The 45,139-nt window shown below is 61.4% G+C and carries 40 protein-coding genes and 1 riboswitch (1 of these 41 cut by a window edge); of the genes, 33 read left to right on the top strand and 7 right to left on the bottom strand.

The features are described 5' to 3' along the window. Positions 1 to 153: 153 nt before the first annotated feature. The gene (locus RBI05_RS08775) at positions 154 to 1,386 is read right to left on the bottom strand and encodes an MFS transporter (protein WP_310550805.1); all 1,233 of its coding nucleotides are present in this window, start codon (positions 1,384 to 1,386) and stop codon (positions 154 to 156) included. Positions 1,387 to 1,659: 273 nt separating this feature from the next. Continuing rightward, the gene (gene moaA, locus RBI05_RS08770) at positions 1,660 to 2,661 is read right to left on the bottom strand and encodes a GTP 3',8-cyclase MoaA (protein WP_310550804.1); all 1,002 of its coding nucleotides are present in this window, start codon (positions 2,659 to 2,661) and stop codon (positions 1,660 to 1,662) included. A gap of 372 nt (positions 2,662 to 3,033) precedes the next feature. Here moaA and RBI05_RS08765 point away from each other — a divergent pair, with 372 nt between their 5' ends. Both RBI05_RS08765 and RBI05_RS08760 read left to right on the top strand, forming a co-directional pair. Further along, positions 3,034 to 3,729, top strand: coding sequence for a TorD/DmsD family molecular chaperone (locus RBI05_RS08765; protein ID WP_310550803.1), 696 nt, complete (start codon positions 3,034 to 3,036; stop codon positions 3,727 to 3,729). 116 nt (positions 3,730 to 3,845) lie between these two features. Further along, positions 3,846 to 5,492: a gluconokinase gene (locus RBI05_RS08760; RefSeq protein ID WP_310550802.1), complete on the top strand. Its 1,647-nt coding sequence runs from the start codon at positions 3,846 to 3,848 to the stop codon at positions 5,490 to 5,492. Positions 5,493 to 5,584: 92 nt separating this feature from the next. Here the strand turns inward: RBI05_RS08760 and RBI05_RS08755 are convergent, their stop codons facing one another. Together RBI05_RS08755 and RBI05_RS08750 are read right to left on the bottom strand one after the other, a co-directional pair. Beyond that, complete coding sequence (locus RBI05_RS08755) at positions 5,585 to 8,779, bottom strand: efflux RND transporter permease subunit (RefSeq protein WP_310550801.1); 3,195 nt, start codon at positions 8,777 to 8,779, stop codon at positions 5,585 to 5,587. A 25-nt stretch (positions 8,780 to 8,804) separates the two neighbouring features. Beyond that, the gene (locus RBI05_RS08750) at positions 8,805 to 9,716 is read right to left on the bottom strand and encodes a TetR/AcrR family transcriptional regulator (RefSeq protein WP_310550800.1); all 912 of its coding nucleotides are present in this window, start codon (positions 9,714 to 9,716) and stop codon (positions 8,805 to 8,807) included. 207 nt (positions 9,717 to 9,923) lie between these two features. On the opposite strand from RBI05_RS08750, the gene cls reads away from it, so the two are divergent. The 11 genes from cls to ychF all read left to right on the top strand — a co-directional run bounded on the left by cls (position 9,924) and on the right by ychF (position 23,904). After that, a complete protein-coding gene (gene cls, locus RBI05_RS08745; protein WP_150459391.1) occupies positions 9,924 to 11,432 on the top strand; it encodes a cardiolipin synthase in 1,509 nt (502 codons plus the stop codon). Positions 11,433 to 11,680: 248 nt separating this feature from the next. Further along, a complete protein-coding gene (locus RBI05_RS08740; protein WP_310550799.1) occupies positions 11,681 to 12,619 on the top strand; it encodes a MerR family transcriptional regulator in 939 nt (312 codons plus the stop codon). 266 nt (positions 12,620 to 12,885) lie between these two features. Continuing rightward, a complete protein-coding gene (locus RBI05_RS08735; protein ID WP_310550798.1) occupies positions 12,886 to 14,430 on the top strand; it encodes a phytoene desaturase family protein in 1,545 nt (514 codons plus the stop codon). Continuing rightward, positions 14,427 to 16,082 carry a phytoene desaturase family protein gene (locus RBI05_RS08730; RefSeq protein ID WP_310550797.1) on the top strand — a complete coding sequence of 552 codons (1,656 nt, stop codon included), beginning with the start codon at positions 14,427 to 14,429 and terminating at the stop codon, positions 16,080 to 16,082. The genes RBI05_RS08735 and RBI05_RS08730 overlap by 4 nt, the downstream gene beginning before the upstream one ends. Continuing rightward, on the top strand, positions 16,054 to 16,923 hold the full coding sequence (locus RBI05_RS08725) for a phytoene/squalene synthase family protein (protein ID WP_150459393.1): 870 nt from the start codon (positions 16,054 to 16,056) through the stop codon (positions 16,921 to 16,923). Before RBI05_RS08730 ends, RBI05_RS08725 begins: the two co-directional genes overlap by 29 nt. Continuing rightward, complete coding sequence (locus RBI05_RS08720) at positions 16,905 to 17,897, top strand: carotenoid biosynthesis protein (protein WP_310550796.1); 993 nt, start codon at positions 16,905 to 16,907, stop codon at positions 17,895 to 17,897. Before RBI05_RS08725 ends, RBI05_RS08720 begins: the two co-directional genes overlap by 19 nt. Continuing rightward, positions 17,866 to 18,603 carry a lysophospholipid acyltransferase family protein gene (locus tag RBI05_RS08715; RefSeq protein WP_310550795.1) on the top strand — a complete coding sequence of 246 codons (738 nt, stop codon included), beginning with the start codon at positions 17,866 to 17,868 and terminating at the stop codon, positions 18,601 to 18,603. Before RBI05_RS08720 ends, RBI05_RS08715 begins: the two co-directional genes overlap by 32 nt. A 306-nt stretch (positions 18,604 to 18,909) precedes the next feature. Next, the gene (locus tag RBI05_RS08710) at positions 18,910 to 19,881 is read left to right on the top strand and encodes a glycosyltransferase (RefSeq protein ID WP_310550794.1); all 972 of its coding nucleotides are present in this window, start codon (positions 18,910 to 18,912) and stop codon (positions 19,879 to 19,881) included. Beyond that, a complete protein-coding gene (locus RBI05_RS08705; protein WP_310550793.1) occupies positions 19,878 to 21,362 on the top strand; it encodes a phytoene desaturase family protein in 1,485 nt (494 codons plus the stop codon). Before RBI05_RS08710 ends, RBI05_RS08705 begins: the two co-directional genes overlap by 4 nt. Before the next feature lie 111 nt (positions 21,363 to 21,473). After that, positions 21,474 to 22,697 carry a type 2 isopentenyl-diphosphate Delta-isomerase gene (gene fni, locus RBI05_RS08700; RefSeq protein WP_310550792.1) on the top strand — a complete coding sequence of 408 codons (1,224 nt, stop codon included), beginning with the start codon at positions 21,474 to 21,476 and terminating at the stop codon, positions 22,695 to 22,697. 106 nt (positions 22,698 to 22,803) lie between these two features. Next, on the top strand, positions 22,804 to 23,904 hold the full coding sequence (ychF, locus tag RBI05_RS08695) for a redox-regulated ATPase YchF (RefSeq protein WP_150459397.1): 1,101 nt from the start codon (positions 22,804 to 22,806) through the stop codon (positions 23,902 to 23,904). 719 nt (positions 23,905 to 24,623) lie between these two features. On the opposite strand, the gene RBI05_RS08690 is transcribed toward ychF, so the two are convergent. Beyond that, the gene (locus RBI05_RS08690; protein ID WP_310550791.1) at positions 24,624 to 25,253 is read right to left on the bottom strand and encodes a YfbR-like 5'-deoxynucleotidase; all 630 of its coding nucleotides are present in this window, start codon (positions 25,251 to 25,253) and stop codon (positions 24,624 to 24,626) included. A 265-nt stretch (positions 25,254 to 25,518) separates the two neighbouring features. Here RBI05_RS08690 and prfA point away from each other — a divergent pair, with 265 nt between their 5' ends. The 3 genes from prfA to RBI05_RS08675 all read left to right on the top strand — a co-directional run bounded on the left by prfA (position 25,519) and on the right by RBI05_RS08675 (position 29,045). Continuing rightward, positions 25,519 to 26,586, top strand: a complete 1,068-nt coding sequence (gene prfA, locus RBI05_RS08685) for a peptide chain release factor 1 (protein WP_150459399.1) — start codon at positions 25,519 to 25,521, stop codon at positions 26,584 to 26,586. A gap of 4 nt (positions 26,587 to 26,590) precedes the next feature. Continuing rightward, positions 26,591 to 27,661 (top strand): N5-glutamine methyltransferase family protein, encoded by a 1,071-nt coding sequence (locus tag RBI05_RS08680; RefSeq protein ID WP_310550790.1) that lies wholly within the window; start codon positions 26,591 to 26,593, stop codon positions 27,659 to 27,661. Between the two features lie 157 nt (positions 27,662 to 27,818). Continuing rightward, on the top strand, positions 27,819 to 29,045 hold the full coding sequence (locus RBI05_RS08675) for an FtsW/RodA/SpoVE family cell cycle protein (RefSeq protein ID WP_310550789.1): 1,227 nt from the start codon (positions 27,819 to 27,821) through the stop codon (positions 29,043 to 29,045). 477 nt (positions 29,046 to 29,522) lie between these two features. Here RBI05_RS08675 and RBI05_RS08670 read toward each other — a convergent pair whose 3' ends face one another. Further along, positions 29,523 to 29,852, bottom strand: a complete 330-nt coding sequence (locus RBI05_RS08670) for a heme oxygenase (RefSeq protein ID WP_150459402.1) — start codon at positions 29,850 to 29,852, stop codon at positions 29,523 to 29,525. 43 nt (positions 29,853 to 29,895) lie between these two features. Beyond that, on the bottom strand, positions 29,896 to 30,822 hold the full coding sequence (locus RBI05_RS08665) for a metal-dependent hydrolase (protein ID WP_332842837.1): 927 nt from the start codon (positions 30,820 to 30,822) through the stop codon (positions 29,896 to 29,898). 223 nt (positions 30,823 to 31,045) lie between these two features. Here RBI05_RS08665 and spoIIR point away from each other — a divergent pair, with 223 nt between their 5' ends. From spoIIR to atpD, 17 genes are all read left to right on the top strand, one after another. Then, positions 31,046 to 31,828 (top strand): stage II sporulation protein R, encoded by a 783-nt coding sequence (spoIIR, locus tag RBI05_RS08660; protein WP_456299748.1) that lies wholly within the window; start codon positions 31,046 to 31,048, stop codon positions 31,826 to 31,828. 143 nt (positions 31,829 to 31,971) lie between these two features. After that, complete coding sequence (locus RBI05_RS08655) at positions 31,972 to 33,213, top strand: L-threonylcarbamoyladenylate synthase (RefSeq protein WP_310550787.1); 1,242 nt, start codon at positions 31,972 to 31,974, stop codon at positions 33,211 to 33,213. 137 nt (positions 33,214 to 33,350) lie between these two features. Continuing rightward, a complete protein-coding gene (locus RBI05_RS08650) occupies positions 33,351 to 33,926 on the top strand; it encodes a manganese efflux pump MntP (protein ID WP_310550786.1) in 576 nt (191 codons plus the stop codon). A gap of 60 nt (positions 33,927 to 33,986) precedes the next feature. Continuing rightward, positions 33,987 to 34,574 carry a low molecular weight protein arginine phosphatase gene (locus RBI05_RS08645; RefSeq protein WP_150459406.1) on the top strand — a complete coding sequence of 196 codons (588 nt, stop codon included), beginning with the start codon at positions 33,987 to 33,989 and terminating at the stop codon, positions 34,572 to 34,574. Positions 34,575 to 34,624: 50 nt separating this feature from the next. Then, positions 34,625 to 34,707: riboswitch (ZMP/ZTP riboswitch) on the top strand. A gap of 73 nt (positions 34,708 to 34,780) precedes the next feature. Next, a complete protein-coding gene (locus RBI05_RS08640; protein ID WP_310550785.1) occupies positions 34,781 to 35,359 on the top strand; it encodes a TIGR01440 family protein in 579 nt (192 codons plus the stop codon). Between the two features lie 43 nt (positions 35,360 to 35,402). After that, positions 35,403 to 36,650 (top strand): serine hydroxymethyltransferase, encoded by a 1,248-nt coding sequence (glyA, locus tag RBI05_RS08635; protein ID WP_310550784.1) that lies wholly within the window; start codon positions 35,403 to 35,405, stop codon positions 36,648 to 36,650. A 334-nt stretch (positions 36,651 to 36,984) separates the two neighbouring features. Continuing rightward, complete coding sequence (gene upp, locus RBI05_RS08630) at positions 36,985 to 37,614, top strand: uracil phosphoribosyltransferase (RefSeq protein ID WP_310550783.1); 630 nt, start codon at positions 36,985 to 36,987, stop codon at positions 37,612 to 37,614. Between the two features lie 58 nt (positions 37,615 to 37,672). Then, on the top strand, positions 37,673 to 38,848 hold the full coding sequence (gene wecB, locus RBI05_RS08625; RefSeq protein WP_150459526.1) for a non-hydrolyzing UDP-N-acetylglucosamine 2-epimerase: 1,176 nt from the start codon (positions 37,673 to 37,675) through the stop codon (positions 38,846 to 38,848). Positions 38,849 to 39,021: 173 nt separating this feature from the next. Continuing rightward, positions 39,022 to 39,276 (top strand): AtpZ/AtpI family protein, encoded by a 255-nt coding sequence (locus RBI05_RS08620; protein ID WP_150459525.1) that lies wholly within the window; start codon positions 39,022 to 39,024, stop codon positions 39,274 to 39,276. Continuing rightward, positions 39,269 to 39,682, top strand: coding sequence for an ATP synthase subunit I (locus RBI05_RS08615; protein ID WP_150459524.1), 414 nt, complete (start codon positions 39,269 to 39,271; stop codon positions 39,680 to 39,682). Before RBI05_RS08620 ends, RBI05_RS08615 begins: the two co-directional genes overlap by 8 nt. Further along, positions 39,672 to 40,493 (top strand): F0F1 ATP synthase subunit A, encoded by an 822-nt coding sequence (atpB, locus tag RBI05_RS08610; RefSeq protein ID WP_150459523.1) that lies wholly within the window; start codon positions 39,672 to 39,674, stop codon positions 40,491 to 40,493. The genes RBI05_RS08615 and atpB overlap by 11 nt, the downstream gene beginning before the upstream one ends. A 72-nt stretch (positions 40,494 to 40,565) precedes the next feature. Beyond that, the gene (atpE, locus tag RBI05_RS08605; RefSeq protein WP_310550782.1) at positions 40,566 to 40,790 is read left to right on the top strand and encodes a F0F1 ATP synthase subunit C; all 225 of its coding nucleotides are present in this window, start codon (positions 40,566 to 40,568) and stop codon (positions 40,788 to 40,790) included. 130 nt (positions 40,791 to 40,920) lie between these two features. Continuing rightward, a complete protein-coding gene (atpF, locus tag RBI05_RS08600; protein ID WP_150459521.1) occupies positions 40,921 to 41,409 on the top strand; it encodes a F0F1 ATP synthase subunit B in 489 nt (162 codons plus the stop codon). After that, complete coding sequence (locus RBI05_RS08595; protein WP_310550781.1) at positions 41,406 to 41,957, top strand: F0F1 ATP synthase subunit delta; 552 nt, start codon at positions 41,406 to 41,408, stop codon at positions 41,955 to 41,957. The genes atpF and RBI05_RS08595 overlap by 4 nt, the downstream gene beginning before the upstream one ends. Before the next feature lie 11 nt (positions 41,958 to 41,968). Continuing rightward, complete coding sequence (atpA, locus tag RBI05_RS08590; protein WP_310550780.1) at positions 41,969 to 43,480, top strand: F0F1 ATP synthase subunit alpha; 1,512 nt, start codon at positions 41,969 to 41,971, stop codon at positions 43,478 to 43,480. A gap of 225 nt (positions 43,481 to 43,705) precedes the next feature. Further along, positions 43,706 to 44,581: an ATP synthase F1 subunit gamma gene (atpG, locus tag RBI05_RS08585; RefSeq protein WP_310550779.1), complete on the top strand. Its 876-nt coding sequence runs from the start codon at positions 43,706 to 43,708 to the stop codon at positions 44,579 to 44,581. 98 nt (positions 44,582 to 44,679) lie between these two features. Then, on the top strand, positions 44,680 to 45,139 hold the start of the coding sequence (gene atpD / locus RBI05_RS08580; RefSeq protein ID WP_150459517.1) for a F0F1 ATP synthase subunit beta. 941 nt of this gene lie beyond the right edge of the window; only the first 460 of its 1,401 coding nucleotides appear in the window; the start codon lies at positions 44,680 to 44,682; the stop codon falls past the right edge of the window.

Here is a 45,139-nt window from a genome sequence, read left to right as displayed (position 1 = left end):
GTACCTTGATTAAAACACAAATGACCCACAAGAGGGGTCACTTTTTTCAAAGTGTCCTTCTTGTGGGTCACAGTTCAGTAGAGACGCGGGTCTTTGTGTTGCAGGTCACGCTTGCCGGAGAGAGCCGTGTTCAGCCGGGGCGGATTGAAGCGTCTACTGGCCGCCGCTGCCGCCGTGCTCTCCGTTGTGGCTGCCGGGAGCGTAGCCGGACTGGAATACGAAGAACCACATCACGCCAAAGCCTACAGCACCGATCAAGGTTAGGAAGCCGCCGAACTCGTACATGTTCTGGGCGCCGAAGTTCTGGAACAGCCACCCGCCCAGCACGCCGCCGGCTACCCCGGCAATGCCGCTCCAGCCCAGCGTGAAGAAGGCATGGCCCGACGAGCGGAAGGGGCGCGGGAGCAGCAGCCGGGTCAGCTGCGCGCCGACATAGAAGAAGCCGCCGAACGTAATGCTGTGCATAATCTGGATCAGGGCAACTTCACGCGGCGTCGTCGCCTGGGCGGTGAGCCACCAGCGGAAGACGAACAGCAGGCTGACGAGCGCGAGCCATCCGAGCAGCGCCGGCACCGAGCGCCGCAGATAGCGTTCACACAGCTTCAGCACGCCGATCTCCAGAAAGGCGGACAGGAAGACGGCCAGTCCGACAATGGAACGGGAGCCGCCCATGTCGGTGATATACAGCGACAGGAAAGTCGTGTTCATCGTGTTCGGGATGGAGACGAGCAGTCCGAAGATCAGGAACGACAGGAAATACGGATTGCGGATCACTCTGCCGATTCCCCGGAACGGATTGGGGGCCACGGCGAATCCGCCGCTGCCCCGGCTCAGGGGGGGCAGCGCGGCGAGCGACAGCATCGCCGCCCCCAGGAGAGCGGCGAAGAGGAACGCCAGCGACGAGATTCCCGCCCGCTCCAGAACGGGACCGGCCAGCAGCGCCGTCAGCGCCCAGCCGACCGATCCCCACAAGCGGAAGGAGCCGAAGGGGCGTCCGGTATCGCTGATGTAGCTCAGCGTCAGCGTATGGGTCTGGGCCAGCAGCGGCGTCTGGCAGAAATAGAACAGCAGCATGGCCGTATAGAGCGTTTCATATGTATGGGCGCCGAAGGCCAGCTCTGCGAACAGAAGCGTGCCGGTCAGCATCATTAGAACGATTCGCCGGACATGGGGGTAGCGGTCGCTCGACAGTCCCCAGAACGGATTGGCGAAGATCGAGACCAGCGGGCCGAAGGCCAGCAGCAGGCCGATCTCCAGCTTGTTCAAGCCCCTGTCCTGGAGGTACAGCGGAAAATAAGTGGCGAACAGCACCATAGCGCCGTAGACAAAGAAAGTGAACCCTTTCAGAACAAAGGGCGAAGAGGATTTATCCGGTTCTTCCCGCACCACGTAATGCTCCTTTCACATGCGGTTTCGGCATCTGAAATCCCGCTGCGTCTCCCGCAGACGGACAGCCGATGCTATCACTGTATCATTAGTTGAAAGGGGATACAAACCAACAATTATCTAAATTTGTGCTTGGCTGGATAACAAGGACGCATTCTTGCCACAATCACCGGAGGAGGAAGCGGGGACAAGCGCGCCCCGGGCGCAGGGCTTCGGGGCGTATGTCATAACGGGGAGGGAAGGCGGTGCGGCCGGAGAGGCTGCAGGCCTCCCCTATCCGCCGATTTGCGACATCCGCCGCGCGGTCGGCGTGCGGCTCTGATCCTTGCCGGCCAGGGCCAGCGCCATTTCATGGCTGAGCGGCTTGCCGGCCAGCGCGGTGCGGAACAGGGCGCGGACCGCCTCCGGATCGGAGGCGAGCGGGCGGACGTGGTATTCGTCCGACCAGTACAGACAGGCCTTGATATGGCCGTCGGCGGTAAGGCGCAGCCGGTTGCAGCCCTCGCAGAAGTGCTCGCTGACCGGGTGAATCAGGCCGAATGTTCCGGCCGCGCCCGGGACGCGGAGATCCTGCGAGGGGCCGCCCCCGGCGGGAGCTTCGGCCGCTTCGGCCGCCCAGCCGGCATCCCGGCAGGCCTGGGCGACGCGCTCCAGCGGCAGATAGGTCTGCCGCCAGGCATCGGAGGCTTCGCCGATCGGCATATATTCGATGAACCGCACATGCAGGGGGCGGTCCAGCGTCAGCGAGATGAAGTCGGCGATCTCGTCATCGTTGATGCCCTTCATCAGCACGACGTTCAGCTTGATCGGGGCAAGGCCGGCGGCCTGGGCCGCTTCAATCCCCTTCAGCACCCGGGCGACATCGCCGCCCCGGGTAATCCGGGCGAAGCGGTCGGGCCGGAGCGAATCCAGGCTGATATTGACGCGGGCGAGCCCGGCTTCCTTCAGCGCGGCCGCCTTGCCGGGGAGCAGCAGGCCGTTCGTGGTCAGCGACAGCTCCAGGCCGCTGTCTATGCCGGCCAGCATGGCGACCAGCCGCTCCAGTCCGGGCCGCACAAGCGGCTCGCCGCCGGTGAGGCGGATTTTGCGGAGGCCGGCCGGTACGAGGGCGCGCACGACGGCGGCGATCTCGTCATCGTCCATGATCTGCTCGGAGGGCTGGAATGCCATGCCCTCGGCGGGCATACAATATATGCAGCGAAGGTTGCAGCGGTCAGTCACAGAGATGCGCATATAGTCGTGTACCCGGCCGAATGAATCTGTTAGCGCGTCCATGTCAGGTCCTCCCTCGTCTGCTGCCGGGCGTTGTCTGCCATCCCGGTTGGTTGGTACAAATTTTAATCTCTTCGCGCAGGGCCGTCAATGCGGAGCGCCGTTTTTCATCGCCATGCACAATGCGGACGGCGGAGGCCAGAAGAAGGAGAATTTGACAGTCCTGCGACAAATGAAAGCGTTTTGCCATAGAATAGTCATGAAAAGCGCTTACATTACCGTTTATAATGAAAACAGGAACAGGCGGTTCCCTAATTCCGCGCTGTTTCGTACAGATGACCGGCGGGCTTAAGGTCCGGCAAGCGATATGGAATGGGGTACGGAAGCTCGCGGGCCTCCCGCAACCGCCGGGTACACACAAGGAGGAAACCAATCATGACTTCACGGAATGCCCCTTCACTTGTTGTGCCGGATGCCTGCGAACGCTGGCTGGAAGGCAGAGGTTCCCTGTATCAGCTGTATGCGGAATTTCTCGGCCGGAGACCGAAGCTCTCCATGATCGCCGAATGGAGCCTCGACCGGCGGATCGGAGCGCTTCTGGACGGATTGGACAGCGGCCGGGAGCTGAGAAGTTGCCTGTACACCCGGAATGCGGGCGATCTGCCCGGCATTTGGGAACGCGAGGCCCAGGAGTACGACCGTCTGACGAGCCTCCGGGCAGCCGGACTGGCGGCGGCCCGGGAATCGGAGCTGCGCGGCGAGAAAGAGGATTTCTGCAATGTGCTCTCCGGCATCTATGCCGAATCGGGCATTGTATTCAAGAAATGCGGCGCTGAAGCCGATGACCATATTGCGATTGAGCTGGAATTCATGAGTATTCTCCATGAAGAAATGATGTTCAACAGCTTCTCGGTACGAAGCGCTCTGGAACGGCTGGAGACCCAGGAGAGGTTCCTGGAGGAGCACCTGCTGCTGTGGGCGCCCGGCTTCTGCGCCAAGCTGACCGCTGCAACGGAGAGTCCGCTGTACCGGGGACTGGCCCGTCTGCTGGAAGAATTTCTGCCTTATGATCTGGAAATGCTGCGCTCCTGGAGAGCGGCGCTGGAAGCGGGTTCGGCGGCTCTGGTCTGACGGCTGTCCCGGCCGCGTATCCGGGAACGAACGATAACGGCAGGGCCCTTGGAGGCTCTGCCGTTTGTTTGCGTTCGGCTTTCGGGTCTATAATGGAGAGAATAGGGGAGAGGGGGATGAGAATGGGACTGTATGTCGGTCTGGATATCGGGACGACCAGCACCAAGGTTTTTGCTTACGATGAACAAGGGAATATACGCGGAAGCGGACAGTCCGGGTATTCGCTGCTGGTGCCGGAGCCCGGGAGAGCGGAGCAGCGTCCGGACGATATCGTCCGGGCGGTGACTGAAGCGTTCCGGTTGGCCAAAATCGCCTCCGGCGCCAAGGCCGGCGACATCGCGGCCGTTGGAGTCAGCACCGCCATGCACTCCTTGATGGCGGTCGACGGCGACGGCCATCCCCTGACGCCGCTTGTGACCTGGGCGGATAACCGCAGCGCCCCCCAGATCGGGGAGCTGAAGCGCCGGGGGCTGGACCGGCGGCTGTATGAGCTGACGGGAACGCCGGTGCATCCGATGTCTCCGCTCGGGAAGCTGCTGTGGTGGCGGGAGAACCAGCCGGAGATGTTCGCGAAGGCGGCCAAATTCATCTCCATTAAAGAGTACGTATTCCATCGCTTCTTCGGCACGTATGCGCTCGATATCTCGCTCGCTGCGGCCACGGGGCTGCTGCGGGTGGAAGGCGACGACTGGTGCGAGGAAGCGCTGGAGATTGCGGGCGTCGGCCGGGAGCGGCTCGGCGAATTGATGCCGGTCACCCAAGTGCTTAGGGGAATGCGCCCGGAAGCCGCGGAGCGCTGCGGCCTGCTGCCGGAGACGCCGTGGATTGTGGGAGGCAGCGACGGCGCGCTGGCCAATATCGGCTCCGGCGCGGCGGATTACCGCAGTACTGCGGTCACGATCGGGACCAGCGGAGCCGTGCGGCGCTTCGCCCCGAAGCCGGTAACGGACCCGCAGGGACGCACCTTCTGCTACGCCTTCGGCCAGGACCGCTGGCTGATCGGCGGACCGACGAACAACGGCGGAATTGCGCTGCGGTGGTTCAAGGAGCAGTTCATGCCGCCGGAACCGCCGGCAGGCGCCGGATCGGGCGCCGGACTTCCGGCCCAGGACCGCAGACAGCACCGGGGACGGCAGCGGAGCGGTCCGGTGCGAACCCAGGCTGCGCCGTCGGTCAGCCGCGGCTCGTTCGATGAGCTGATCGAGCAGGCGCTGAGCGTGCCTCCCGGTGCGGAGGGGCTGCTCTTCCTGCCGTACCTGAGCGGCGAGCGCGCGCCGCACTGGGACCCCAGCGCCCGCGGCGTGTTCGCCGGAGCGGGGCTGCACCATGAGCGCCGGCATTTTGCCCGGGCGGTGCTGGAAGGCGTCCTGCTGGCCGTCGACAGCGTCACCTCGGCGCTCGCCGAGCTGGCAGGTCCGCCGGAGCGGCTGCTGGCTTCGGGCGGCTTCGCGGCTTCGCCGGGCTGGACCGGCCTGCTGGCCGATATTTCCGGTGTCCGCATTGATGTGCCGGACACCTATGAAGCTTCCGCCCGGGGCGCGGCCATTCTGGCGATGCTGGGCATGGGCGCGATCACCTCGCTGGACGAGCTGGGTGGCGAACTGCCGATATTGCGCAGCCATCTGCCCGATGAACGGAGACGGGCTGTCTATGAGCGGGTCAAGCCGGTGTTCCGCCGGCTGTATGACCGGCTGGAGCCCGTCTTTCCGGAGCTGGCCGCGCTGCAGACGGCGCCGGATGCGCAGCGTCCGGCACGCGGATAGAGTTCAAAAAAGCCAACCCCGAATGATAAGGGGTTGGCTTTTTGAGTTCCGGTTCTCCGACCGAAGGTTCAGAACCGGCGGCCGGGCGGTAATTATTCTTCTGTAGTCTTGCGGCGGAACTTCATCAGGAACTCGTAGACGATCGGGACGATCACCAGCGTCAGCAGCGTCGAGCTGACGAGGCCGCCGATAACCGTTACGCCGAGACCCTTGGAGATGATGCCCGCGCTGTTCTCAAGCCCGGTAACCAGCGGCAGCAGCGCGCCGATGGTCGCAAGCGCCGTCATCAGAATCGGCCGCAGACGGGTGCCGCCGGCTTCCAGAAGCGCTTCGCGGGTCGACAGACCTTCGCGCTCCTTGTGGATGACGCGGTCAATGAGCACGATGGCGTTCGTGACGACAATCCCGATCAGCATCAGTGCGCCCATGAGCGCCGAGACGTTCAGCGTCTCGCCTGCGATCAGCAGCGCCACGAGCGCGCCGATGACCGTGAACGGCAGCGAGAAGAGGATGGCGAACGGCGCCAGCGCCCCGCCGAAGGTGACCACGAGGACGAAGTATACGATGGCGATGGCTGCCAGCATGGCAATGCCGAGCTGGCCGAACGTCTCGTTGATCTGTTCGGTCACGCCGCCGTAAGTGACGGTCACGCCGTCCGGAAGCTCCAGCTTGTCGATCTCATCCTGTACCTTGCCGGAAGCGCTGTTGACGTCGCTGGACAGGATATCGGCCGTGACGCTGACCGTCATCTTGCCGTTCAGGCGGGTGATGGAGTCCGGCGAAGTGCCTTCCTCCACCTTGGCTACGTCGCCGATCCGGACCGGAACGCCCAGCGGGGACGTCAGCGTAGCATCTTCCATCTGGTCGATGCTGGTGTAGGTGGTGGCGTCGGTGTCGATATAGACGTTGTAGTTCTTGCCGTCCACCTTCACTTCCGTCAGGACCGGGCGGGTGCCCGCAGGAGCGAGCTTCATCGCAATCTGTCCGGCCGTCAGACCGAGCGAGCTGAGCTTCTGCTGGTCGGCGACGATGGTGTACTGCCCGTAGGACTCGGACAGGCTCGTCTCCGCGTCCTTGAAGTTCTTCGTGTCTTTCTGGACGATGCCGAGAATCTGGTCGGCCACCGGCTTGAGGTCCTCCAGCGAATCGCCGAAGATGTTGACGGTCAGCGACGAGCCGCCCAGACCGCCTCCGGACATGCCGGACATGTCGCCCCAGGTGCCGTCCGGCACGCTCTCGGTCAGGCCTTCGACCAGCTTCTCCTTCACTTTGTCAAAATCAGGCGTATTGCTGTCATATTCGATGTAGAACAATCCGCTGTTCCCGCCGCCGAAGCCGAACATGCCGCCTCCGCCGATGGAATACTGCATCTGGCTGACATGGTCCTGGGCCAGAATGTACTTCTCGGCCTTCAGCCCTTCTTCCTTGACGTCTTCCAGCGTCTGTCCGGCCTTCGGAGAGAAGGTCAGGATCACGTTCTTTTCTTCCTGGGAGGGCAGGAAGCTGACGCCGATCGGCTTGATGAGGAAGAGGCTTCCCACCAGCAGCAGCACGGCTGCGCCGAAGGTAATCAGCTTGTGGTTCAGCGTCCAGTTCAGAATCTTGCGGTAGCCGCCGGCCAGACGGCCCGGCTTCTCTTCATGGTTCCGCTTGTTCTTCAGACCCTTGCGGAACAGCGAGTGGGCCATCGCCGGCACGAGCGTGATGGCAACCAGCAGCGACGCCAGCAGCGAGAAGACCATCGTCAGCGCGAACGGCAGGAACAGTTCGCCGACCATGCCGCTGACAAAGGCGAGCGGCAGGAAGACCGCGATGGTGACGATCGTCGAAGACATAATCGGCACGAACATTTCCCGCGTGGCTGCGCTGATGAGCTCGCGGCCGCGGAGCTTCTCGCCGGAGAGCGTGAGGCGGCGGTAGATGTTCTCGATGACGACAATCGAGTCGTCGACGACGCGGCCGATGGCAACGGTCATGGCGCCGAGCGTCATCATGTTCAGGGTGATGTCCATCTGGCGCAGACAGAGCATGGCGATCAGCAGCGACAGCGGAATCGAGATGATCGAGATCAGCGTCGAGCGCAGATTGCGCAGGAAGATCAGAATGATGATGACGGCGAACAGGGCGCCGAAGGCGGCCTTGGACAGCATGGTGTTGACCGAATCCTGGATTGGCTTGCCCTGGTCGAGCAGAATATCCAGGTTAATATCCTTGAATTGGCCTTTCAGCTTGTCGATCTCCGACTTGACGTCGTTGACGACTTCGACCGTATTGGCGTCGTTATCCTTCACGATCTGGATGCCGATGGATTCCTTGCCGTTGGTGCGGGAGACGGATTCGGACTGGCCGATAACCTGAATGTCGGCGAGGTCGCCCAGCTTGACCGTCGGCAGGCTGAAGCCGGCAGGCGTCTGTCCGGCGGCAGAACCGGCTCCGGCATTGGCGGCCCCGGCGGCGGCTCCGGCATTGCCGGAAGCGCTGGCAGCTCCGGCGGCAGAACCCGCGCCCGAACCGGCAGCGGCACCCGATCCCGCGCCCTGCGGGATAATCGGAATGGCGACATTCTTGAGGTCATCGACGGTGACAATGTTGCCGTCAATCACGACCGCCTTCTGCGACTCGTCCAGGGTGAACAGGCCGAGCGGCGCATGAACCGACGAGCCCTGGATGATGCCCTTGACCGTATCTTCGGTCAGGCCGTACTGCTTCAGCTTGTCGGGATGGAACTTCAGGCTCACTTCCTTGACGTACTGGCCCGAGATCTGCACAGAAGCAACGCCGCCCAGGTCTTCCAGCGCCGGGCCGATGTCGTTCTCGGCGATTCGCGTCAGGCTCTCCAGATTCTGCGATCCGTTGGACGACAGGCTCAGGGAGATGACCGGCAGCGAGCTCAGGCTGAACCGGGTGATGGTCGGCTTCTGGGCGCCGTCCGGCAGCTTCACATCGTTGATCGCCTCGCGTACGGCGGCGGTGGCGTTGTCCAGGTTCGCGCCGTAGTCGAATTCAATGGTGACATTGGAGGCATTCTCCATCGAAGTGGAGTTGATGTTCTTGATGCCGTCCACATTGCGCAGCCGCTGCTCCATCGGCTTGCTGATGTCGTTGACGACGCCCTCGGGCGCGGCCCCCGGGTAGACGGTGGTGACGTTCAGAAAGGGAATGCTGATGTTCGGCAGCGTCTCCTGCTTCATCGTCAGGGCGCTGTACATGCCCCCGAATACGACGATGATCGTCAGGAGCCAGACGGCGAACTTGTTCTTCAGGGAAAACTGGATCAGGCTCTTCATAAAGTAAGGTAGTCTCTCCTTCTCTCTAATTTCGGTTCAGGTGTTCGAGATAAGCGGTCAACAGCGCCTCCAGCTCTCCGCAGGCTTCGGCAAGCGCCGGGTGCCCCGTCAGGTTGGACAGCATGCCGTTAATGACGGCTCTTCTCGGCAGGGGAAGGCGAACCTCTTCTTCCAGCACGGACAGCGACACCTCGATGTCCTCGCGCTCGCCCGCCTGAAGACTGTCGCCCGCAGCGGCGAGTTCCCGAAGCCGGCGGATAAGCTGAAGCGGGTGCCGGAACGGCGGCTCTCCGCAGGAGATCAGCTCGGCCAGACGGGAGGCCGACAGCAGCGGCTCGGCCTTTCCCTCGATCAGACCGGCCGCCACCATATCCAGCAGCCGGATGAAATGGTCGGCAATGGCGGGTACTTTCAGCGGAGAGAAGGGGTGGAACAGCGCCCGCACATAGGCGCCGACCATGCCGTCGGCGAACAGCCAGAGATCGCCCGAGTAGGGGGCAATTCCCGGTCCGTAGATCTCGCTAAGCCGCTTCCCGAACCAGGCAATCAGCGTCGGCTGCAAGTGGCGCATCCATTCGGCGGGCTTCTTGTCCCGTGTGCTCCCAACCCATTCCTGCACCTGGCGGAGCAGGAACTCCCGCAGCTCGTACAGGTGGTGAAGCAGAATCTCGATCTGCTCGCGCAGCTTCTCTCTCGGCGTCCGGCCGGGCGCGTGGTCCGCAGCCAGCAGAGGTCTGCTGATCAGCCGGAAGCAGTAGAGGAAGATGCTCTCTTCAAGCTCTTCCTTTGATTTAAAGGACAGATACAGGCTTCCCTTGGAGATGCCGCAGCGCTCGGCGATATCCTGCATGGAGGTCGATCCGGGTCCCTTGTCGGCATACAGCTCCATGGCGGCCTTGATAATCTGTGTTTTTTTGTCGGCGGTTCGGTCGGCCAATACGCTTAAGACTCCTTTCCCTGCACGGTAATCCGGCAGTCTGACTATCCGGTTCTCTGATTGACTGATTGGTCAAACCGATTATAGTACAGATGGCCGGAGAATACAAATTCAGCGGTTCCTTTCAGAAATCAATGGGAAGAATGGACAGGATCATGTACAATGTAGAGTGGGCCCACAGCGACTTTTATGTAAAGGTAGGTAATCATGAGAAGAGGTATTCAGGCGATCATTATCATAGGCGCTTTTCTCGCCTTCTATTATTTCGGAGTCGGCCTCTTCGGCAGCACGGCCGCAACCATCATCAGCGTCTTCTCGACGCTTGCGGTCGTCTCGATCTGTCTGGCGATCTTCATGGAGAACCGGAATCCCACAGCCACGCTGGCCTGGATTCTGCTGCTCGTTCTTATTCCGGTGGTCGGGCTCGTGTTCTACTTCCTGTTCGGACAGAACGTGTTCAAACGCCGCAAGTACGACAAGAAAGCCGTCCGCACGCAGACGGCCTACGAGCGGATCGACAACGACGCGCTGCGCATGCACCAGGACTGGTCCATCTTCAATCCGGCGCAGCAGAAGCTGCTCGGTCTGTCCCAGCGGCTCGCGCGGACGCCGATTTCTTTTACCAGCGAGACCCGGGTGCTGACCAACGGAGAGGAGACCTTCGGAACGCTGCTGATGGAGCTCCGGCAGGCCCAGCACCATATTCATATGGAGTATTACATCTTCCGGGCGGATGAGATCGGAACCCGGATCAAGTCGATTCTGATCGAGAAGGCCAAGGCGGGCGTGAAGGTCCGGTTCATGGTGGATGCGGTCGGAAGCATGCAGCTGCCGCGCGCATTTCTGGACGAGCTGTCGGAAGCCGGCGTGGAGGTGGCGGCCTACGGCAAGTCGCGTTCCTTCTTCTCCAGCCGGGTCAATTACCGCAATCACCGCAAAATCGTCGTGATCGACGGCGACGTCGCCTTCATGGGCGGCCTCAACGTCGGCGATGAATACCTGAGCCGCAGCAAGACCTACGGATTCTGGCGCGATACCCACATGCTGGTGCGCGGCGAGGCTGTCCGGACCATGCAGATTATCTTCCTTCAGGACTGGATGCATACGACCGGCGAGCGGATTCTGGAGCAGGATTACCTGTCGCCGCAGCTTCGCTACACCGCGGGCGACGGCGCGGTTCAGATTATTCCGAGCGGACCCGACAATGAACGCCGGGCGCTCAAAAATATTTTCTTCGCGATGATCACCTCCGCCCGGAAATCGGTCTGGATTGCCTCTCCGTATTTCATCCCGGATGAGGATATCTACACGGCGATCCGCGTTGCCGCCATGTCGGGTCTGGATGTGCGCCTGCTGTTCCCGGCCAAGCCGGACAAGCGGATTCCGTTCTTCGCTTCGCATTCCTACTTCCCGCTGATGCTCGACGCGGGGGTCAAGATCTACGAATACGAGAAAGGATTCATCCATTCCAAAATTCTGATTATCGACGGCGAAGTCGCGACTATCGGCACGGCCAACATGGACATGCGCAGCTTCCACCTCAATTTCGAGGTCAATGCGCTGCTGCTTCAGTCCGAGAGCGTCAAGCGCATTGTCTCCGACTTCGAGCGCGACCTGCTCTCGACCCGGCTGATTGTGCATGAGGAATTCATGCAGAAGCGTCTGCTGGAGCGTCTGCTCGAGTCGGGCGCCCGGCTGATGTCGCCGCTGCTGTAGCGGGAGCGCCCGGCCTTGGCTCGGCCTGTTCGGCAGGCAGATGCGTCCGGACGCGGAATTGGGGCGGGTGGATGTATCGCCGATAGGGAAAGAGAACCAAGAGGACACCCTAGAGGTGTCCTCTTGCCGTTAGGGGCGGAGGTTCCTGAACGGCCGGCCTCGGGGAAGCTTCGGGTGACAGTCCTCTGCACGGTATGTATAATGGTTGTACAGGATTTGTATAAACCTTAACTGGAGTGAACGGCGGCATGTATACAATTAAAGAGGTCGCAGCGATGCTCGACATTCCTTCGGTTACCCTTCGGGCCTGGGAGAGCCGCTACCAAGCGGTGATTCCGCAGCGGACGGAGTCGGGATACCGGCTGTACAGCCAGCGCGATGTTGACGATCTTAGGTGGCTGAAGGAGCAGACAGAAGCCCGGGGAATCGGCATTTCGCACGCCGTCCGGCTGTTGAAGGCCGGCAGGGAGGCGGCCCCGTCCGACAAGCCCGTTGCGGCGGCTCCCGGTACGCCGGAACAGGCCTTCCTCCAGCTGCGGCGGCAGATCTACGAGGCGCTGTTGGAATTTCAGGGGGAACGGGCGGCAGGATTGACCGATTTCGGATTCTCGGTCTACGGCTACGAGACCATGTTCCACGAGGTGCTGGCCCCGGTGCTTGTCCTGGTGGGCGATGCCTGGGAGAACGGAGAGGCCACCGTGGCCCAGGAGCATTACATGACCCATTTTGTCGCGAACCGGTTCCATGCGCTGTTCCATGTGTTCCCCGTCAATGCTTCCCTGCCGAAAGCGGTCTGCTTCTGTCCCGCCGGAGAACGGCACGAAGTCGGTCTTCTGCTGTTCTCGCTGTTCCTGCGCCGCAACGGGGTGGAGGTCATCTATCTGGGAGCGGATACGCCGGAGGAGGGAGTCTCCGCGCTCCTACGGGAGAAAGACGGAATCGGAGCCGTCTGCCTGTCCCTGACCGACCGGGCGCTGCTTCCCTATGCGGAAGAAGTGATTGCGCGGCTGGCCGGACTGGCGGAAGGGGCGCTGTTCATTGCGGGCGGGAGCGCATTCTCCGACTGGCAGAGTCCCGAGGGCTTCCCGGTCCGGCTGCATAGGTCCGGAGAGAATCCGGCCCGGTGGCAGAGCTGGTTCAGCGCCGTATTCGCAGGCCGGAGCCGCCTGCCGGGCAGAATGACGTAGAATTTCATATCCGTAAGAAGCCGGTGGGTCCGAACCGGCGGATTGCCTTGCAGAAGCCCCGGTTGCCGGGGCTTTTTGGCGTGGGCTTCAGAGGCAGCCAAGGCCATAAACCGGCAAAATCGACATTTTTTTAGTTGTGGCCAATCGGTGACGTTTACAGACGGATGAAAAGCCGTTATGATGTTGTATATAGATTGTATAGTATTTGTACAGTTATTGTATAATGTTTGCACAATTGGCCGAAGGGCCAGGGCGGAGGAACGCATGTGACACAGGATAGAACGGCCGCGCGGGTTGCGGTCATCGGAGCGGGACCGGGCGGGCTGGCCGCGGGCATGCTGCTGGCGGCGGAGGGATGCGAAGTCACCGTGTATGAGAAGCAGGCGGTGGTCGGCGGGCGGTCTGCCCGGCTGGAACTGGGAGCCTACCGGTTCGACAGGGGGGCCACCTTCCTCATGATGCCGCATCTGCTGGAGGAACTCTTCGAAATGGCAGGACGGAAGCTTGAGGATTATGTAACGCTGCTGAAGCTGGACCCGCTGTACAGCCTGCATTTCGGCGATACGGTGTTCTCGCCGGGAACCGACCGGGACCGGACCGAGGCGGAGATTGAACGGCTCTTCCCCGGCGACGGCGCGGGGTACCGCCGGTTCATGGCCGACGAGGAGGATAAATTCGCGCGGATTATGCCGCTCTTGCAGCGGCCGTTCGGTTCGCTGGCCGACTATGCCCGGAAGGACGTGCTGCGCGCACTGCCGAAACTGCATGCCGCCGATACGGTATACGGCCGGCTGTCCCGGTATTTCCGCGATGAGCGGCTGCGCTTCGCGTTTACTTTTCAGGCCAAGTATCTCGGAATGTCGCCTTGGGATTGCCCGGGAACCTTCACGATTCTCTCCTATCTGGAGCATGCGTACGGGCTGATGCATCCGGTCGGGGGCGTGCACCGCGTGCTTGAGGCGATGGCCGAGGTGACCGAAGAACACGGCGGCGTTATCCGGACTTCTGCGGGCGTCCTCCGAATCCGGGTGAAGAACGGCCGGGCAACGGGGCTTGCGCTGGAGAACGGCGAGGAGGTGGAATGCGATTACGTGATTCTGGGGGCGGACTTCGGGTCGGCCATGACGACCCTGTTCGAGCCGGGTACGCTGAAGCGCTATACGCCGGACCGAATCGCCCGGAAACGCTTCTCCTGCTCCACCGCCATGCTGTATCTCGGTGTGGACGGGAAGCTGGACCTTCCGCACCATGCCGTTCATTTCGCGGCGGATTACCGGCTGAATGTGGAAGAGATTACGGCGGCCGGCCGGCTGTCGGCCGACCCTTCCCTGTATGTGCACAACCCTTCTGCGATTGATCCGACGCTGGCCCCGCCCGGCAAATCCTCGCTCTACGTGCTGATGCCGGTACCGAACCTGAAGGCGGACATCGACTGGGAAGCGGAGCGGGAAAGGGTCCAGGCCTCGATGCTGGAGCGCCTGACGCGAATTCCCGGTCTTGAGGACCTCCCGGAGCGGACCGAGGAGCAGCTCTTCTTCTCGCCGCTGGACTGGCAGGACCGGCTGGACGTCTATGCCGGGGCGACCTTCAATCTGGCCCACAATCTGGGCCAAATGATGGCGCTCCGCCCGCATAATGCCTTCGCCGAGGTCGACGGAATCTGGCTGGTGGGCGGAGGCACCCACCCCGGAAGCGGACTGCCGACCATCTTCGAGTCGGCGAAGATCAGCGCCCGGCTGCTGCTGGAGCGCCACGGCGCTTCCCGCAGACGCGCTGCTGCGGCCGGCGCGGGCCGGGAGGTGACGGGATGAGCCGGATCGGTATCGTCGGCTCGGGAATCGGCGGTCTGACGGCGGCGCTGCTGCTGAGCCGGCAGGGGCATGAAGTTACGGTGTTCGAGCGCGGCTCCGAACCCGGCGGAAGAGTGGCCTGGGAAGCCGAAGGCCCCTACCGGATCGACAAGGGGCCGACGATTGTCCTTCTGCCGGATATGCTGCGCGGCATCCTGGAGGAGGGCGGCTTTCCGGCTGAGCGTCTGGAGCTGCTGCGCTGCGACCCGATGTGCGCGGTTCATGTGCGCGGAGGCCGAACGCTGCGCCGCTATGACAACCCGGCCGCCCAGATGGCGGAGATCGAGCGGCTGTACCCCGGAGAAGGCGCGGGCTTTCTCCGCTTCATGTCCGAGATGGCCCCGCTGTTCCCTCTGGGGCAAGCGGCTTTTCTGGAGCGGAGCTTCCCGAACCGGCGCTCGTTCTTCAGCGCAGGCAATCTGAAGCTGATGGCGCGCCTTCGCGCCTATCAGAGTCTCCGGGCAGCGGTCGGCCGCTATTTCCGCAGCGAGGAGCTGCGGGACGCCTTCTCGCTGCAGAGCCTCTATATCGGAGGCGCTCCGTTCCGGACGCCGGGTCTGTACACGATGCTTCCCTATGCGGAGCATGCCTTCGGCGTCTGGATGCTGCGCGGCGGCTACGGCGCGCTTCCGGGTCTGATCGCCTCCGAGCTGCGGCGGCGCGGCGTGCATTTTCGGATGAACGCCGAAGTCACAGAGCTGACGGTAGAAGACGGCGTCTGCACCGGCGTAGTTGCCGAAGGCGCAGTTTTCTCCTTCGACGCCGTGCTGTTCAACGGCGAGTTCCCGTATCTGCGCGGCCTTCTTCCGCCGGAAGCGGTCCGGCTTCTGCCCGGAGGGAAGCGGCGCGGCAAGGCGGGCGCAGTTCGGGCCGAAGCCAGCGCGGCCGCAGACGGACCGCAGGGAATTCATGCCCGCGCCGCCCGGATTCGGGAAGAGGAAGGCCGTCTGCCGCAGGGCGGCGGATCTCGGCCGCACGGGCCGGAGCCGGATGAAAGAGCGGATTCCCGGTATCAGCCTTCCTCGGGCTGTCTGCTGATCTATCTGGGCGTGGCGAAGCGCTGGGCGGAGACGGAAGTGCATCAATTCTTCCTGCCCGCCTCGCTGGATGCAAGCCTTCGCGAGCTGTTCGGGCGGGGCGTCGTCCCCGCAGACCCGTCCTATTATGTCTTCAATCCGGTCGCGCTGGACAGTGCGGCGGCTCCCGAGGGGGAGAGCGTGCTGTATTTCCTGGTGCCGGTTCCCTCGGGAAGCGGAACGGACTGGGAGGAAGCGGCAGGACCGCTGGCCGAGCGGGTGCTGGCCGACGCGGAGACGCGGGGCTTCCCGGGGCTTGCCGCCCATATCCGGTGGAAGCGGATACGGACGCCCGCGGATGCCGAGCGGGAAGGTCTGTACGGGGGAGGAAGCTTCGGCATTGCGCCGGTGCTCTCCCAGTCGGGCGTCTTCCGGCCGCAGCCGAAGCCCGGAGGAATTGCAGGATTGTACGCCGCCGGGGCTTCGGTGCATCCCGGCGGCGGCGTGCCGATTGTCATGCAGGGGGCCCGGATGGCCGCCCACCAAATTGCAGAGGAGCTGAGAGCCAATGAACGGCGAGATTATTCGACAGTGTGAGGAAATGATGAAGAGGGGCTCGTCTTCGTTCTACCGGGCATTTGCCGGACTGCCGAGTCCGCGCCGGGAGGCGGTCCATGTCATCTATGCGTTCTGCCGGCTGATCGACGACAGCGTGGACGAACCCGAGAATGCCCCGTATACCATTGGGGAGCTGCGGCGGCTGTTCACGGATCTCGATACCGCCGAGGGCCATTTCATCTGGCCGGCGCTCCGCTGGCTGTTCAATTCGTTCCCGCAGATCGGCCGTGATCCGTTCCTGCTGCAGATGGAAGGACAGCTGCGCGACCTTACCTTCACCCATTACCGGACGCTGGATGAACTGGAATCCTACTGCTACCTGGTGGCGGGCACGGTGGGCGAGATGCTGCTGCCGGTACTTCGGGACGACCGCAGCGAAGCTGCCGTATCCGCGGGAATTTCGCTGGGCATAGGCATGCAGATTGTCAACATCATGCGCGATGTCGGCGAAGATCTGGAGCGGGGCCGCCGCTATCTGCCGCTTGAACTGCTGGAGAAATACGGTTACGGAGCGGAGGAGCTGGAGCGCGGCGTTGTGGATGAACGCTTCATTGCCCTGATGCGGGAACTGCGCAGCCATGCGCACCGCTGGTTCCGGCTCGGTCTGGCCGAAGTGGACTCCTACCCGCCCGAGAGCGCTATGGCCGTTGAGCTGGCAGGGGCGTTCTATGCAGCGATCCTGGATGTCATTGAAGATGCCGGTTACGATGTGTTCGCCGGAAGAGCCATTGTCGGGGATGAGGCGAAGCTGCGGATGTTCCGCAAGATTGCGGGACGCTATGCCGCCAGCGAAGCCGGACGATGGCCGGTCACCGGCTGATGGCGCGGCTGTTCTGGTTCTGGTATGCGGCGGGAACGGTGCTTCTGGTGCTGCTGCGTCTGCCGGAGAGCCTGGAATTTGCCAACGGTCTGTTCCTGGTCTTCTATGCGCTGTACGCCTGCTCGCTCCATCTTCGGGAGAGACTCGGCACAACCGGGAATGACTCGTTAGTCATTAAAAAAACACCGCCGGACGCCTATGCCGTCCCTCCGGGCAGATTGGGGCGAATACGCCGAACCGGTCATTTCGGCCAAACCAGCCAAACCAGCCAAGTCAGCCAAACCGGCCAAACCGGCCAAACCGGCCAAACCGGCCAAACCGGCCAAACCGGCCAAACCGGCCAAACCGGCCGGAAAGATGGCCTTCCCCGGACTGTTCTGACGGCTGCGCTCATCTGGCTGGCAGGTATGGGGGTCGAGTGGATCGGCGTTCATACCGGACTGCTGTTCGGGGATTACCGGTATTCCTCCGCCCTTGGACCGCTCATGTTCGGCGTGCCCGTTACCCTTGGCTTTGCCTGGATCGCCGTTGTGCTGAACGCGCTGCTGCTGGCGCCGGGAGCGGCGGCGGCTTCCGGGAAGAAGGGAGCCGCCTTCGGCTGGCGTCCGCTGCTCTTCCGGGCCGTTCTGACCGGGTGCTGGGCGGTGCTGCTGGATCTGGTGCTGGACCCGGTGGCCCAGGCCCGGGGCTATTGGGATTGGGGGACGGACGCCGGGTTCTACGGCGTGCCGTGGAGCAATTTTGCCGGCTGGTTCGCCGCCGCCGCGCTGCTCTCCTTCGCACCGGGCCGAATCCGCTTCTCTCCCGCCGGCATTCGGCGGGGCGTTCGGCTCTATCAGGCGATGCTGCTGATGTTCGGTCTGATCTCGCTTCGCGACGGCCTGCCGCTCTGCGCGCTGATCGCCGCCGCGGGCATTCTCTTAGCCGAAGGGAGGGTACGCCATGCTTCGCGCCGACAAGCGGCCCGGGTTTGACTGGTTGTTCTACCGGTACAACAAGGGATATCTGATCTCCCGGCATTTCCGCGGGTTCGCCGCCGCCGGAGAGCTTGCGCCGGCTTCGGCCGGGCAGCGGCCGCTGCTCTATATCATGAATCACAGCTCCTGGTGGGACGGTCTGTTGGCCTATCACGCCGCCCGCACTCTGACCCGGGGCGACCATTACTTCATGATGGAAGAGGCGCAGCTTCGCCGGTACCGCTTCTTTCGCAAGCTGGGGGCGTTCTCGGTATCTCCCGGGGACCCCGCTTCAGCCGCTGTCTCGCTCCGCTATACAGTCCGTCTCCTCCGGGGAGGCGGCAGCGTCTGGATGTATCCGCAGGGAGAGATCGTCCCGCTGGAGCAGCGGCCGATCCGCCTGAAGCCCGGCGCTGCGGGGCTGCTCCGGCTCTGTCCGGAGGCGGCCGTCGTTCCGGTTACCCTCTACCACGGCCTGTTCCGCCATTCCAAGCCGGAAGCGACGCTGCTCGCTGGTCCGCCGCTGCTGGATGATTGGAGCGGCATGGAGCGCAGCGAGATCGGGAACCGGCTGGCAGCTGCGCTGACTGCCCAGCTGGAGGAGCACCGGGAGCGGGCCATCGCCGGAGACGGCCGTCTGCCGCCGGGCTTTGTTCCGCTGGTACGGGGCGGGAAATCGGTGCAGGAGCATTTCGACGGCGTATTCGGGAGGGGACGGACATGACGCTGCTCTTGAAGGTGATTGCCGCAGCTCTGGTGATTCAGCTGCTGTTCGCCTGCTGGAATACGGTTCATCTGCCGCTGCTCGGGAGCGGAGGATCTGCCCCTGGCCGCCGGGCCGGGAGAGAACGAAGCCGGGAAGCGGGAGCGGCAGCGAATGAGCGGACTGAACCGGAGGACGGGGCTGAAGAGGCTGGAGGAACGATGCATAAGACGGCGGTCAACCCGAAGCCGGGAAGCTTCCCTCGGAAAAGCTGCGGTGAGGCGTCCGGGGCCCGGCCGGTCCTGTCGATTCTGATTCCGGCCCGCGATGAAGCGGACCGGATCGGCGGCTGTCTGGCCTCGGTTCTCGCCTGCCGCGAGGCGGAGGCGGCCCGAGATTCTCGTTCTGGACGACGGCTCGGAGGACGGGACGGCAGAGGCCGCGAGGCGCGCCGGAGGCCCGGCGGTGACGGTGCTGGCCGGCCGCCCGCTGCCGGAGGGCTGGGCCGGCAAGCCGCATGCCTGCGCCCAGCTCGCGGAAGCGGCCCGGGGCAAGTGGCTGCTCTTTCTCGACGCCGATGTCCGGCTGGCGCCGGACGCGCTGGCGGCGGCGATGGCAACGGGGGAAGCGGCCGGCGGCGGGCTCGTTACCGGCTTTCCCCGGCAGGAGACGGGGACGTGGCTGGAGCGGCTGGTCGTGCCGCTTATGCTGTTTACCGTAGTCTGCCACCTGCCGGTCCCGCTGGTCCGGGGCTCCGCCGATCCCCGGTTCGTGGCGGCGCACGGCGGCTTCATGCTGATCCGCCGTGACGCCTACGACGCCTGCGGCGGACACAGGGCCGTCGCTTCGGCGCTGGTGGATGACATGGCGCTGGCCCGGGCGGTCAAATCGGCGGGAATGCCGGTGACCCTGGCCAATCTGTCCGACCATGTCCGGATGCGCATGTATGAGAACGCGGGGGAAGTCTGGCGGGGCTACCGCAAAAACCTGTACGACGGCCTCGGCCGCCGTCCGCTCCTGCTGCTGGGCGTCATGGCGGTGTACCTGACCGGGTACGTCCTTCCGCCGGCCGTGCTGCTCGGAGCAGGCTTCGCCGGCGATCCCGGGCCAGCGGCCTGGGCTTGTGCCTGCATGCTTCTCGGCGCGGCGATCAAGCGGGTCGCCGATGCGGCAGGGCGGAAATCCGGGGGATACGCGCTGCTGCTGCCGGCCGGAATGCTGGCCCTTGCGTTCATCGCGGCCGCCTCCTGGCGGGGAGCCGGCCGCGGATATTGGTGGAAAGGAAGGCGATACTTATGAGACAGCGGACAGCGGTGGTGATCGGGGCGGGCTTCGGAGGCCTGTCCTGCGCGGTCACGCTCGCCGCCCGGGGGTGGCGCGTGACGGTTCTGGAGCGCCAGGACGCTCCGGGCGGAAAGCTGCGGCGCGTGGAGGAGAACGGCTACCGGTTCGACCGGGGGCCGAGCACCATTACGATGCCGCAGGCTTTTGCCGCCCTCTATGAGCTGGCGGGCGAGCGGATGGAGGACCATGTGGAGCTGTATGAGCTGGAGCCCCGCACCCGCAACTGCTTCGCGGACGGCTCGGTCGTCGATCTCAGCCGCGACCCGGAGCGGACGGCGGCGCAGATTGCGCTCTACAGCCCGCAGGATGCGCTGCGCTATCCCGCTTTTCTTCGGGAAGCGGAGAAGCTGTCCCGGCTCAGCCAGCGGCGCTTCCTGAACAGAGGGCCGCTCAGCCTTCGGGACAAGCTGTCACCGGGAATGATCCGGGATCTGGTGCGCGTGCGTCCGCTGGTGCGGCTGGACACGCTGCTCCGCCGCTACTTCAGCCATCCGAATACGCTGGCGATGTTCGGGCGGTATGCTACCTATGTCGGTTCCTCTCCTTACCGGGCGCCCTCCATCTTCGCCATGCTCGGTTATACCGAGGCGGGGGAGGGGGTATTCGGGGTCCGCGGCGGCACTTACCGCTTGATCGAGGCGCTGACCGGCCTGGCGGAGCGCCTCGGCGTGACCCTGCTGACCGGAACGGAAGCGTCGTCGCTTGCCGTGCGCGGCGGCCGGGTCACGGGCGTCGAGACCGCGGGAGGCTTCCACGGGGCCGACGCCGTCATCTGCGGCGGGGACGCGCTCAGCGTCAGCAGAATGCTGCTGCCCGAACGCAGCCGCCCGTCGCTGAGCGACCGGAAGATCGGGGCGCTGGAGCCGTCGCTGTCCGGCATGGCGATTCTGGCGGGGGTGAGGCGCACCTATGAAGAGCTGCTGCATCACACGGTGTTTTTTCCGGCGGACTACCGGCCTGAATTCGAGGCGCTGTTCGATACCCGCACGCCTCCGGCCAATCCCGCCGTCTATGTCTGCCACTCGGGACATTCGGAGCCGGGACTTGCGCCCGAAGGGGGCAGCAATCTGTTCATCCTGGCCAATGCGCCCGCGCTCAGCCCGGCCTGCGACTGGGAACGCGAGGCAGAGGCCTACGGCCGCCGCGTGCTGGATACGCTGGAAGCGCGGGGCATCGGCGGCCTGCACGGCGCCGAAGTGCTGCGCCGCTGGACGCCGCAGGATATCGAGCGCGACACGCTGGCCCACAAGGGAGCCATCTACGGCATCTCATCCAATACGGCGCGGCAGACGTTCTTCCGCCCGGGCAACCGCTCGGCGGAGCTTCCGAATCTGTGGTATGTCGGAGGAACGGTCCATCCCGGCGGCGGCACGCCGATCGTCTCGCTCTCGGGCCGTCTGGTGGGAGAACGGATTGCGCAGGAGGCGCTCCGCTGAAGGGACGGGATGCCGCGCGGCATCCCGTCTTCGGACATGGTATAATAGGACACTGATATCGGCGCGCGATGAGGGCGCGTCTAACTTACAGTACGGCAGGAGGAAGCCGCGATGGATGCGAGCAGGAACAACAGACCGGCGGAAGCGGGCCGGAATGACGGACCGGGAGACGCTGCTATAGAGGCGTGCAAAAATAGCGGGCCGGCGGGCGCTGCTGACGAAGCGGGCGCACAGGACGGACCGGCAGACGCCGCGCCGGATGCGAGCCGGAGTAACGGACCGGACGCCGCTTCCGGCTCGCTGCTGCCCGAGCACCGCACGGGCGAGCGCAAAATCGAGCATGTCCGGCTCTGCCTGAACGGCGATGTCGCCGCCCGCGGCGTCACCGCCGGCTTCGAGCGCTACCGGTTCCGGCATAATGCGCTCCCGGAGATCAACTTCGCGGATATTTCATTGAAGGCCTCCTTTCTCGGCTGCGAGCTGCGCACCCCGCTGCTGATCTCGTCGATGACGGGCGGCAGCGCAGCCACCGGCCGGATCAACGCCCGGCTCGCGGAAGCCGCGCAGCGGCGGGGCTGGGCGCTCGGCGTCGGCTCCGTCCGGGCCGCAGTGGAACGCGCGGAGCTGGCGGAGACGTTCCGCGTCCGGGACCGCGCGCCGGACATTCCCGTCATCGCGAATCTCGGCGCAGTCCAGCTAGCGCTCGGCTTCGGGCCGGATGAATGCCGGCGGGCGGTGGACATTGCCGGGGCGGACTGGCTGGTCCTGCATCTGAACACGCTGCAAGAGGTGTTCCAGCCCGAAGGCCAGACGGCCTTTGCGGGACTGCTGCCGCGCATCGAGGCGCTGTGCCGAAGCCTCGAGGTGCCGGTCGGCGTCAAGGAAGTCGGCTGGGGCATCGACGGGGAGACGGCGGTCCGCCTCCGCCGGGCCGGCGTGGCCTTTATTGATGTCGCCGGGGCCGGGGGCACCTCGTGGAGCCAGGTGGAGAAGCTGCGCAGCTCTTCGCCTGTCCACCGGGCCGCAGCGGAGGCTTTTGCCGACTGGGGCATACCGACGGCGGACTGCATCGCCGAGGTGCGGGCCGCCCTGCCGGAGACGCCGCTGATCGGCAGCGGCGGACTTGCCGGCGGCGTCGATGCCGCCAAGGCGCTGGCCTTGGGCGCGGACCTGGCCGGCTTCGGCCGGGGGCTGCTCGGCCCGGCGGTGGAATCGGAAGCGGCGCTGGACGAGGCGCTGGCCCGGGTTGAGCTGGAGCTGAAGACGGCGATGTTCGGAATCGGCGTCTCTTCGGCCGGGAAGCTGCGGGGACATAAGCGGCTGGTCCGCGTCTAGGGCGGCATCTTTCGCGGTGTTGCCGCGCATTTTGTTCTCATATATAATAGGTGAGATCGAGAGCGGGATGAGATCAATTTCACGATAAATGGGAGTTGTCATATAAATGGCTTTGAAAGCGGGTATCGTTGGACTGCCGAACGTCGGCAAGTCGACGCTGTTTAACGCAATTACGCAGGCGGGCGCGGAGTCGGCCAATTATCCTTTCTGCACCATCGACCCCAATGTGGGCGTAGTGGAGGTCCCGGACGAGCGGCTGGACAAGCTGACCGAGCTGGTGGTTCCGAACAAGACGGTGCCGACGGCGTTCGAGTTCGTCGATATCGCGGGGCTGGTGCGCGGTGCGAGCAAGGGCGAGGGTCTCGGGAACAAGTTCCTGGCGCATATCCGCGAAGTGGACGCCATTGTGCATGTCGTGCGCTGCTTTGAGGACGAGAACGTGACGCATGTTGACGGCAAGGTAAATCCGATCAGCGACATCCAGACGATCAACCTGGAGCTGATCCTGGCCGATGTGGAGAGCGTAGAGAAACGGATCGACCGTTCCCGCAAAAACATGAAAGGCGGCAACAAACAATACGCCCAGGAAGTGGAAGTGCTGGAGCGCATCAAGGACGCGCTCTACAACGATATGCCGGCCCGAAGTGTGGAGCTGTCGGACGAGGAGAAGCAGATTGTGCGCGATCTGCACCTTTTGACGATGAAGCCCGTGCTGTACGCCGCCAACGTCGGCGAAGACGAGGTAGCCAGCGCCGAAGAGAATCCGTACGTGAAGCAGGTCCGCGAATTCGCGGCTGCCGAGAACGCCGAAGTCGTGCCGATCAGCGCGAAGGTGGAAGCCGAGATCGCCGAGCTGGAAGGCGAAGACAAGGCCATGTTCCTGGAGGAGCTGGGACTGGCGGAGTCCGGCCTCAACCGGCTGATTAAGGCCGCTTACCGGCTGCTAGGCCTCTATACGTACTTCACGGCCGGCGTGCAGGAAGTGCGCGCCTGGACGATCCGCAAGGGCACGAAGGCGCCCGGCGCAGCCGGCGTCATCCACTCCGACTTCGAGCGCGGCTTCATCCGTGCGGAAGTCGTCGCCTACGACGACCTGATCGCCGCCGGCTCGATGAACGCGGCCAAGGAGCGCGGCCAGCTCCGGCTGGAAGGCAAGGAGTACGTCGTGCAGGACGGCGACGTGATGCATTTCCGGTTCAACGTGTAACCGGAAGAACCGGATGCGCGCTGTCTCCCGGCGGCGCGAAGCTGTCTACTGGGTTAGCCGTCCGCAGGCGGCAACAGAACCATAACGCCCCGAACCGCAGAGTTGCGCCGTTCGGGGCGTTTTTTGTACACGTCTCCGGGAAGCACTGGCTCCTGCACGGTCTGCTCATAGCGCTGTCTGCTGATAGGCCTCCGACTGTCCTGCCCGCTATATCCGCCTGCCGCCCTACTCGCATACGCTTCCAAGCGCCGCCCGGTTCGGACCCAGAAGACCTTATTTGGCTCATTCTTCTGATTGTCCGGAATTAACGGACACCAGAGACCTTATATCGAAATCTAAGCGTTAATCATGGCCTGAATCACCCCAATAAGAGCTCCTAGGTCCGCGAAGAACGAAAAAAGGCTGCTTACAGAACAAATAAGGACTCTGAGGTCCGAAATCCGGGATTATGCGAACATCCGGCGCTCTGGCAGATCTGCGAATGGACCCGATGACCGAGTCGGATAACTCGGCATTCGATTCAAATGGGCGTCTACTGTATTGCACCTCTTCACACCTGTTCAAAATATTATGGCTTATTTGTATGATGCGGAGGTCGCGCTAATAGGGACAGGAAACAATCTGGCGGAAATTTTGTTTCTTATGCGTTTGATGCTATTTTTTGCTCCATAGCCGCCGCCATAGCCTTATAAGCCTGTCTGAACCGCCACCGGGTCACCTTAGGAAGCCAGCGCATCCCTTGTAATCTGCTCGATGTCGATCGGGCAGCGGGAGCCCTCTGCCACCATGTCGGGGAGAATATGGGTCAGGAAATAATCGACGCAATGCAGCGGAACTTTCTTGATCGCGATGAGCGCCAGACGGTACATGACCACAAATTCGGGCTCTGTATTGCCGCGCTGGAGTTCGCCGAAGGCCTCGTAGACCTGGTCGAGCTTGTCCGCCACTTCCAGGATGCGTCCCTCCAGGGAGTCATCCTTGCCTTCGCGCAGCTGCCTGCGGAAGATCGGCTTGAATTCCTCGGGAATATGCTCGTCGATGAAATGGGCGACCATGCCCTCTTCGACCTTTTGCAGCATGGCGCGCAGTTCCAGAGAGTAGTGCTTTACGGGCGTCTTGATGTCCCCGATAAAAATCTCCCCGTAATCATGGCTGCTCGTAACCTCGTACAGCTTCTTCCAGTCCACGGCTGCGCCGTGGCTCTCCTCGATGTCGGCCAGCGTCTTGGCGTATTGAACGACCTTCCACGAGTGGGCCGACACGCTGTGCTCCTCGAATTTGAACCGCCCGGGACAGCGGATGATGCGTTCCAGATCGGTTAATGATTGAAAATAGGCGTGGATTCCCATCGCGGATCTTCCTTCCTCCGGGCTTGGCATCGTGCATGCCAACCGGATCGTATTTTCTTCCAGTCTAAACCGGATTTGTTAGCGGACCATTAACTTCCGAAGAGAGGTGGACCGGTTCCGGTGCGCGGGAAGGGCCGTAACCGGCGGTGTAGCCAACCGCCGCTCTTCGTGATATAATATAAAGTCGTGTATGCCATGTTTATTTGCAAGGGCGTAGACGCTTTTTTTCAAATTATCCGAATGGAATCAGGAGAGGTGAATTCCCTTGTTGGACCGATTGCAATCTCTGGCGGACCGCTATGAGAAACTCAGTGAACTGCTTTGCGATCCGGATGTTGCAAGCGACAGTAAGAAACTGAGGGACTATTCCAAAGAGCAATCCGATCTGCAGCCCGCTTACGAGGCTTACGTTGAATATAGAACCGTCATGGAAGAGCTGGACGCCGCCAAGCAGATGCAGGGCGAGAAGCTGGACGACGACATGCGCGAAATGGTGAAGATGGAGATTGACGAGCTGTCTTCCCGCCAGACCGAGCTGGAGGAGAAGATCCGCATTCTGCTGCTGCCGAAGGACCCGAACGACGACAAGAACGTGATCGTGGAAATCCGCGGCGCGGCCGGCGGCGACGAAGCGGCGCTGTTCGCTTCCGACCTGTACCGGATGTATACCCGTTATGCCGACAACCAGGGCTGGCGCGTGGAACTGATGGACGCCAACATGAACGATCTCGGCGGCTTCAAGGAAGTCATCTTCCTGATTAACGGCAAGGGCGCTTACAGCAAAATGAAATACGAGAGCGGCGCGCACCGCGTACAGCGCATCCCGACGACCGAATCGGGCGGACGCATTCACACCTCGACCTCTACGGTAGCGGTCATGCCGGAAGCTGAAGAGATCGACATCGAGATTCTCGACAAGGACATCCGGGTCGATACGTTCTGCTCCAGCGGGGCGGGCGGCCAGTCCGTCAACACGACCAAGTCGGCGGTGCGCGTCACGCACATTCCAACCGGCATCGTGGCTACCTGCCAGGACGGCAAATCGCAGAACTCCAACAAGGAGAAGGCGCTGCAGGTGCTGCGCGCCCGCATCTCCGATATGATGCGCCAGGAAGAGGAAGCGAAATACGCGGGGGAACGCAAGTCGAAGGTCGGCACAGGCGACCGGAGCGAGCGCATCCGCACCTACAACTTCCCGCAGAGCCGGGTGACGGACCACCGGATCGGACTGACGCTGCACCGGCTGGACCAGGTCATGAACGGCGAGATTGAAGAAATCATCTCCGCGCTCTCGATTGCCGAGCAGGCGGAACTGATGGAAAAAGGAGAATAATGCTTTGAGACAAGGCGCATTTGTTATGTCGCAGGTGCAAAGCATCCGGGAAGCCTTTGCGGAGGCTTCTTCTTTTTTGGCGGCAAGCGGAGCTCACGAGCCGCAGCGCAGCGCCCAGCTGCTGCTGGAGCATGTGCTGGGCGTCTCGGGCGCGGGGTTCTACCTGGCGCTGGCCGAGCCGTTCCCGCCGGAACGGGCCGAAGCGTGGCAGGCTGCGGTCAGCCGCCGGGGCCGGGGCGAACCGGCGCAGTATATTATCGGGGAGCAGGAATTCTACGGCCGCCCCTTTGAGGTGACGCCGGACGTGCTGATCCCGCGGCCGGAGACGGAGCTGCTGGTGGAGGCAGTGCTGCGGTACGCGGCGGAGCTGTGGCCGGCGGGGAGCGCGGGCGCCGGGAGCGGAAGCGCCGGGCCTGACCGGCAGACGGCGGAAGACGGCCGAGGCGATTCCGGCGGAGAAGGCGGTCAGGGGGGAGCTGGAACGGTAGGCGGGGAAGGCAGTTATGGCGGGGCCGGAACGGAAGACGGCCCAAGCGAGCCGCTGCCGGCGCCGTCCGCCGTCCGCCCGCTGACGGCGCTCGACATCGGCGCCGGCAGCGGCGCCATCGCCGTCACGCTGGCGGCCGAGTCGCCGGCGTGGCGCGTGCTGGCCGGCGATCTCTCGCCGGCGGCGCTGGCCGTCGCCGCGCGCAACGCCTCCCGGCACGGCGCGGCGGTGGAGCTGCGGCTCGGCGATCTGCTGGAGCCGTTCCGGGGGCTGGAGACGGATATCCTCGTCTCCAATCCGCCCTACATTCCCGGCGGCGATCTCGCCGGGCTGCAGGCGGAGGTGCGGGACTTCGAGCCGCACCTCGCGCTGGACGGCGGGGCGGACGGGCTGGACCCGTACCGCCGGATGCTGGAGCAGCTTCCGCTGCTCGCCCGCCCGCCGCGCCTGATCGGCTTCGAGCTCGGGCTCGGCCAGGCGGAAGCGGTGGCCGGCCTGCTGCGCGCGGCCGGCCATTGGAACGAGGTCGTTACGATTGACGATCTCGCCGGCATTCCGCGCCATGTATTGGGAATGGCGCGCGGTTGAAATACCTGCCCCCGCTCCGTACAATGAGGGAAGAACGATTGTATCCGCGCACTGCGGGAACGAAGCGGGGCGTGACATCGTTTATTATCAATATGGCCAGCACGGCTGCGCCGCGTTCGGGCCTGGCCGTGAAGATTCAATCTTAGGAGGAGCCGCGTTGTTGCATAAATTCAAGAAAATCGACGGCGGCATCGTCGTCGTGCTGCTGCTGCTGATGGTCATCAGCCTGTTCGCGATCTACAGCGTGACCCATGGCCGGGCCGAGGACGGCTTCCAAATCAAGATGCTGAAATTCTATGTGCTCGGCTTTGCGGCCTTCATCGGCTTGTCGCTGTTCGATTACCGCTGGCTCGTTAAATATGCGCTCTATATCTACATCCTGGGCATCGGCATTCTCGTGCTGGTCAGCTTCATCGGCAAGGTGGAGAACGGGGCGCAGGGCTGGATCAAATTTGGCGGATTCAGCCTGCAGCCGGCAGAGCTGTTCAAGCTGATTCTCATTCTGTTCCTGTCTGCGGTGCTGTTCCGCAAGAATCGGGCGAGGCTCCGGTTCTGGGGCGATGTCGTGCCGCTCGCGCTGGTGACGCTGCTGCCGTTCGCCATTGTCATTATGCAGAACGACCTGGGCAACGGACTCAGCTATTTTGTTATCCTGATGGGGATGCTGTGGATCGGCAACATCCGGTTCACCCATGCGCTGCTCGGACTCGTGATCCTCGGCGGTTCCATCGGCGGGGGAATTTTCTCTTATGTGCATTACCATGACCAGGTGACGCATTTTCTCTCCGACACCTTGGGACGGCCCCATCTCGTCGAGCGGTTCGATCCGTGGCTCGCGCCCGAGAAAGCGACGGCCAAGGCCAGCTATCATACGAAGAATGCCAAGCTGGCCATCGCTTCGGGCGGCATGAGCGGAGAAGGCTACATGAAGGGTAGCTCGGTGCAGACGGAGCGGGTACCGTATACGTATTCCGATTCCATCTTCGTCGAGATTGCCGAAGAATTCGGCTTCGTCGGCTCGGCGGTGCTGCTGCTGCTGTATTTTATCCTGATTCACCGGATGGTTCTGATTGCGCTGGAGTGCCGGGACCGGGGCGGGCCGATGCTGATCGTCGGCGTCGTCGCCATGCTGCTGTACCAGATCTTCGAGAATATCGGCGCTTTCCTTGGGCTCATGCCGCTGACCGGCATCACCCTGCCGTTTATCAGCTATGGCGGCACCTCGCTGCTGATCAACATGGCGAGCATCGGGCTTGTAATGAGCGTGCGCCTGCACGGGCGGGAAGAGGAAGAGGATTTGCCGGAACTGGAGTATAACAGCCCTGCCAAGGGCGGCTCCGGCGGTAAGTCGGCCAGAACTTCCAGGACGGCGAAGCAGGCGTGAGAGGGGGAGGGACAGGAGCGGCGTTCGCAGTCTTGCCTGTTCCGAGGGTGTACACAACTCAATCGAGATTTTATAGTCAAGCGGTCGTTCAAGAATACTCTTCTTGGGCGGCCGCTTTGATTATAGGCATTAAAAAATACAATTAACCAAATTTCGGGAGCCGATATCCCCGCCGGACAGGAAGGGGTAACCCCCTATTGGGTCTTTAATCAGACGGTTCAATATGAGGGCAAGACCAGGCCTCGTTGCTTGGTGAAAAAAGACGGCATGGTTGAAGCGACCTGGAAGCTGTCTCCCCCGCTTGTTGACGGAGCAATACAAACCTTGCCATACATCCTCGTGCAGGGGAGATTGCTGAAATAAAGGCGGTACCCGAGCGGGAAAGGGGGGGCTGGAAACAACCTTCCGTGGTTAAAATAAACGGCCCTGCGATATCCGCAGAGCCTTTATTGATGCAATCGTTCAGTGAAAACCAGATTAGGCCTTTTCTTTCACCGCGGCCACCGAGTAGGTGATCAGTTCGCTGCCGAGAACCGGAGATTCCTGGCGGTCCGCTTCGGCGCCCGGCTCCGGACGCTTGTGGGCCGCCTTGAATGCATCGCTGTTGCGCCATTCCCCGAAGGACTCCATGGAATCCCAGTACATGTTGACGTTCAGCTCGTCATACTCCGTCAGGTTCTGGGTCAGCCAGACCTCCACCTTAACGAAGCCCTCGAAGGTATCGAGCGGTCCCGGCGCAGCAAATCTCGGCGCCATCGCCTCGCCCATCCCTTTCTTCACTCTGATCCGGTTGGTCACAATAATCATGCCGCTTCAGCTCCTTTGCATAGTTTAAGCAGAGAATGATCTCCTATTGCCGTTGTTCCTCCCAATCCCCGCCATCCTGGTGCCTGAATACATGGATCTGATGATCCGCCGCTTCTCCCTTTAGGTAGGAATAACCGCCTTCTTCCCACTCTTTCAGAACAGTCACAGACAGGGAATCAGCAGAATTGCCCGAACGTGGTAGACTCTGCCACTGCTCGTCAATTCGCCGGATTTGTTGGCCTTCGGGATAAAAAACGTGCCACTGCGTACGCCCCAGTTCCTCGCCCTGCATCCCGGCGTATCCGCCCATTAAATGATGGGCGCTCAGAATGCTGAACCGATACTCCAGCCAGTCTCTGGACCAGAGTTTGTATTCGTTATGCGTATTCGGCTCTACTGTAACATGAGCCGTCTCTTCTTGCGGCATGTCCTCCCCGGCAAGGTGCAGAATTCGCTCCATTGCCGTAATCCGCAGAGCCATATAGAAGAGAATTCCGCACACGCCGAGAAGCACAGGCAGCCGCCTTCTGGATCTCATGACGATGCCTGCCGGTATTGCTGCCAGCAGCGGAACCCAGATGAACGGGTCTCCCAGGGTGATTGCACCTACCCGGAATGCGGCCGAATTCAGCGGATACAGCAGAACCACCTCGTGATCCATTATATCCAAAAGGAGGTGCCCCATCCATTCCGCCAGGGTGCAGGCACACCAGACTCGCCGGAACCGGATGTCTCCGAGCAGACGGTAGGCGGGGATGGCTACGACCAGGACGATGAGTGGAGCGGCGATAAGAGAGTGAGACCACAAGTTCGTTGCCCTTCCGCCCAGCAGGTCCGGAAGGACGGCAGATACCGCGCCCGCGCTTAAGGTAAGAAGCCGTTCTCTCGGGGTACGGCGCGGGAGTAGAAGCCAGGCTGTCGACATTCCGAGCAGGAGGTGCGAAAGCAGGTGAAAGCCTAGATACAACATGGAATCCAGAGTGGTGTCCCCCTATTCCGCAGCAAGGCGGAGCTTTTGTCTCGTACCTCGTACCTAATCTGCCATCTGCCATGTACCGGAAGAGTTCTGCATGCGCGAGGAAATACCTGCACTCTATTGAAATAAAAGGATTGAAAAGGCGGGGTTTAGTTTCTCTCTCTTTCGGACATACTGCCTTACATAAGAGATTCAGAGAGTGAGAGGGGCGAGAAGAATGATGAAGCATACGCCATGGATATCCGGGGACGGGCTGCGAAAGGCCGTCAAGCATACCGCTATTTTAATTACGATAATTATGGTTCTGATGATGGCTTGGGAAAGTCAAAAAAGCGATGCCGCCGCCGTAGAAGCGGCCATTCCGGCCCAGTCGATCCGGCTGCGGATTCTGGCCAATTCCGATTCCGCAGGCGATCAGCTCGTCAAGCGGCAGCTCCGCGACCGGGTCGTGGAGCAGATGAACACCTGGGTGGCGGGTCTGGAAGATCCGCAGAGTCTGGAGCAGGCCCGGACGCTGATCCGCAGCCACCTGCCGGAGCTGGACGCGCTGGTGGACCGGGAGCTGAAGGAACGCGGCTTGACCTACGGCCATAAGGTGGAGCTGGGCATTGTGCCGTTCCCGACCAAAATGTACGGCGGAACCGTCTATCCCGCCGGGGACTACGAAGCGCTGCGGATTACGCTCGGCGCAGGCAGCGGACAGAACTGGTGGTGCGTGCTGTTCCCGCCGCTGTGCTTCATCGACGCCGGGTCCGGCGATGCCGCCGCCAAGCCGGCCCCGACGGACGGGAACGGAGCACAAGCCGATTCCGCTGCGAAGAACGGGAAGACGGCAGCGGCCGGACAGAAAGGCGCTGTGAAGGGAGCCGTCCCGGACGGGACCGGCCAAGCCGGAACGGGAGGGAGTACGGCCGCCAAGGCGGAAGCGCCGCAGGTGAAATTCTTCATCGTGGAGCTGCTGGAGAAGGTGTTTCAATGGATCGCCTCGCTCTGGAAGTAGAAGCAAGCTACTGTTTTGAGCCGATCTGTGATAGTATTTGGAGAGAATCTTGACGGCTGCGGCCGGATGAACCGGCGGCGCTTTGCCGGTAATTATAGTTGCGCATGGCAGCGAAGGCCCCGCATGGCGAGGGTCTTTTGCTTATGCCGGAGCGAAGAACAGAAAGAGGATGGAAGGCCATGAACGAGAGACTGCGAGAACCCCATACGGTCTGCTGGAAGCTGGAAGACCCGGAATCGGCGCTTGCGCCGGTGAGCGCGAGCGACCGCCAGGCGCTGGCCGAAGCGGCCGAGCTGCTGCGGCGCGGAGAGACGGTGGCCTTCCCGACAGAGACGGTCTACGGCTTGGGAGCCAATGCGCAAAGCACGGAGGCGGTGCAGCGGATCTTTGCGGCAAAAGGCCGGCCGTCGGACAATCCGCTGATTGTCCATATCGCCGACCGCTCGGCGCTGGAAGGCTTAGTAACCGAGGTGCCGCCTGCGGCCGCGGCGCTGATGGACGCTTACTGGCCCGGCCCGCTGACCGTGGTGCTGCCGCTGCGCGGCGGCGCCGTGTCGCCCCGGGTCAGCGCCGGGCTCGATACGGTCGGCATCCGCATGCCGGACCATCCGGTGGCGCTGGCGCTGCTGACAGCGGCCGGCTGCCCGGTGGCGGCACCGAGCGCCAACCGCTCCGGGCGGCCGAGTCCGACGACGGCCGCCCATGTGCTGGACGACCTCGCCGGAGCGGTCGGCGGAGTGCTGGACGGCGGAGCGGCCGGGGTCGGCCTGGAGTCCACCGTCATCCAGGTGCTGGATGACGGGAAGGTCGCCGTGCTCCGCCCCGGCGGCATTACGGCCGAGCAGCTCGCGGCCGTCGTCGGCGCGGACGCGGTGCTGCCGCCCGCGCCGCCGGTGGATTTCACGGCGCCTGCGGATGCCGTGAAGCCTCCCGCGTCCGGCGATGACGCCGCCGGACCGGACGCCGCCCGCACGGATGCGGGCGGCAGCGGCCCGGCGCCGCGCGCGCCGGGCATGAAGTACGCGCACTATGCGCCGCGGGGCGAGCTGCGCATCGTGCGCGCGTCTTCGCCGCAGGCCGCGGCGAAGACGGCGGCGGGCCTCTTGGCCGAGGCGGCGGCGCGCGGCGAGACGACGGGACTGCTTCTCTTCGAGGAGCATGTCCCGCTCTATCCCGCCGGCGCAGCCGCCTGCACCGTGTCCCTCGGCCCGCTGGCCGGGCTCGAAGCGGCGGCGCGCACGCTGTACGCCGCGCTCCGCCGCTTCGATGAAGCGGGCGCCACCTATATCCTTGCGGAGGCCTGCCCGGAGGAAGGGCTCGGGGCAGCCGTCATGAACCGGCTGCTGAAGGCGGCGGCCGGCCGCGTGATCGAGGCCGGCCGGTAGCTTTTTGCCCGGGAGTCTGACTGCCCGGCATCTCTGCGTTCCGCTGCCCGTCCGCCTTCTCCCCCTGCCCGTCATGTTTGTCCGCTCCTCTGCATATCGTGGAGAGACAGACACTCGTGGGGTATGGAGGGTTCGGGATGGGCGTAGGAGAAGTGTATGCCGGCTGGGGGCAGGTGCTGACGGTAGCGATGATGGCGGTGGCGCTTGGATTCGATGCCTTTTCGCTCGGTGTCGGCATCGGGATGCGGGGCATCCGGCTGCTGCATGTGCTGCAGATGAGTCTGCTGATCGCTGTGTTTCATGTCGTGATGCCGCTGCTGGGCCTGTTCACGGGAGAGTATGTGGGGCATCTTCTGGGCCGGGTAGCCGGTGCCGCCGCCGGCGGTCTGCTGGTTCTGCTCGGCGGACATATGGTTGTGAACTCTTTCCGCCCCGGCGATGAGGAAGGGGCCCGGGCAATCGACCACCGGAAGCTGTGGGGCATGCTGCTGATCTCGCTGAGCGTCAGCATTGACTCCTTCTCGGTCGGCGTGTCGCTGGGGATGTTCGTCAGCAATGTATCCCTCACCGTGCTGGCCTTCGGCGCAGCGGGAGGTCTGATGGCGATCGCCGGTCTGCTGCTCGGAAGACGGGCCAGCCGGAAGCTGGGCAGCTTCGGGGAAGCGCTCGGAGGAGCGATTCTGCTGGGGTTTGGCTTGTTGTTTATCTTCTGATACAATTATTGTAATTTCGGGACTGTCTGGAGTTATACATTCTACTTGGAGGTGACCCGCATGCTTCGCATCTTGTTTGTCTGCACCGGCAACACCTGCCGCAGTCCCATGGCCGAAGGCTTGCTCCGCAAGCTGGCCGCCGAACGCAATCTGGATCTGGAGGTGCGGTCGGCCGGAGTCGCCGCCATCGACGGCAATTCCATGTCCCGCCATGCCGCAGCCATACTGCGCGACGAAGGCGTTCAGGGAGATATTACCTCTTCGCAGCTGAAGATCGGGCACATTGAGTGGGCCGATCTGGTCCTGACTCTGACCCAGAGCCACAAGCGCCATGTGCTGCAGGTCCATCCGGCGGCGGTCGGCAAGACCTATACGCTCAAGGAATATGTGCAGGATGAAGAGTCGGTGCGCCGCGATCTGGAGGAACTGGACAGTCTTTATGCCGGCATCGAATTGAGCCGGACGCTGGGCCGGGAGCCCGAATCCGAGGATTTGCAGCGGGTGATCGAGATCCGCCAGCGCATTCCAAGCGGCGACATTGTAGATCCGTTCGGCGGAAGCCGGGAGGATTACGAGCTGGCTGCGGCCGAAATCCGCAGTTCGCTGTACCGTCTGCTGGACAAGCTCGAAAGCTTGCGTCTGCTGTAAGGAACGGTTGATTTTCGGCGTGTGATGCTTTAATATAAAAGAGCAAATCAAGGTTTCGGTGTAACTGGCGACAAGTGTGGGATTAACCACGATGGAGCACCGGAATAAACGGCCGGTCGCCTGGGCAGAAGAGCAAATCCGCAGCCATTTCGCGGACTGCTCTTTTTTGTTTAAATGGAAGCCGCTGTCAGAAGGGGGCTGAAGACTTGGAAGCATCCACGGATTGGGAAGAGGCGACCGCAGCGATTCTGCGGGAGCTGGCTGAAGCGGGACGGCTCGGTCCCGGGAAGGTCGTTGTGATCGGCGCCAGCACGAGCGAGGTAGCCGGGGCGCGCATCGGTACAGGCGGGGCGCTGGAGACGGCTCGCCGGCTGCTGGCCGGTGTCCGCCGGGCGGCGGAGGAATACGGCTTCGAGCCTGTCTTCCAATGCTGCGAGCATTTGAACCGCGCCATTGTAATGGAGCGCGGGCTGCTGGAGCGGCTGGGGCTGAAGGAAGTCTCCGCCGTTCCGGTGCCCGGCGCAGGCGGCTCAATGGCCGCCGCTGCCTACGAGTCGATGAGCGACCCGGTTCTGGCCGAGACGGTGGAAGCGCACGGCGGCATCGACATCGGCGAGACGCTGATCGGCATGCATCTGCGCCGCGTAGCAGTGCCGTTCCGGCCGTCGCTGCGGGAAGTGGGACGGGCCCGGGTAACCGCCGCCTTTACCCGGCCGCCGCTGATCGGCGGGGAGCGCGCCGTCTACACGGCGCCCCTCCGCGGCAACGCGGGCAACTGCGAGTAATACGAGCGTGTTTCATCATCATTTTGGAGGAGGAAACAAAGAAATGGAGCAACTGCGCAAGAGCGACCCTGCTGTACTGGAAGCCATGGGGCTTGAACTGAAACGCCAGAAGGCGAATATCGAACTGATTGCGTCCGAGAACATCGTCAGCGAAGCCGTCATGGAAGCGATGGGTTCCGTTCTGACGAACAAATATGCCGAGGGCTATCCCGGCAAGCGTTACTACGGCGGATGCGAAGATGTGGACATCGTCGAGAACCTGGCTCGCGACCGGGCCAAGGAACTGTTCGGCGCCGAGCATGCCAATGTGCAGCCCCACTCCGGCGCCCAGGCGAACCTCGCTGTCTATCTGGCCGCGCTGAACACCGGGGATACGGTGCTGGGCATGAACCTGGCCCACGGGGGCCATCTCACGCACGGCAGCCCGGTCAATGCTTCCGGTCTGCTCTATAACTTTGTAGCCTACGGTGTGCAGGAGGATTCATTCCTCATTGACTACGATGAAGTCCGCAAGGCGGCGTTCAAGCACCGTCCGCGTCTGATTGTAGCCGGGGCGAGTGCTTATCCGCGGACCATCGACTTTGAAGCGCTGGCTTCCATTGCCCAGGATGTGGGCGCCCTCTTCATGGTCGATATGGCGCATATCGCCGGTCTGGTAGCCGCAGGCGTGCATCCGAGCCCGGTTCCGCACGCCCACTTTGTCACGACAACGACGCACAAGACGCTCCGCGGTCCCCGCGGCGGCATGATTCTCTGCAGACAGCCTTGGGCGGCGGCGATCGACAAGGCCGTCTTCCCGGGAACGCAGGGCGGACCGCTGATGCATGTGATCGCCTCCAAGGCGGTGGCGTTCGGCGAAGCGCTTCAGCCGTCCTTCAAGACGTACGCAGAGAATGTGGTCAAGAATGCCAAGGTGCTCGCCGAAACGCTGATTGCCGAAGGCGTGAACATCGTATCCGGGGGCACGGACAACCACCTCATGCTGGTGGATACCCGGAATCTGAACATTACGGGCAAGGATGCGGAGAAGGTGCTGGATTCGATCGGCATTACCGTCAACAAGAACGCCATTCCGTTCGACCCGACCAGCCCGTTCGTAACAAGCGGCATCCGGATCGGCACGCCGGCCGTTACTTCCCGCGGTATGGACGAGCAGGCCATGACCGAGATCGGCGCCATTATTGCGGCGGTCCTGAAGCAGCCGAAGGATGATGGCGTACTCAAGGACGCTGCGCGCCGGGTGGCTGCGCTGACCGAGCGTTTCCCGATCTACCCCGGACTCCAGTACTAAGCCCTATTGTTTCTTCTATATTATTGGAAGTTCGTTTTGCTTGTTCCCCGCCTGCGTATCCTACAGGCGGGGCTTTTTATTTTGGCCATGTTTTGGCCACAATTGTAAGCGGAACCCTTGATGGAATTTTCAGAAATCAGGCGATCTGCGTTCAAACAAATTTCATTCATTTTCATGAAAAAATTGTGAAACACAGCGAATAATAATGAAAACGCATGTTAAGTTTTCGTCTTTTCCACATTAGGTGAAATGCTTCGGCAGGGATGATATAATAAACAGGATTTAGGGCCGGTTAACGGCCGGTGAGTACAATAATGGCCGGAGGGACAAGCATATGGGCAAATTGGTGATCTGCGATCATCCGCTTATTCAACACAAACTGACATTTATCCGCGACGAGCGGACCAACACGAAGGAGTTCCGGGAACTCGTCGACGAGGTTGCAACACTGATGGCATACGAAATTACGCGGAGCATTCCGCTTGAGAACATGACCGTCCAGACTCCAGTCGCTCAGACGGAGAGCAAAGTGATTTCCGGCCGGATGCTGGGGCTGATTCCGATTCTGCGCGCAGGTCTGGGCATGCTGGAAGGCGTCCTGAAGCTGCTGCCGGCGGCGAAGGTCGGCCATGTCGGGTTGTTCCGTGATCCGGAGACGCTGCAGCCGGTGGAGTACTACATCAAGCTGCCAACCGACGTTCAGGAGAGAGAGTTGATTGTGATTGATCCGATGCTCGCTACCGGCGGTTCCGCCATTGCGGCGATTACCTCGCTGAAGAACCGGGGCTGCACACAGATCAAAATGATGAATCTGATTGCCGCGCCTGAAGGTGTGGCTGCCGTTCAGGAAGCCCACCCTGACGTCGATATTTACGTAGCCGCTCTTGACGACCATCTGAATGAGCATGGGTACATCATTCCGGGTCTTGGCGATGCAGGAGATCGCCTCTACGGAACTAAGTAACGCAGCGATCCTCAGAAGCCGATGAAGCCGCCCTTCGAGGCGGAGGAAAGGAAGAATTATGTCCAAGCTTAGAGTAATGACCGTATTTGGCGTGCGTCCCGAAGCAATCAAGATGGCGCCGCTCGTGCTGGAGCTGAAGCGTCATCCCGAGCACATTGAGACTATCGTCTGCGTGACGGCCCAGCATCGTGAACTGCTCGATCAGGTGCTGGAGGTATTCGAGATCACGCCGGACTATGATCTGGACGTGATGAAGGACCGCCAGACGCTGAACGAGATCTCCATCCGGGTGCTGGAAGGACTGGAGCCGGTACTGCGGGAAGCCAAGCCGGACATTGTGCTGGTCCACGGCGACACGCTGACGACTTTCTTAGCCAGCTACGCCTCTTTCCTGCAGCAGATTCAGGTGGGGCATGTCGAAGCGGGCCTCCGGACCTGGAACAAACTTTCCCCGTATCCGGAGGAAATGAACCGTCAGCTGACAGGCGTTCTGGCCGATCTTCACTTCGCTCCGACCGACTGGTCGGCGGGAAATTTGAGACACGAGAATAAAAAAGAGTCAAGTATTTATATCACAGGCAACACCGTAACCGATGTGTTTCAATATACCGTACAGCCGGGCTACCGGCATCCGGTATTGGATTGGGCAGCCGGAAAAAGACTAATTCTGATGACGGCGCACCGCAGGGAATCACAAGGCGAACCGCACCGTCATATTTTCCGTGCCATCAAAAGAATCGCAGACGAGTTCGAGGACATCGCCATTTGCTATCCCGTACATCCAAGTCCGGCCGTCAAAGAGCCGGCGTACGAGATTCTGGGCAATCACCCCCGAATCAAGCTGATCGATCCGCTGGATGTCGTGGATCTGCATAATTTTTACCCGCATACCCACCTGATTCTGACCGACTCGGGCGGTCTTCAGGAAGAAGCTCCTTCCTTCGGCGTACCGGTTCTGGTACTGCGCGATACAACGGAGCGTCCGGAAGGAATTGAGGCCGGCACGCTGGAACTGGTGGGGACGGATGAAGAGAAGGTGTATCAACGGACACATGCTTTGCTGACGGATGAAGACCTCTATCAGTCGATGAGCCGGGCCGCCAACCCGTATGGAGATGGCAAAGCGTCGCAGAGGATTGTCAATGCGATTCTTCACCATTTCGGAGTTATTGAAGAGCGTCCCGAACAATTTAACAGAATGTTCACAAATAGCTTGAGCAAGGCAAATTCCTAATCGTAAGAGCCGCTTGTTTTACATACAGTGAAACTGTACGGTTTATATGGTTTTGGAACAAAATGCTGTGATTATTTTCATAATTTCAGCCCTCTGTGACGCCGCTTTCACTGCATTGACAAACTCTTGTAACATTCAGTAAAATGAATTGGAATTCCAAGGGTGGGGATTTTATGAATCAGCCAGGCCAGCCTGGAAGCGGCGATCCCAATACGGGGAAAGCGCTTAGAGCCATGGGCCTTGTAAGCGCAATTGGCGTTGATCTGGCAGGCTGTACGCTCGGAGGCTATTTTCTCGGAAGATGGGTCGGAGGCATGTGGGGAAACCCCGGTCTCTGGATCGGTCTGGGCGTATTATTCGGGATGCTGTCGGGTGCTGCAAGCATCTTCGCTGTAATCAAGAGAATGATGAGGGATATTGATGGATGATTCCGCAAAGTTAACCAGGTTGCTGACCATGAGCATTGCGGGAATCGCCGTGATCTGTCTCCTTGTGGCCGAGCTCATGCCGCATCGCCGGACCGTTTTTCATGGAGTAGTGCTTGGGGCGACGGTCAGCTGCCTCAATGTGCTGTACATGGGCTTCAAGATCAAGCAAATAGCCAATGCAGCCGCAGGGGGAGGGAAGAGAGCCTCGCTTGGATTCGGAGTCCGGATTGCGACTTCCATTCTGGCGATTCTGCTTCCGCTTGAGTACCCTCATTACTTTAATGAAGTTGCTGTCTGTGCGAGTCTTGTAGCCGGACAGTTTACCATTTTCATCGTAGGGTTTATCACTGTCTTTAATGAAGATCGAACTTCGCGGAGAGAAAGGGGTGAGAAACATGATACATGAGTCACCGGTTATTAATCTGTGGGGCCTGGATTTCGATCTGTCAATCGTGCTGATGCTGGTCGTCACCTGCGTTATCGTCTTTGTCCTCGCCCGTCTGGCTACCCGCAATCTGTCGGTGGAGAACCCCGGCAAGCTTCAGAATTTTATGGAATGGGTCGTTGAGTTCGTTCAGGGCCTAATCTCCAGTACAATGGATCTGAAGAAGGGCAAGCCTTATCTGTCGCTGGGCATGACGCTCATCATGTTCATATTTGTAGCTAATTTGCTGGGCCTTCCGTTCGGGGTAGTTACCGAATATACGGATGCCAGCAAGGCCCACATCTTCGGGCATGAGATTGTCTCGGTTACAGAGAAACTGCATCAGGCCCAAATCGACAACCCCGGCGAAGAAGCTGAAGTCGGCGTCGCCTGGTGGAAATCTCCGACCGCCGATGCTTCCGTTTCGATTGGCCTGGCTCTGATGATCTTTGTGCTGGTGCATTTCCTGGGCATCACGAGGAACACCAAGAACTACTTCAAGCATTACTTGCAGCCGTTCTCCTTCTTCCTGCCCATCAATATCATCGAGCAGTTCTCCAAGCTGCTGACGCACGGCATGCGTCTATTCGGCAACATCTTTGCCGGCGAGGTGCTGATCTCCGTCATTATCAAGCTTGGAACCCTCAATCTGATTGGCGCGATTGCAGCGATTCCGCTGTTGATGGTCTGGCAGGGATTCAGTATATTTGTCGGATCGATTCAGGCCTTCGTCTTCACGATTCTGACGTTTGTCTACATCTCGCAGTCGATTGACACGCACGAGGAACATTAGCTTCAAGACAGACGTCCGCAAGTTCGTCTGAATTCCAATACATCATTACACATCTAAGGAGGATTTATTAAAATGGGAGTTATGGCATATATCGCGGCAGCTATCGCGGTAGGTTTGGGCGCGCTGGGCGCCGGTATCGGTAACGGTCTGATCGTCAGCAAGACGGTAGAAGGTATTGCCCGTCAGCCAGAAGCGAAGTCCACTCTGCAGACAACGATGTTCATCGGTGTAGGTCTGGTTGAAGCCCTGCCAATTATCGGTGTAGTATTGGCGTTCATTTTCTACACAGGCGCATAAATAACCCATGCAATAGACTGGCGGGGAAGGCCACGGCCCTCCGCGCTTTCTTTTTTACCCTAAGAGAAGATAAAGAGCCGAATAACCGGTCGTACACGGCCGCATGTCATCGGAAAGGAGTGACCCACACGTGCATTTTTCAATCACATCTTTGGTGCTTGCGCTGATCGCGTTCCTGATTCTCTATTTCCTGCTTAACAAATACGCGTTCGGCCCGCTGTTCTCCGTTATGGAGAAGCGCCGGGAACTGGTACTGCAGCAAATCAACGAAGCTTCCCAGACGCGGGAGCAGGCGGTCGCTTATGTCGAAGAGCAGAAGCAGGCGCTGCAAGAAGCGCGCAAGGAAGCTTACGAGATCATTGAGCAGTCCAGACAGACGAGCAGCAAGCAGTCCGAGCAGCTGATCGAGCAGGCCAAGCTGGAAGCGGCCCGCCTTAAAGACGACGCTGTCCGCGATATCCAGAACGAGAAGAACAAAGCGGTCGAAGCTCTGCGCAGCGAACTGGGCGCCGCTTCGGTCAAGATTGCATCCAAGCTGCTGGAGAAGGAAGTGCAGCCTGACGCCGCTCAGGAACAGCTGGTCGATCAATACCTCAAAGAGGTTGGAGGCCGGTCATGAGCCAGGATGCGGTAGTCGCCAAGAGATACGCGAAGGCTCTGTTCGAGGTTGCTTTTGAAGAGAAGCGTACGCTTGAAGTAGAAGAAGAGCTGAAGAGTCTGGTGAATGCGCTGAATGCCGATTCCGACCTGCAGCGATTCATCGGAACGCCCAGGATCTCCGGGGAAGACAAGCTGGCTGTGTTGAAGAAGGCGCTGGAAGGCAAGGTGTCGGGCCCGGTCCTGAACACGCTCGAGCTGCTGGTACAGCGCGGCAGACTGGAGATCCTGAATGATCTTCTGGAGAGCTATCTCCGAATCGAAGGTGAAAGTCTGGGTATCGCCGACGCCGTGGTCTACTCGACCTACGAGCTGAACGAAGAAGAGAAGGCGGCCGTAACGGAGCGGTTCAGCGCGCTGTCCGGACGCAAGATCCGTATTACGAATGTGATCGACAAGAGCCTGCTCGGAGGACTGAAAGTTGTGATCGGCGATAAGCTGTATGACGGAAGCCTGTCCGGGAAGCTGGAACGTCTAGAGAAATCTTTTAACGACAAGCACAGAAGATAGGGGTGAACAAATTGAGCATCAGACCTGAAGAAATCAGCACTTTGATCAAAAGTCAGATCGAGCAGTACAAAGCCGATATCGAAGTAGCGGAAATCGGCACGGTTATTCAAGTCGGCGACGGGATCGCCCGCGTATACGGCCTGGAGAATGCCATGGCCGGAGAGCTGCTGGAATTCTCCAACGGAGTAGTGGGCATGGCGCTCAATCTGGAGGAGAGCAACGTCGGTGTCGTTATCCTCGGCGAATATTCGGAAATCCGTGAAGGCGATCAGGTTAAAAGAACCGGCCGCATCATGCAAGTGCCAGTCGGCGAAGCGCTGCTGGGCCGCGTAGTCAATCCGCTCGGCCAGCCGCTCGACGGCAAGGGTCCGATCGAGACGACCGAATTCCGTCCCGTTGAGAACAGCGCGCCGGGCGTAATCGACCGTAAATCGGTTCATGAACCGATGCAGACCGGTCTGAAAGCCATCGACGCGATGGTGCCGATCGGCCGCGGTCAGCGCGAACTGATCATCGGCGACCGTCAGACCGGTAAGACGGCTATCGCAATTGATGCCATCATCAACCAGAAGGGCAACGGCATGAAGTGTATCTATGTAGCCATCGGACAGAAACAGTCCACGGTTGCACAGGTTGTTGAAACGCTTCGCCGCCATGGCGCTCTGGATTACACAATCGTGGTTACGGCCTCGGCTTCCGAACCGTCTCCGCTGCTCTACATCGCTCCATATGCCGGCTGCGCAATGGGCGAATACTTCATGTACAAGGGCGAGCACGTTCTCGTTATCTATGACGATCTGTCCAAGCAGGCCGCCGCTTACCGCGAGCTGTCCCTGCTGCTCCGCCGTCCTCCGGGCCGCGAAGCCTTCCCGGGCGACGTCTTCTACCTCCACTCCCGCCTTCTGGAACGCGCAGCGAAGCTGAGCGACGAACTCGGCGGCGGCTCCCTGACGGCTCTGCCGTTCATCGAGACCCAGGCTTCCGATGTATCGGCTTATATTCCGACGAACGTCATCTCGATTACCGACGGGCAGATCTTCCTGGAATCGGACCTCTTCTATTCCGGCCAGCGTCCGGCTATCAACGTCGGTATCTCGGTATCCCGCGTAGGCGGTTCCGCCCAGATCAAGGCGATGAAGAAGGTTGCCGGCTCGCTCCGTCTGGATCTGGCCCAATACCGCGAACTTCAGGCGTTCTCGCAATTCGGCTCCGACCTCGACAAATCGACGCAGGCCCGTCTGAACCGCGGCGCCCGCATGATGGAAATTCTGAAGCAGGGAACCGGCCAGCCGCTTCCGGTTGAGCATCAGGTGATCAGCTTGTACACAGCGGTTAAAGGATTCCTCGACGATATTCCGGTGAAGGACGTCAGACGTTTCGAAAAGGAGTTCCTTGCCTATGTGGCCAGCAACGCCTCCGAAGTCATCCAGTCGATCACCGATACGAAGGATCTGACAGCCGACAATGAAGCTGCGCTGAAGGACACCATCGAGAAGTTCAAGAAAGGCTTTGCTGTAAGCTAAGCCTTATCCATACTCTATCATTAACCGATCTTCCCGCGGTTCATTCGGATCCGGGCTGCGGGCAGAACCCGGGTTATAATGCTTGTCAGATTACGCTTACGAAGCCAGCTTTGGCTTCGCCAAAGCACAGATTATGCTTACGAAGCCAGCTTTGGCTTCGCCAAAGCACAGATTACGCTTACGAAGCCAGCTTTGGCTTCGCCAAAGCTTTGAGGTGGTGAAAACATGGCAAGAGGCATGCGTGACATCAAACGCCAAATCAAGAGCGTTCAGAATACGAGACAGATCACCAAGGCGATGGAAATGGTTGCCGCCTCCAAGCTGAGAAAGGCGCAGGAGAAAGCGGAAGCTTCCCGCCCTTACGCGGAGAAGCTGAAGGAAGTGGTGGGCAGCATCGCTTCGGGCACCACGGGAGTCCAGCATCCGATGCTGGTCAGCCGTCCGGTGAAGAAGACGGGCTATATTATCATCACCTCCGACCGGGGTCTTGCGGGCGGCTATAACGCCAACCTGCTACGCAAGGTCACCCAGACTCTCGCCGAACGGCACGCTTCCAAGGGCGAATACGGTCTGTTCGTGATCGGGCGGAAAGGCCGCGATTTTCTGCGCCGCCGGGACTACCCGATTCTGGAGGAAATTACGGAGCTGTCGGATACGCCAAGCTTCGCCGACATTAAGTCGATCGCCTATTCGGCAGTCGGCCAGTTCGAGGAAGGCAAGCTGGATGAAGTCTATATCTGCTACAGCCAGTTCATGAACGCCATCAGCCAGGTTCCGACCGTGGAGCGTCTGCTGCCGATGGAGCCGCAGAGCGCGGCGAAGCCGCAACCGGGTACTTTGCAGGCCGGCTATGAGTATGAGCCTTCTCCGGAAGGCGTGCTTGAAGTGCTGCTGCCGAAGTATGCCGAGACGCTGATCTACAGCGCGGTCCTCAACGGCAAGGCAAGCGAGCTGGGCGCGAAGATGACGGCCATGGGCAGCGCGACGAAGAATGCATCGAAGATGATCGGCGATCTTACGCTGACCTATAACCGGGCCCGTCAGGCGGCCATTACACAGGAAATTACGGAAATCGTGGCCGGCGCCAACGCGCAGGGCTAGTTCGCCTTCACGCCCCGGGCTAAGGGGCGTACAGGGCAAGCGGGGCCGGCGGTTGCGCCGCCCTTTCTTTTTGAAGATACGAGGAGGGGAACAATTCAATGAATAAAGGACGCGTAGTCAGCATTATGGGTCCGGTCGTCGATATCGAATTCGAACGCGGCCAGCTGCCCGAAATTTTCAACGCGATCACGATCCAGGCCACTCCCGAGAGCGGCCGTCACAGCGATCTGACGCTGGAAGTGTCCAATCACCTGGGCGATAACCTGGTTCGCTGCATTGCCATGTCCTCCACGGACGGATTGGTCCGCGGACTGGATGCCATCGACCAGGGAAGCCCGATCTCGGTTCCGGTCGGCGAAGCCACGCTGGGGCGCGTGTTCAATGTACTGGGCAACCCGATCGACAACGGCGAAGCGATGGGTCCGGTTCAGAAGAACCCGATCCACCGTCAGGCTCCAACCTTTGATGAGCTGTCTACCCAGGCTGAGATTCTGGAGACCGGCATCAAGGTAATCGACCTGCTGGCTCCTTACGCCAAGGGCGGTAAGATCGGCCTGT

The sequence above is a fragment of the Paenibacillus glufosinatiresistens genome (assembly GCF_031470375.1).
GTDB classification, from domain to species: Bacteria; Bacillota; Bacilli; order Paenibacillales; family Paenibacillaceae; genus Paenibacillus_AQ; species Paenibacillus_AQ glufosinatiresistens.
Note: the sequence above shows the minus strand (reverse complement) of the source record. Positions and strands in the feature narration are given on the sequence as shown.

Coding starts and splice junctions, on each gene's coding strand:
- atpG (WP_310550779.1), top strand. CDS start 43,706: ATGGCAAGAGGCATGCGTGACATCAAACGCCAAATCAAGAGCGTTCAG.
- RBI05_RS08665 (WP_332842837.1), bottom strand. CDS start 30,822: ATGTTGTATCTAGGCTTTCACCTGCTTTCGCACCTCCTGCTCGGAATG.
- RBI05_RS08650 (WP_310550786.1), top strand. CDS start 33,351: ATGGGCGTAGGAGAAGTGTATGCCGGCTGGGGGCAGGTGCTGACGGTA.
- RBI05_RS08690 (WP_310550791.1), bottom strand. CDS start 25,253: ATGGGAATCCACGCCTATTTTCAATCATTAACCGATCTGGAACGCATC.
- RBI05_RS08720 (WP_310550796.1), top strand. CDS start 16,905: ATGGCCGGTCACCGGCTGATGGCGCGGCTGTTCTGGTTCTGGTATGCG.
- ychF (WP_150459397.1), top strand. CDS start 22,804: ATGGCTTTGAAAGCGGGTATCGTTGGACTGCCGAACGTCGGCAAGTCG.
- RBI05_RS08715 (WP_310550795.1), top strand. CDS start 17,866: ATGCTTCGCGCCGACAAGCGGCCCGGGTTTGACTGGTTGTTCTACCGG.
- moaA (WP_310550804.1), bottom strand. CDS start 2,661: ATGGACGCGCTAACAGATTCATTCGGCCGGGTACACGACTATATGCGC.
- fni (WP_310550792.1), top strand. CDS start 21,474: ATGGATGCGAGCAGGAACAACAGACCGGCGGAAGCGGGCCGGAATGAC.
- RBI05_RS08595 (WP_310550781.1), top strand. CDS start 41,406: ATGAGCCAGGATGCGGTAGTCGCCAAGAGATACGCGAAGGCTCTGTTC.
- RBI05_RS08760 (WP_310550802.1), top strand. CDS start 3,846: ATGAGAATGGGACTGTATGTCGGTCTGGATATCGGGACGACCAGCACC.
- RBI05_RS08620 (WP_150459525.1), top strand. CDS start 39,022: ATGAATCAGCCAGGCCAGCCTGGAAGCGGCGATCCCAATACGGGGAAA.
- RBI05_RS08740 (WP_310550799.1), top strand. CDS start 11,681: ATGTATACAATTAAAGAGGTCGCAGCGATGCTCGACATTCCTTCGGTT.
- RBI05_RS08705 (WP_310550793.1), top strand. CDS start 19,878: ATGAGACAGCGGACAGCGGTGGTGATCGGGGCGGGCTTCGGAGGCCTG.
- upp (WP_310550783.1), top strand. CDS start 36,985: ATGGGCAAATTGGTGATCTGCGATCATCCGCTTATTCAACACAAACTG.
- RBI05_RS08765 (WP_310550803.1), top strand. CDS start 3,034: ATGACTTCACGGAATGCCCCTTCACTTGTTGTGCCGGATGCCTGCGAA.
- glyA (WP_310550784.1), top strand. CDS start 35,403: ATGGAGCAACTGCGCAAGAGCGACCCTGCTGTACTGGAAGCCATGGGG.
- RBI05_RS08725 (WP_150459393.1), top strand. CDS start 16,054: ATGAACGGCGAGATTATTCGACAGTGTGAGGAAATGATGAAGAGGGGC.
- RBI05_RS08670 (WP_150459402.1), bottom strand. CDS start 29,852: ATGATTATTGTGACCAACCGGATCAGAGTGAAGAAAGGGATGGGCGAG.
- RBI05_RS08755 (WP_310550801.1), bottom strand. CDS start 8,779: ATGAAGAGCCTGATCCAGTTTTCCCTGAAGAACAAGTTCGCCGTCTGG.
- atpB (WP_150459523.1), top strand. CDS start 39,672: ATGATACATGAGTCACCGGTTATTAATCTGTGGGGCCTGGATTTCGAT.
- RBI05_RS08655 (WP_310550787.1), top strand. CDS start 31,972: ATGCCGGAGCGAAGAACAGAAAGAGGATGGAAGGCCATGAACGAGAGA.
- RBI05_RS08710 (WP_310550794.1), top strand. CDS start 18,910: ATGAAGCGGACCGGATCGGCGGCTGTCTGGCCTCGGTTCTCGCCTGCC.
- cls (WP_150459391.1), top strand. CDS start 9,924: ATGAGAAGAGGTATTCAGGCGATCATTATCATAGGCGCTTTTCTCGCC.
- RBI05_RS08615 (WP_150459524.1), top strand. CDS start 39,269: ATGGATGATTCCGCAAAGTTAACCAGGTTGCTGACCATGAGCATTGCG.
- spoIIR (WP_456299748.1), top strand. CDS start 31,046: ATGATGAAGCATACGCCATGGATATCCGGGGACGGGCTGCGAAAGGCC.
- wecB (WP_150459526.1), top strand. CDS start 37,673: ATGTCCAAGCTTAGAGTAATGACCGTATTTGGCGTGCGTCCCGAAGCA.
- RBI05_RS08645 (WP_150459406.1), top strand. CDS start 33,987: ATGCTTCGCATCTTGTTTGTCTGCACCGGCAACACCTGCCGCAGTCCC.
- atpE (WP_310550782.1), top strand. CDS start 40,566: ATGGGAGTTATGGCATATATCGCGGCAGCTATCGCGGTAGGTTTGGGC.
- RBI05_RS08730 (WP_310550797.1), top strand. CDS start 14,427: ATGAGCCGGATCGGTATCGTCGGCTCGGGAATCGGCGGTCTGACGGCG.